Source organism: Chryseobacterium sp. BGA-UO-ETr-SB22 (assembly GCF_059567885.1).
This window is the reverse complement of sequence record NZ_JCAQOV010000005.1, coordinates 576,716-634,254: the sequence shown is the minus strand read 5'-3', so window position 1 is coordinate 634,254 and position 57,539 is coordinate 576,716. Positions and strand designations below refer to the sequence as shown.

Genomic DNA, 57,539 nt, shown 5'->3' with positions numbered 1-57,539 from the left:
CTTGATTAATTAAAATTCATCCTAAATTTTAAACACAAAAAATGACTATACTGGATAAAATTATTGAACGAAAAAAATTGGAGATTGCCGGAGCAAAATCCCGTATATCTCTTGACCAATTAAAAAACACAGCTTTTTTTGGGAGAAAAACCCATTCTCTGAAAGAATCCATCAAAAATAAAAGCGGTATTATCGCTGAGTTTAAAAGACAATCTCCTTCAAAAGGGATCATCAACAATAGCGTAGAACCTTTAGAAGTGGTTTCAGCATACGAAAATTTTGGAGCCAGCGGAATTTCTATCCTGACTGATCATGACTTTTTCGGAGGAAACTTAAATGATATTGTAAGTGTAAGAAATGATATTAACATTCCGATTCTGAGAAAAGATTTCATGATTGATGAATACCAGTTCTATGAAGCTAGAAGTATTGGAGCGGATGTCGTTTTACTGATCGCATCCTGTCTTTCACCCGCTCAGGTAGAAGAATTTACGGATCTGGCTCATGAACTAAACATGGAGGTTTTAATGGAAATTCATACGGAAGATGAACTGAAACATTGTAATTCAAAAATTGATCTTGTGGGGATCAACAACAGAAACCTTAAGGATTTCAATGTGGATCTGCAGCATTCTGTTCAGTTAAAAAACCAGCTTCCAAAAGAAGTTTTATCTGTGGCGGAAAGCGGTATTTACAACCTTGAAGATTTTCAGTTTTTAAAAGAAAAAGGATTTGACGGCTTCCTCATGGGAGAATACTTCATGAAAAATACGAATCCAGCCAAAGCATTTGAAAATTTCTCAGTACAAATTTAATTTATAAATGATACCTGAAATGAACCTGCAACCTTCCAGCACTCCTAAACTCAAAGTATGTGGTTTAACGCAATTACACCAGATTCAAGAGCTGATGGCTATGAACGTAGATTTTCTTGGCTTTATCTTCTATGAAAAATCACCGAGATATGTTTTGAATCATCTGAGCCTGGAAGAGATCTCCACTATTGATCATCAGGGAAAAACTGGTGTTTTTGTGAATGAAGAAGCAGAGGCCATTTTACAGATTGTTCAAAAAGCAGGATTGAATTTTGTTCAGCTTCATGGCAACGAAAGTGATGGTTTCATTACAGAATTAAGACAAAAACTGGATCCGGAAGTCAAGATCATTAAAGTGATAAGAATAGGAAATAATGATTTAGAAACCAAAAATAAAATACTGCAAACTTTCAGTCAGCAATCCGCAACCTGCCACCTGTCACCTATCACTTATTACCTGTTTGATACAGATGGGAAAGCATTCGGTGGAACGGGAAAACAATTTGACTGGACTTTATTGAATGATCTTAAGATTCCACTGCCCTACTTTTTAAGTGGTGGTATTTCAGAAGAAAACATTGGGAATATCGAAGCTTTACAACAGCAGCCTTTTGCTTTAGATATCAATTCAAAATTTGAAATCGAGCCTGGAAATAAAGATATTGACCGCATAAAAAAGTTTAAAAACCTATATCAATAAAAGATATAACCCCTAAAAAAACACAACGATGAACATACATTTGCTAAAAAAGACATTTTATAAAGCCTTATTTCCTCCTAAATTTGGAAATGAAAAAATCCAGTCCCTGTATCATTTTGTTGCTGAGAATGACAGCAATATAGAACATTGGGAAGTTGGTGGATTATTGTCTGAGTTCATTGAAATCATTAAAGATTTTCAGGAAACCGATATCCAGTATTTTTTTGAAAGAATCAGTTTGTGGAATAGCTATTATCTTGTTATTATTTCGGATAAGTTTCTGGAAAACCATGTAAGATCAGTTATAAAATATGACTTAGGATTGATTTATGCTAAAATATTTCTGCTGTATGAAGACTCTGATTCTTATTATCTGATTGACAATCTGGAAATTGCGATTACTATGTATCAATCTAAAATAGATAAAGCCACTTTAATTGATTTAATGCATAAAATTGAATTATTACATTATAAAAAACTGATTACCAAACAACAACACGATTATCATCTTACATTTATTAATAGCTTAAACTCATGAAATATCAAGTAAAAGAAACGAAAGATCTAACGGAAAACGAAATAGAACATATCTTACAGCTTTGGGATATCTCGGCGTGGAACAGCATGAAGTCTGTCTATTTCCGAACTTTTTTCAAAGATTCAGAATTTCATTTTATGCTGGATACCGATGAAAATATACTGGCATTGATACGTGTGAATTTTGATTTTACTTTAAAAATAGCTGGTACAGATTATGCCTTTGCGGAAGCTGTAGGTCTTGTTTCTGCTCATCAAAAGAAGGGTTATGGAGCTGCTTTGATTCGAAATTTCAAAGAAAATGCGATCCTGAGAAACAGGGAAACTATTGGATTTTGCCATTTGGACCTTCGCCCTTTTTACGAAAAGTGCTCAATTGAAATTCTTCATGACAAAGCCAAAATGATCAAAGAAAGTATCGGGTCGGAATGGATTAACTCTGAAGATGATGATATTTTGATTTTTAATGCCTCACAGGAAACAAAAAAGCTGCTCAATCAGCTGAGCGCACAGAATAATGCTTATTTAATTACTAAAGAATAAAAAAATGAATTATAAAAACCCCGATGAAAACGGATATTATGGAGAGTTTGGAGGTGCTTTTATCCCCGAAATGCTTTATCCTAATGTAGAAGAATTACAAAAAAACTATCTTGAAATTATAGAATCTGAAGATTTTCAGGCTGAATATCAGGATTTGCTGAAAAATTATGTAGGCCGTGCCACACCTTTATATTTTGCTAAAAATCTAAGTCAGAAATACCAGACTCAGATTTACTTGAAACGGGAAGACCTCAACCATACCGGAGCTCATAAAATCAATAATGCTTTGGGACAGGTTCTATTGGCAAAACGTCTTGGAAAAACCAGAATTATTGCTGAAACCGGAGCCGGACAGCATGGTGTTGCCACCGCTACAGCCTGTGCTTTGCTTGGTCTGGAGTGCATCGTTTATATGGGAGAAATAGATATCCAGAGACAGGCCCCGAATGTGGCAAGAATGAAAATGCTGGGTGCAGAAGTGATACCAGCTACATCAGGATCAAAAACGCTTAAAGACGCTGTGAACGAAGCATTGAGAGACTGGATCAATAATCCTCAGACCACTCATTATGTGATTGGAAGTGTGGTAGGTCCTCACCCTTTCCCGGATCTTGTGGCGAGATTTCAGAGCATCATTTCAAAAGAGATTAAAGAACAGCTGAAGGAAAAAATCGGAAGAGAAAACCCAGACTATGTGATTGCCTGTGTAGGTGGTGGAAGCAATGCAGCAGGAACTTTTTATCATTTTGTAGAAGAAAAAGAAGTGAAAATTATCGCTGCAGAAGCAGGAGGACTGGGAGTAGATTCAGGGAAATCTGCGGCTACTACATTTTTAGGAACTTTAGGAGTACTTCACGGAAGTAAAAGTCTTGTGATGCAGACGGAAGACGGACAGGTTATAGAGCCCCACTCTATCTCTGCAGGACTGGATTATCCGGGAATCGGGCCTTTTCATGCTCATTTGTTTAAAGAAAAAAGAGCAGAATTCTTTAGTATTAATGATGATGAAGCTTTAAAATGTGCTTTCGAGCTGACCAAACTGGAAGGAATTATTCCGGCATTGGAAAGTTCCCATGCACTGGCTGTTCTGGACAAGAAGAAATTTAATGAAAATGATATTGTTGTCATTTGTCTGAGCGGCCGTGGTGATAAGGATATGGAAACGTATTTGAAAAATCTGTAAAATGTCGGATGTATTTCTCCGCCTAACATTCATTACATTATACTTTCTTTAATACAATAAAAAATGAAAAAACTAAATATATACTTCACAGCAGGAATTCCTCAATTGGAAGATACCGCTGATATTATAAAACTGATTCAGGATTCGGGAGCAGATATGATTGAGATCGGAATGCCCTATTCTGATCCCGTGGCTGACGGTCCGGTGATTCAAAAGGCCCATGAACTGGCTTTGCAAAACGGAATGACGATTGAAATACTGTTATCTCAGTTAAAAGCTATCAAAGACGAAATCAGAATTCCGATTATCCTGATGGGCTATATCAATCCGGTATTGAGTTTTGGGTTTGAGAGATTCTGTGCTGCATGTTCAGAAAGCGGTGTTTCAGGATTGATTCTTCCAGACCTTCCTCCTATTGAGTTTGAGAAAAACTATCAGTCTATCTTAAAGCAGTACAATCTTAATTTTACCTTTCTGGTCACTCCGGAAACGTCTGATGAAAGAATGATGTATCTGGATTCTTTAAGTTCAGGTTTTCTATATGCAGTAAGCTCTTCCTCCACAACCGGAAATGAAAATGCTGTCTTAAAAAATGAGTACTACCTTTCCAGGGTAGCTTCCCTTCCACTCAAAAATCCTGTGATGATTGGATTTGGAATTAAATCGAAAGAGGATTTTGAAAATGTAACAGAAAAAGCGGATGGCGGTATCATAGGAACAGCCTTTGTGAATATTTTGCTTCAGGATAAAGACTGGAAGAAAAGTGCCATAGATTTTATCCATTCCATCAAAGAGTAAAATTCACTAAATTTGTATATCAAAAATTGAAATGAATACAAATCAAAATAAATCAGTAGAATTTGAAGATTTAGGGGTCAAAGAATATCAGCCAGCCTGGGATTATCAGGAGCAGCTGATGAAAAACATCATTGATACCAAGATAAAAAACAGAGATCTTCCTGCAGAACAGCATAGTACTACTCCCAATCATCTTCTTTTTGTAGAGCATCCTCATGTATATACTTTGGGAAAAAGCGGACATGAAGAAAATATGCTTGCCGGCATTGATAAACTGAAAGAGATTGATGCTACTTTCGTAAAGGTAAACCGTGGCGGAGATATTACTTATCATGGTTTCGGACAGGTTGTAGGTTATCCTATTCTGGATCTTGAGAACTTTTTTACAGACATTCATTTGTATATGAGAAATCTGGAAGAAGTGATCATCAGAACCATTGCAGAATATGGCATTAAAGGAGAACGTTCTCCGGGAGAAACAGGAGTATGGCTGGATGTTGGAAAGCCTTATGCCAGAAAAATGTGTGCTATGGGAGTGAAAGCTTCCAGATGGGTTACTCTTCATGGTTTTGCATTGAATGTAAATACGGATATGCGTTATTTTGAATACATCATTCCATGTGGGATCAAAGATAAGCAGGTGACTTCTCTGAAAAGAGAACTTGAAAGAGAGCTGACCCCGGAAGAGGTGGAAGAATTAAAAGCAAAGATCAGAAAACATTTTGCAGACGTTTTCCAGGCAGAACTCATTTACAAATAGTCAATTGACTTAAAATATAATAAACCCAGTTTCAATAGTTGAAACTGGGTTTTTAGTTTAAATACTATCAGAACATTTAAATCCTACGGAATCTAAACCGTTTTATTTATAATTTGGAAATCAGAGGTTTTCAAAAACTTAAGTGTCTTTTTAAACTTGAGCAGTATTTAAAAAACTTATAGATATCGGAAAATAGCGCTGATATGTGAAATTGGCCAGATTCCTACGGAATGACACAATTGGAATCGAAGTTTTACCCACAGTTTGTCCATTCCGTAGGAATCCAATCCATGAAAACCAAAAAATCACAATTTAAAAAAATCTTATTTTCTTTAAATCCACTACTATAATCATTAGTTTTTAATCATTTTCAATATCATAAAATCAATAAAATGAAAGAATAATTTATTTTATTTGAAAAAACTATTGCTCATATTTTAAATTTTATTACTTTTAATATCACAAAATAGTGAACTATTATAATTAAAATGTTCACTAAAATTAACCACCAAAATATAAAAACTATGAAAAAATTTCTGTTATCCATGATGGTATTCGTGACGGTACTGTCATTTAATTCCTGCTCAGATTCAGGTGCCAACCAGGATCCTAATCTTGTTGCTAAAGAGTCAAACGAAATTGCAATGAAAGATTTCGGCAAAACTGTCCCGGTAGGGATTGATAAAGAAGATGGGAAATTTAAAATCTCCTTTATGGTTAGTGCCCAGCCCTACTACATCAAGGACACTAAAGAAAATGCAGGCTATATTTCCATGATCAGACAGGCTGTTGAAAACGAAACTCCTGTTCAGGTTTTCCTTAAAGCCAATACCAGCGAAATCGCAAAAGTAGACAAAGCTACCGCTGAAGATATCCGTTATTTCAAATCAATCCTTACTAAAGAAGTAAAAGAAGAGAGCAGAAAAGCAGTAAGTGTTATTCCTAACCTTGCCACTTTAAACAGTCTGTTTGCCCAGATAAAAAATCAGGCTTGCGGAACTTCTACAGCTTCTTCACCATGCATCACATTCAGATATCCTGTTGACGGATGCTATGCAAGAGCTCATAAAATGAGACAGATACTATTGAATGCAGGATACGACTGTGAAAAACAATTCGTGTATGGTAACCTGAGAGCTTCTACAGGAACGTGCTGCGTATCATGGGTATATCACGTAGCAATATTGGTAAGCTTTAAAAATGCTTCCGGAATTGTTGAAAAAAGAATCATTGATCCATCATTATTCTCCAGCGGACCTGTAACTGATGCGGCATGGAGAGCTGCATGTACCAATACAAGCTGTGGATCTGCTTCTGTATCTTCTTTTGCCAATACAGCAGGAAATGTATACTACAGAAGTCCGGCAGGATCTTTACTGTATGATAACAACTATGTGAATACCAATTGTGTATTGAATATCTTCTCATCCCTTTCAGGATGCTCTCCTTCTCCTGCACCTAGCGTAGGAAGCTGTGGATTTTAACTAATTTATATAGAGCTCCTGCATTTATTTTGATACATTGCAGGAGCTTTTTACTTAATACTTTTTGCTATGAAAGCCTGGTCGTATTTACTATTACTTTTTATTATGATTACATCCTGTTCCGGTAATTCCAGTTCACAGAACTTAACCTGGTATAATAATGCCACTATTTCAAATATCACCGAAGATCCTGATAAACCGAATGAAGTGGTACGTGTTGCCATTGGAATCAGTGCTCAGGTTTTTTATATTTCAAAAAAATCACCGGAGTACAAAACTCTTATAGAAAAGGCAACCCAAAGCTTTAAGAAAAATAAAACGTATAATATTGGTATTGAAAATAGAACCAATATCATTAAGGAAATTAAAGAGGTCAAATAACCTTTAATTGCTGTGAAATAGTCTGCCGTTATCTGATCACAGAAATCCCGGCATCTACTTTTAATTCAGCTCCATGGATGTAAGATGCTTCTTCTGAAGCAAGAAACAGAACTACATTGGCTATTTCTGACGGTTCTCCCTGTCTTTTAAAAGGAATGGTAGGAATAATATCTTCAATGGCACTTTCAATCTGCTCTCCGGTTAAGCCTGTATTATTAAAAATATTAGTCTTTATATGTCCGGGACTCACTCCGTTGACACGGATACCGCGTTCTGTAAGTTCTACCGCAAATGTTTTGATGAAAGACTGTACTGCTGATTTGGCCGCAGAATACACAGAAAAATTATGCATCGCAATATCCGTCGCCACAGAAGTATTAAAAATAACTGAACTTCCGCTATTCATCAATGGTAATATTTGCTGTACTGTAAAAAAAGGACCTTTTACGAGAAGATTAAAAAGTTCGTCAAACTGATTTTCATCCACATATTCTACAGGAGCAAATCTTCCGTATCCTGCATTGGCAAAGACCAGATCTATCTGTTCAGTATATTTTCTGACTTCCTGCTGGAGGTTCATCAGGTCTTTTATATTTCCGGCATTGGATACTATTCCAAAAGCCTTTTCTCCAAGTTTTTCCAAGGCAACATTCACAGTAGCTTCACTTCTTCCTGTGATAATGACTGTTCCTCCTTCTTCAATGAATTTCTGAGCAGTAGCCAGACCCATTCCATTCGTTCCTCCGGTAATTAAAGCCGTTTTGTTTTTAAATCTCTGCATTGTTATTTAATTTAAAATTCTATTACAAAGATTGGAATAGAGAGGGGCTTAAAAAATCCGAATCATGCGGAAATCGATTAAAAGCAAATCACTTATTTTCCTGCTTATTTAAATTCATCAATAATCGTCATCAATAAAATCTTTCAAAATTAAATTGTAAACAATTAAATTGCTTGTATATTTGCAGTGTTGTTTTACTTCAATTCAAAAAACAGAAAGTACAATAACCGCCAAGTAGTTTAATTTAAAAACAATAAAAAATGTCATTAATAGAAAATCTAAACTGGAGACATGCTGTAAAAGCTTATGACCCGAACAAAAAAATTTCACAGGAAGATCTTACTACTATTTTAGAATCAGCAAGACTGGCTCCTACTTCATCCGGATTACAACCATTCCGAATCATTGTGGTAGAAAATCAGGAACTGAAAGAAAAAATGGTAGCAGGCGCTTTAAACCCTGAAGTAATGAGAGATTCTTCTCACGTTTTGGTCTTTGCAGCATGGGACAGCTATTCTAATGAAAAAATTGACAAAGTTTACGATTATCATACGGATGTAAGAGACCTTCCAAGAGGACGTTTCGGAAGTTATACCGATAAAATTAAAGAAATGTATGGAGCACAGACTCCTGAAGAGCATTTTGCACACACGGCCCGTCAAACCTATATTGCCTTAGGAATTGCGCTTGCACAGGCTGCAGAGCTTAAAATCGACAGTACTCCGGCAGAAGGATTCAGCAATGCTGTAGTAGATGAAGTATTGGGATTAAAAGAATTAGGATTAAAAAGTGTAAGCCTTTTATATCTTGGATACCGTGACGAAGGCAATGACTGGCTGTCTTCTATGAAAAAAGTCAGAATTCCAATGGATGAATTTATCATAAAAAAGTAATACCTTCATCGAATCTTTCGTACTCAAACTTATGGAAAATCCGAAAACACCCAAACTAGAAAACCAGATTTGCTTCCCATTGTATGTTATTGCCAAAGAGATCACAGGACTTTACCGTCCTTTCCTCGATGAGCTGGACATGACATATCCGCAGTACCTTGTTATGATGGTATTATGGGAAGGTGACGGACTTACAGTAACCCACATAGGGGAAAAACTGTTTCTCGACAGCGGTACTTTGACACCTCTTCTAAAAAGATTGGAAAGCAAAGGATTTATCATCAGAAAAAGAAAAAAAGAAGACGAAAGAGTAGTTGAAGTATTTTTAGACGAAGCTGGAAAACAGCTTCAGCAAAAAGCATGTGAAATTCCGGGAAAAATTCAGGAAAGACTGGGTATACAGCCGGAAGAACTGCTGCATCTTAAAGACACAGTACTAAAAATATTAAACAAAATAGAAAAATAAATGAAAACATTATATACAACTCAGGTAACTGCTCAAGGAGGCAGAAACGGACATGTGAAAAGTGAAAACGGAGTTTTGGATCTTGAGGTAAGAATGCCTAAAGCATTAGGAGGAGCCAATGAAGATTTTGCCAACCCTGAAATGCTTTTTGCAGCCGGATATTCTGCGTGTTTCGACAGTGCTCTGAACAGAGTAATCAGTCTTTCTAAAGTAAAAACCGGAGAAACAACGGTTACTGCACAGATAAGTATTGGCCAACTTGAGAATGGTGGTTTCGGATTGGCGGCAGAACTTGATGTCAACATCCCCGGAGTTTCTATTGAAGAAGCACAGGAATTGACTGAAAAGGCACACCAAATCTGTCCTTATTCTAATGCAACCAGAAATAATATGGAGGTGAAACTATCAGTAACCAACAACGATTAATCCAATTTTTTTAAGCATAGTTATAACGAAAGGAGCTGTTTCCATGGAAACAGCTCCTTTTTATTTTATCTTTAAGTCAAAGATGATTAAGGATATTTTAAAAGTCCAACTTTACTATTGATTCTCTTAGAAATAAAGTAATTTTGTTTAATGGACATCATTATAGATATTGTTTGTCAGGTGTACGCGGGGCAAAAGTCAAGGAAGACAATCAATTTAGTATTAAATACATTTCTTCCGGGCTACAAAAAATTAAATCTGGATTATACCTATCCAAGACATGACAAAAATTACATTTTCAAAACAGAAGATGAAATGATTGGTTATTTCATTGAAACACCTTCTATCACTCAGACTTTTTATTGGAATAAATATCATGATAATCCCAACAAAATCATGGTAGGTGCAGATATTACTGATGACGACAAACTTATTATGAGCCTGACCTTAAATGGAACCAAGGAAACTGAAAAAATGTATTTCGACCAGCTCAAAAGTATTTTACAATCTGATATTGGAGTGATTTCACACGTTGATCCCGCAGATTATGAAGATGGAGAAGATTTTATTTTGAAATATAGATAGAAAACAGAAGTTTACTTAGCCTTATAACAACTTCTAATCATTAATCATTAATCATTAATAATTAATAATTAATAACTCATCATTATCTCCTATCTTTCATTACATCACTTTTCTGATAAGCATCTACTTTTTTATAAGAATCATTTTTATCGTTTTCTTTTTTATCGGAAATCAGAATTCCGAAAAGATGGTCAATTTCATGCTGGAAAATAACGGCTGTAAATCCTTCTACGAGTTCTGAATATTTCTGCCCTTTCAAATCCACATATTCTAACTGAATGACTTTACTTCTGTAAAACTGATCTCTGAAATCCGGAATAGAAAGATCTCCTTCAGGACCAAGATTCTGCAGATCGGAACGCCATACAATGACCGGATTGATAAAATATTCCAGCGGTGTTCCTTCTTTGTCAAAACGCTGTACCCAGATAATTTTTCTGTTGATTCCCACCTGTGGTGCTGCAATTCCTACTCCACCATCTGTAGAAAGAAGAGATTCTTTCATTCTTTTTACCAAAAGAGCCGTATTGGGATCAAGAGGATCTGCTTCTGAAGAAATACTCAGCAATGTTTTATGCTGGCTGGCATCTGTTGTCTGATAGATCGGTAATGCGGTGTTGATATCTCCCTGATTAATTATTGAAATCTCATTGGAAGTGAGTTTCTGGGCGTTCAACAGTCCTATAAAAAAGATCAGCAGAATGGGTAATTTCTTCATGTTTTTTGAATGTGATACAAAGGTAGATATTGTCTAGTAAAAATTAGGAGATAATTATATTTATGTTTGTGCTAAAGCCAATGGAGAGCTGATATAAAAAATAAAACGGGCTAAAGCCCGTTTCTATTGAAAATCTGAAGTTTAAGTAGTTTTTATTTTTGTCATTCTGAAAGGAATGTAATGTATTAAAGAATCTCGTATGTCTGATTATCAATAAGATTTTTCCTTCGTCAGCATGACACTTTTGTAAGAAATTAAAAAGTCTTGGTCATATCCGCAGGAATAATCAGATTGAAATCTGTTGGGATATAGTCTTTAGCAGGAACTTTCAATTCAGGATCTTCTGATTCAAAAACAGAGATTACCGCCATTTTCAGGTTAGGATTTTTCTGTTTGATATACCAATAGATTCCGCCGAATTCTTTGCTGTGATAGTTTCCGTTATAATGGATAAATGTTTTTCCGGACTGGAAGTTTTTCAGAATAGATTCTGCCATGGTAGCATCTTTCGTTGCCTGGGCTGAAATAAAATTCATCACTTTTGTTCCTTCTGCATGATCGCCCATCATTGCCTTCATTTCCAGATATCCCGGAGTGTCTAAAGTAACTTTTATAGGCAGCTGAGCAATATATGTTTTCTCTTTTTCGCTTAATTTATTCAGGGATTCAAGCCCTTCTTTAGCAGTTTGAGAGGCATATTTCCTTGGAATATTGGTGGCAATAAAATTCAGTTTTTTATTTTTAGCAAAATCTACCAAAGGTTTGTAATCCGTTGCATAGTTGTTCCATAAACGCGCAGAGTCTTTGAATGTTTTAGCATCAAATTTCCCGTTCAGATATTGGTTCAGCTGAGCCTGGTTGTCTCTTTCAAACATTTCAGCACCTAAAATAAGCTGTCCGTTCTTTTTTGCAAACAAAGCTTCCGTAATTTTAAGCTGAAGCCAATGGTTGACAGAACTGTTATGATTTTCACCAAAAAAGACCACATCATAATCTGCCAGTTCTTTCACCAGTTTTTCCGTCTTTACTTCTTTTCCTTTTTTATCATAAAACTGGAAAGCTTTAAATTCCTGCGCCTTCAAAGAACAGAAACCCGCAAGCAGTATTGCTATGAAAATATTTTTCATTTTTTTATATTTAACCACAAATTACACAAATATTTTGGCAGTTATTGCACTATAGGAGCAAATTCACACAACTGCAAATCTGTCTTTTAAGTCCTTTGATTATTCTTTGCCAAAATCTGAAATAAAAAAGACCGCTTTGAATTTTACAAACAAAACGGTCTCATTCAAATCATCTAATTATTACTTTTCTAATGTTGCTACAAGGTCCTTCCACTCCTGAAGTTCAGGAATTCCAGGTTTCCTTTTTCCAAAGAACTGAACGATAAAGTCTCCTTCTTTGTTGAATACTTCGATAGCCGTTACTTCTCCGTCTTCAGTTGGTTTTTTAACGATCCATGCTTCTGCAATTTTCGTTACATCCAAATGTAAGTTGAAGTCCGGGTCCATTACGTTGAACCACTGCTGGTGCCAAAGCGTTTTCTTTACGTTTCCTGTATGGATCTGGATAATTCCTCTGTTTCCAACAAAAACCATGATTGGTGTATTCTTTTCAGAGGCATCTTCAAGGATATTCACCACCTTAGCATTGTCGATTTTCTTAGCAAATCCTTCCGGTGCCAATCTTAATGCCTGCGTTCTGCTTACCCCATATTTTCTTGTCATCATGAAGAAATCATGAGTATCTTTCAATTCTGTCCATGCCTTTTTGAAGCCTTCCACATCAATATCTGAATCAGCTTTCTCAGCCTGTTTTGGAGCTACTGCTTCAAATACAAAAGCCTGATTTTGATCTTCAGCTTTGAATTTTTCAACCAAAGCATCGAAAGCTTCTTCGTTGCTGTTTTTTGTCAGATAGATTTTGTGCAATGCCAGACCATCTTTTCCGAAAAACTGAAGACTCTTCTTATCTCCTTCCACTACTGCAAAAGCAAACTTCCAGTGGTTAAGGAAAATTCTAAGGTCAATATCTTCTCCAACAAAAAGCTGTGCGTGCGGACTGCTGAAATCACTGTTCTGATAGATTCCTTTTCTTTCGTGAACACATTCATCATTACGGGTAAGAGCCATTACTTTCCCCAATTGCTCAGCTTCTGTAAGAATTCCAGGGAAATCTGCGTTTAAAACAGTTACCTCTTCTCCTACACTGGTCAATAATAATTCTGCTTCACTTACACCTAGCTGTGCAGCGGCATTTCTTATTCTTATATGTGGATTTTCTGCCTTCAGAGCTTCCCATTTTTCCTTTAAATCATTAACTAACGTGCTCATTATTTTATTTTTTAATGGTTAAAATTGTATAAATTCTTTGTATTGTTTCTTCTCCTGTTTTGCTTTTTATCTGTTCTTCTTTTTCGGAAGTTTTCATTCTTTTAAAATGACTTTTGGAGATCAGTTCTTCCATTTCATTGTTATTGTAGAGTGTGAAATCATACTCTGTAAACGGTAGTTTCTCCATGAAATCTCTTTGTCCGAATGTAAGAACGAATGTTCCGTCATCTTTTAAAACCCTGTAGATCTCGTTTAAAAATTCTACCGGATTTTCCCAGAAATAGACAGTATTGACTGTAAATATTTTATCGAAACTCCAATCCTGAAAAGGAAGTTTCTTCCCTTCATACAAAACAAATTCTGCCTGGTTTTCAAATTCTTTATTGAGTTTCCGGGCTTCATTGTGCATAGTTTCAGAAATATCAATCCCGGTATATTTGAGATTTTTGGCAAGACTCATTATATTCTTGAGGTGCCCGGCATTACCGTGTCCTATTTCAAGGATCTGCTGATCGTCTTCTATCACAAGTGTTCTGACACTTTCTAACGTCATGCTGATGTTAGTGGCATTCATCATTTCGCCAATCTCGATGCCTTTTTCTCCCTGAGGATTGGCAAGATTTTGTGCAAGGATTTTGAGTTCTTCTTTTTCCATGGTTATCCAAAAATGATCATTGGGTTATTAGTAATAGGGTGTCCGCAGATGGTACAGGGAAAATTATAGGCTGTGCTGATATTTTCTGCTGTAAAAACTTCCTGTGGAGTTCCAAAAGCGGAAACCTTTCCTGATTTCATCAATAAAATCTTGTCTGCAAATTGTGCTGCGAGGTTCAGATCATGTAAAACAACAATGGCACTGTTGGCTTTTTTCGTAAAGTTTTTGATAATTTCCAACGCCTTATACTGATGTTTTATATCCAAATTGTTCAAAGGTTCGTCCAGAAAAACCAACTTATGAGTAATTTCGTTCTGTAATTGAGCCATTACTCTTGACAGATGTACCCGTTGTTTTTCTCCGCCAGACAGGGTATTGTAATCTCTGTCTTTCAGATGAAAAATATCGGTTTCATACATCATATTATTCATGGCTTCCAAATCTTCTTTACCGGGCTGAGCATCAAAATAAGGATATCTACCCATCATGACTACGTCTTTTACCTCAAGCGGGATATCATTACTGTTGTGCTGCGAAAATTTTGCTTTATGTCTGGAAAGCTCTTTCACGTTCCACTCATAAATAAGTTTATCTTTAAATAATACTTTTTGTTTTCCGGATTTCACTTCATCTGCCAAAACACTCAGAAGGCTTGATTTTCCTGCTCCGTTCGGACCTACAATGGCTAAAAATTCACCATATTCCAGAGAGACATCTATTCCATCCAGAATACGGAATTCTTTATGTTTATAATTAATCTGGTGTGCCTTGATCATTACAGTGATTTTTTAAATTTAACCAAAATAGCAATAAAGATAGGTCCTCCCATCAGTGCAGTCAGAATTCCGATCGGAAGTTCAGACGGTGCTACAATACTTCTGCTGAATGTATCTGCCGTCAGCAGCAAAATACTTCCACACATGGCTGATAAAGGCAGAATAAAGGTATTATTGGATTTGAATAAAAGTCTTAAAATATAAGGTACAATAAGACCTACAAAACCAATTGTCCCTGAAAATGCTACACAGGTTCCCACCATTAATGCAACAGTGATGATGATCTGTTTTTTCAGTTTTTCTACATTAATTCCCAGGTGCTGAGCATCTTTTTCTCCCAACATCATGGCATTCAAAGCTTTTCCTTTTGGTAATAAAATCATGTAAGCTATCGTCATTACAATGGCCAGAATAATATTCTTTGTCCATGTAGCGGCTGCCAGACTTCCCAGATTCCAAAAGGTTAGATCTCTAAGCTGTTCATCTTTTGAAATATAGATCAGGAATCCGGTAATTGAAAAGCCTATTGCCGTTATTGCAACTCCGGTAAGCAGCATCATCACTACATTTGTTTTTCCTCCGCTTGTTGAAATCCTGTATACCAGCATCATAGATAAGAATGATCCTACAAAAGCAGCGATTCCTACCAATGAAAATTGTACAACCTCAGGAAGATATTCTTTGAAATGTCCTCCTAAAACAATCGCAATTGCCGCCAACAGGGTTGCTCCGGATGTAAGGCCAATCAAATCACCTGTTGCCAACGGATTTTTAAAAAGTCCCTGAAGGCTTGTTCCTGAGACGGAAAGCATTCCTCCTACTAAAATTGCCATAACAATTCTGGCTGCTCTTACGTCCCAAATCACATATTTATCACTTAAGGACAAAGACGGATCTCCTTTTATAAATTGCCACAGTGCCCTGAACGGAGAATTCTCTCCGAAATCATAAACTCCTGTATTAAGTGACAGTACTGCTATAATGACTAGCAGTACTGTACTTATAATAAGATAAAAGTATAGTTTACTTTGTGTTTTCAATTAAAAGTTTGTTTAATCCTACTGCTGCTTCTCCTACTCTTGGTCCAAAACCTGACACTAAACCTCCGTCCATTGCAATGATCTTCTTATTCTTTCCGGCATTGGTTTGGGAAACTCCCGGCATTTTAAGAGCACCTTCATTTCCTCCTGCTCCCTGTAAACCTGTTTCAAAGAAGAACAGTACATCAGGATTAGCTTTTACAACGGCTTCAGGAGTCAATGGCTTGAAGTCTTCAAAATCAGTTACGGCATTTTCTCCACCTGCAAGAGTGATTAATGCAGCCATTGGTGTATTTTTACCACTCACCATCAGCATATTTCCTCTGGCGTAGATGAACAATACTTTTGGTTTTTTAGCAATGGGCTGTACTTGTTTAAGATCAGCATCAATCTTGTCATTTAATTTCTGGTAATCGGTATTTCCGATAGCTTTTGCTACAGATTCAATTAACTTTTTAGTTCCTTCTACTGTATATTCCTGCTTGAATACTTCCGTTTTAATTCCGGAAGATTTGATTTTCCCCATTAATTCCGGGTTAATATCTTTATCGGAGGCTAAAATTAATGTCGGAGAAACGGCCATAATAGGCTCAATGGTCATTGATCTCATGTGACCTAAATCTTTAGCTGTAGCTTTTAAAGATGCAGGATAAGTACTTGTAACATCTGTTCCTACGATTTCTTTTTCGTGGCCCAGAGCAGCTACAATTTCAGTAATTCCTCCGCTTAATGTTACTATTTTATTGTTGGTTTTCGGTGCTTCAGAAGTAGCTTCAGTTGTATTTTCTTTTGCTGATGCTTCTGCCTTTTTGCAAGAATACACTGCTACAAGTACAGAAGCTGCAAGGATGAATTTTTTCATGATATACTATTATTTGATTATTTTATAAAGGTTCAAATTCAAAATTGGTGTACCCACGGTTTCCGTTTTCGTCTTTCATTTTGTTAAATCTCAGTTTAAAGTAGAAACCTTCAGCATCTTTCAACACAAAGAAACGGTCTGAGTAGACAAAAGGAACAGGATTCGCTGCCGTCCCCGTTGTTGTTCTCCACTTATCACCAATGGCTCTATGATCATTAAAAACAAATTTAGCCGGCTCAACATCTTTCAGTTTGAATGCTGTATAAGCCTGGTCCAAACTTCCTGTAACACTTACCTGATAAGCGCCTACTCCATTCAAGGTATTGGTCGTTACAAAATCTGCATAGAAGTAGCTTCCCGCACTGGTTGTAGGTCCCATGAACACCTCATTGGTAAACGTTGTAAATGCTAAATCCCAGCTTTTTTTCTTAGGCTGAATTTTCACTGGTGTACCTGTTTTCAGGTTAAAGAACGAAAAGTTGTATTCAGTATCTTTTGTAATGATATATTCTTTGATGGCTGTTCCTGTTGCATTTAAATCGGCATAGCGGATCTTGTATCCATTCTGAGCTCTCAGGATCTGAATTTTTTTCCATCCTCTCGGATCACCGGACAATGAAACGGAACCTGCCCCGATATTGGCTGCAGAAGGTATTTCTCTTCCCAGATTGATCAGATAAACAGGATTCTCAACATCATTTTCTTTGATGGCATCAATTCCCGAAGTTTGAGTCAGAAAATTACCATTAGGATTGTCGATATATTTCATATTGGCAGCATCAAATGTTCCCACCTGAGCAATTTCTTTCAAACTTTCAACATCAACATCTTTTACTTTACTGATATCTGTAGCATCAGGGACTTTAATAACCGTCATAGCAAGAGATCCGTTCATAATCACACGATATTCATCTCCTGTATAAAAACCAAGATCCCAATCTGTTCTGCTGTTGACAGCCGGATTGGTGTAATCACTCAGATCAATCCAAACCTGATTAGGTTCTGTAGGACCACCAACTTTAACATTGACTTCTGATCCAGTCATAGGAGGAACCGAAACCGGATCTTCATCTGCAGAGAGGCAAGACTGTGTAGCCACCATGATGGAAAGAATAGAAAATATTTTTAAATATTTCATAACAGTAACTTATTATTTAAAATTGAAACATTAATCTGGCAAAATAGCTTCTGCCATAGTATAAATTAACAGAACCACTCGCTGCTGTGTGGGCAGAACCGGCAACTGCAGTAGAGTTTAATCTCGTCACATCAAATATATTTTTCACTCCCGCAGAAATTTCAAAATGCTTATTCCAGAAAGGCTGGCTTACGATAAAATCCATCGTATGAAAGCTGTCTACTTTTCCAAGACGGAAACCACTTGCTCCATCAGACACATAAATTCTGTCCGGACCTGTAAATTTGTAGTAAAGGGCAAAATTGGTATCGGTATTTTTCAGTTTGTAAGTTGCGGAAGTTCCTGCTTGTACCAAATACTGGAAGTCTGTAGGAGAAGAGGATGTTAAGTCATTCATGGATACGGATGTTCCGTTTACAGATCCTCTTAAAGACAGGGCAAACTGATCTTTTCTAAAATCTACATTGGCTGATAATAATAGATTTCTATAGGTATTAAGGTTCATGTATTTGTAGGTAGAAGGTTGTTTTACGACTACCATTTCAATCCTGTCACGTACATCCAGATATAACGCATCTACTCCGTAAGCGATTTTCCAGCCATTATCCACTGAGAAATTCTGATTCCAGAAAAGTCCTGCAGAGAATCCCTTTTCAGGATTTAAATCAGGATTTCCCTGTACATCATGGTTAAGGTTTACAAAATACGTGTACAGTTCATCATATTTAGGGAAACGGTTTGCAGATCCTACGATCGCTCTAAGGTTTGAATTCTCAGAAGTTTTATATCTTGCTGATAAGGAATAGTTGTATTGATTATTAAAGTTCTCACTAAGGGAAAGTCTTACTCCCGGTCTCAATGAAAATTTGTCTGAAACATTCCATTCTGCAGAAAGGAAATTGGAATAGGTAAATATTTTTCTTTTTACCGCTTCTCCGAAGAAATCTCCGGCAATCAGTGCAGCATATCCATTGGTATAGTCTAATTCATATCCTAACTGGAAATCAAAAACTTTACTGTCCAGGAAATTGCTGAACATCCCTCTTGAGTAGATGACATCGGTCTTATAATAAGATTTTTCATCCTGACGGCTCTTTATCGCTCTGTTTGGAATGTCGTAATTGTAGTCGTAATATTTTCTGTCCTGATTCTGATAGGAGAAATCTCCCATGTATCGGATATGTCCCAGATTGGTTTGAATATTAAACTGGTGCACCCAGCGGTCTGTATTGTACTTTCTGTCTCTACTCTCATAAGAAACTCCACCTACTCCGTCATTAAGCGGATTTCTGCTTACTTCCGGGTTATAAAAGTTAAAATTTTCATTCAGGTAGGACAGTTTGTAGAAGAATGTTGTTTTGTTTTTGGTATATCTTAGCAAAGCAGAGGTATCATACTGATCTTTCGGATTCCATTCATATCCTCTCTGATTGTCCTGTCCGAAATATTTGTAACCTTTGCTATCTCCTTCGTATCCCATAAACTGGTTATGGTTGAAATTGATGCTGGCAAACCATTCATTGTTGATGTTATAATCTATATTCAGGTTCTGAATATGTTTTCCGTTTCCCCTTTTCTTAAGATCGTAATTATCTCTTACCGTTTCTTCCTGTACCGAACCTCTTACGCTTACTTTTTTTGTACTGGTTTTCTTTGTAATAATGTTAATTACCCCGGCAACAGCTCCATTTCCATATTCAACACCCATACTTCCTTTTACAATTTCAATTCTTTCGATATTGCTTAAGGTAATTTTGGTAAGGTCAATATTACTTCCCAATCCTGTATCTCCTACTACCGGAATATTGTCTATAAGGATTTTTACATAATCACCATTAAGTCCCATAATATTGGCAGTGGAATTTCCTGAACGGGTATCCGGAGTGATCTGTATGTTAAGACTTTGATTTAAAACTTCAGCAACATTAGTTGCTGCCATATTTTTAATCTGTTCTGCATCAATAACATCAACCTTATATATCGATTTGTTAATGGACTGCTGCATATACTGTCCTGTAATAACAACTTCTTCAATTTTCTTTTGATTAAGAGAATCCTTTTCTTGTGCATTCATCCATAAGGCTACAGATAATGATAGAACGGAAAGCACTTTCTTCTTCATAAGGGTACAAATTTTCGACAAATATAAAACTTTATTTAGACTCATTAAAAATAAATATATATTTTTGTGGAATAATTCTAAATAAAAATAATCTCATGAAATTAAAATTACTTTTAGGAACTCTGATGTTTACAGCCTTAACAGCAAATGCTCAGGTATCTAACATCAATGAAAATTTCAATAATTTCACTGCCGGGAATACCACCTTCCCTCAGTTTGGATGGTCTGCCATTGTTGCACCAATAACGGGAGAGTTTCCTCCTGTACCTCCGAGAATGATTGTAGCAGGTGATTCTAACAGGTTCGTTCAATCCTATGCAGGAAATAATGCAACAGGCTCTTCATATCTGATTACACCACAAATTGAAGCTCCAACCGGAAATAAGACATTAACTTTTGATACAACTTTAGTATCTCCGTCTCCAGGTCCGGGAAGTATCCAGATTGGGGTAGCATCCAATCCTGCAGATATGTCAACATTTGTTCCTGTCGGAAGCCCTGTCAATGTATCGGTTATTGGTACAGTTCAGAATATCAGTGTAAATATTCCGGCATCTACAGGCTCATATATTGTATTCAAATTCACACCTACAGCCACACACGTTGCAATCCAGGTTGATAATGTAGTGTATAATACGACAGCTTCTTTGGGAGTAAATGACAGCAATAAGGTGACAGAAAATTTAAGATTTGCATTAAACTCCAATCAGACAGCGTTGGAATTCGTGTCCAAAAAAGATCTTAAAAACATCCAGATCTACTCTGCTGCAGGCCAGAAGGTAACAGAAGGAAAACTGAACGGACAAAGATTTGATATCAGCAGCCTTCAGACAGGAGTTTATTATATGAATATTGAAACTTCTGAAGGAAAAATGATCCAGTCAAAGTTTATTAAAAAATAAGGTTTATTAGACTATTATTTACCTTTTAAAGCCGGTGGGATCATTCCTTCCGGCTTTTCTGTGCTCTTATTTTATGTAAACAAAAGTATAATTAATATAAAAACACGACAAAAATCATGTTTTTATTTAGAATCATTAAAAATAATTATATACTTTTGTTGAATCATTCTAAATAAGGATTTAAAAAATAAGTTATGAAAACAAAACTATTATTGGCTTCAGTATTGGCTATGTCTGTTCAGCAGACTGTTTTGGCACAAACTGATGCATTGGGGTACTCACAGGTAAATATGACAATGGGAAGCGGATATCAAAACAGAGTTTTTGTAAATCTTGCTGATGGTAATATGGTTTCTCAGCCTGCCAATACCTGGGATGTTGCTTTTTATAGAAATTCAAACTATGCATTTGGATCAAGAATAAATGATGCGAAGGATATTGAAGTATTCACTGCTTCAACCAATTTAGCAGACTGGGATAATATCAGTATCAGCAATGAAGCGTCATGGGGAGACCCTCTTTATAACCCGGACCAGACCACTGACTGGAGCCAGGGAGCTTTTGAACAGGGACCTGTGACATCTCCAAACCCTAATATTCCATCAACAGGATGGGGAGTTTACAATCCAATGAATCACCATATCCAGGGGAAAGCTATTTTTGTTTTAAAATACCCTTCAGGAACTTACATCAAATTTGCTATTGAAGATGCCTTTGCTGGATATACTTTTAAATATTCAAAATGGAACGGCACTTCATGGGGAGCTACAGAAACAAGAACAGTCGCTAACGGAACAGATGATTCTTATTTCAATTATTTCTCATTTGATACCGGAGCAAAGGTTCCTAGTCTGGAGCCGTCAAGAACTGCATGGGATTTTGTATTTACAAAATATTACACATTCTATATGGGTATGCAGATGTACCCTCTTTCCGGAGCCATCCAAAGTCCTAACGTAAAAGTGGCAATGGTACAGCCGGAAACTCAGGCTACAGCAGCTTATACAATTCCTGCCAATGCGAGCTTATCATCAGCAATCACTACTGTAGGACACTCGTGGAAAGGTATTGGGACAGTAAAAAGTGATGTGGTATACTATGTCAAAAAAGGAAACGATTATTACAGAATGTACTTCACAACTAATGGTGGAGCAACTACAGGAAATATGTATTTCAAATACAAAAAAATTACTGAAACATTAGGTATTACTGAAGTTGGGAAAAAGGCATCTTTGGGTATCTATCCTAACCCAGCAACGGTTGATAAAAAAGTAACGGTTCTTTTTGATGTTAAAGAAAAAGCAAGCAACAAAGGTAATGTAGAAGTTTATGATCTTACCGGTAAAAAGGTATATTCTGCTGAACTTAGCAATCAGGCAGGATTCTACAAGCAGGATCTGAACCTTTCTACACTTACATCAGGAAATTACCTTGTAAAAATTACTTACGGTGGTCATTCGGAGACGAAAAAGCTTATCGTGAAATAAATCTTTTATTTTAATACTTTCTATTTTTTCTAATAAAAAGGCGGTTTCAAACTCTTGAAATCGCCTTTTATTCTTTAAGGAAATCTAAAAATCTTTAAATTCTTAAATCATTAAGTCTTTAAATCTTCAATATTAATATATCTTAAATCCTTTATAAACTTCTGCAGAGCTCTCCATGATTTTGGAAGCATCTTTACGGAAATCCAAAAGGTGGTCCTGACCATTATGTCTGTTGTGATGCTCTACGCTTTCCCAAAGCTCGATCAGGAAGAAAGTTCCTTTATTATCTTTATCTTCAACAAGGTCATACTGCAGACAGCCTTCTTCTTTTCTTGTTTCTTTCACAAGGTTCTGAAACAGCTCTACCGCATCCATCAGATAATTTTCATTAAACTTAAAAAGTGCAATGATATGTAAATTCATGTTCTATTATTTAATGGTGTAAAAATAAAATATTTTCAAAACCGAATATCTTTTTAAGCCCTTTATTTTTCAATATAAAGCATTATTTTTAATTAAAAACTGATTTATAAATAGTTATAGAACTCATTACAATCACCAATGTTCCGATAATCACAAACATTTTCTTCACAGGAAGCTTTGCCGTAAGCATAGCTGAAAAAGGAGCCGTAATAATTCCGCCGATCAAAAGCCCAAGAATAATATTCCAGTGTTGGATTCCTAGGGTAAAGAAAAAGGTAATGGCAGCCGTTAGGGTAAGGATAAATTTGGCTACGGTAGAACTTCCTACCGCAAATCTTGGGGTAAAAGCATTTTTAATCAAAGTTCCGGTTACCAGAGGGCCCCATCCACCTCCGGCAAAAGAGTCTATAAAACCTCCTATCACTCCCAGTCTGGTAAGATTGGTTTTTCTTTTCAATGCCTTACTTTGTTTTTCTTTAAAAGCATTCGATAAAATCTGGATTCCGAGATATAAAGTATAAAAAGCGATCAGTGTTTTGGTGATCTTCGCATAATATTCTCCAAGGTAAGTAAGGCTTACCGCGCCAATAACAGCCCCGATCACTGCTGGTACTGCCAGCTTTTTCACCAAACTCTTACTAACATTTTTCAATCTGATATGGCTGATACTTCCTGCCGCTGTTGTAAAACTTTCTGCTGAATGGATACTTGCACTAACAATATGGGGTGGAATATTCAAAAGCATCAATGTGGTAGTACAGATCACTCCATATCCCATTCCCATTGACCCTGCCACAATTTCTGCAAAAACTCCTACCAGAAGCATCCAGTAAAAAATGTAATTGTCTTTTGCCAGAATGATCTGCAGCTCTTCCAGATATCCCAGTTCATACATTGAAAAAACAGCAATAGATATAATGACAGCCGTCACCAAAAGGACATTAAGCCTTACCTGAATTTTTCTTGAAATCACCATATTAAAAAATCGTTTTAGTCTGTACTTCTTGATTATCTGTCACATCGAAAATAAAGACATTTAACGATCGTATGTTTTCTGTACTTCTGTACAAGGAAATATTTTCAGATATACTATATGCAGCGTCAGAATGCACTGCAGTCATGGAGAGTGTAAGCTTTTGTAATTGGTTTTCCTCTTCTTTTGAAATCATAGTTTATTCATTTGAAGTACTGCAAATATCTGATAAAATATTTATCCTACAAAAAAAGTAGACTATTAATTCAAAAAAAAGGATCAGGTCAGTCGACCAGATCCATTAAAGTTTTTTTCTCAAGAATATTCAGTGAAGCATCCCGCACCTCTATCAGTACATCGTGAAGTCCACAGTGATCTTCATTGCAGTCATCACATTTCTGATAGAAATTCAGACTTACACAAGGAAGCATAGCAATAGGACCGTTTACGAGACGAATGATCTTGGCCAGTTTCACATTTTCTGGTTTTTCCTTCAGAAAATATCCTCCACCCTTTCCTTTTTTACTGTCAAGAATTTCAGCTTTTTTTAGTTCAAGCAGGATATTTTCCAAAAACTTTAAAGGAATCTTTTTGTGTTCCGCAATTTCAGAAATAAGAATCGGACCTTCATTTCTTTTTTCTACAAGATATGAAAGTGCCTTAAACGCATATTGAGATTTTTTTGAAAGCATTACAGCAAAAATAAGAAAATTGTTTAACATTTGAAAAAGAGCAGATGATGAACAGGTAAATCTGCAAATTTGAGTTCTGCATTTACGTATTTTCGCTTATCCGGCTTATCCGTAATTTTACGGTTTCAGTACCACATTTTTGCCTTTCTCCTATTAAATCATTATGTTTGCCGTATGTTCAGTAAACAAGAGGCACAGCAGTTAAAAAAGGAATTTTGGACAGCTTTTGGAAGATCATTTCCCAGAAAATGGATTCTTTATGATACCAAAATCAAGGATATGGCATTTAAATTCTCTGCCGACAACAAAAAAGCAGAAGTTTCTCTGGATATCGAAATGAAAGATGAAATTTTCCGAAATGCCTACTACGAAAAGATCTGGTCATTGGAAGATATTTTAAAAGATTTCACCGGAGATTTTCACAAAGAAGAACATTTCACCCTTGATAACGGAAAGGTTATCAGCAGAATATGGATAGAAAAACATGGTGTTTCCATTTTCAATAAAAATACCTGGCAAGAAATTTTTGAATTTTTTGTGGACAAAATGGACGGTTTCGAAAGGTTTTACTATGAATATGAGGATTTTATAAAGGATATATAAAATACTTACGAAATAAATACTATTTTACACTTCAGGCTCAGATAAAAAAAGAAAACTTATCTTTGCGATACCACTTAAACTAATAGATGAAACTAAATAACGTGATTAAAAATGAGAAAAGTGTACAAAAACATTTTTGGAGAGATCATCTCTAAAAGTAAAGCTGTGAAGCTAAACGAATATCATCTGTATTATTATGAGGAAGGTTCCGATTTCCTGAAAGAAATTGAATTCATCAACGAAGACAGTGTTTACAACATCAATTATTTTCTAAGTGACGAAGAGGACGAGGCGCAGGTAGTAGATTATCTTAAGGAAAAATCTGACTTTTTTGATATTGAGAAAAAAGAAACTGCCGACGGTTTTATTATTTCTACCAATAAATTGTATTCCTTATCCGTAGATGATCTACCCCTAATTTCTAAAACCGTTTTCAAAACGGACGACCCCGAAAACTTTATCTGTTCTCAGGTCATCGATAACGAAACCCATGAACCACAGCTCGAAAGAACCATAAAATGCTGGTACACCCAAGATGAAAGCGGTGAAAAATATGCAGCTATAGAATGCAGCTATCAGGAAGACGGTAAACTTGAACTGGCTGTAGACAAGACTCCTGATCCCGACCATGAAGAGAACTGGGTGCATTATGATTATGATACCTTTCAGGATCTTCAGGCACAAATGTCTACTGATATCAGCTATTACAGAACTGCTGCTTTACTTCCAAAAGAAGCCTATCAGCAATAATTTACACTCTTTTAACACCAATCTCAAATATTATCGAATATAGATGTGAACTCAACTTTTTATAACTGAAACCGGAATTTAGCGATCTTACAAATTATTTTGGAGATTACTAGCTGTATTTTACAAATCGAATCTCAGAGAAATAAAATAAAGACTGTTTCAGAATTGGGCAGTCTTTCTATTTTCAAATCATTCCATTTGTAACAAAACTGCTTTACCAAGTGTCTTATTATTAAAAACATATGGGAAGGATTTTATTATTATCGGTAATTTCATGGATGTTGATATCATGTCATTCAGTGAATGAAGTTCGTCATACTCATCATGATGTCAGAGATTCTTTGGATGCGGATATCAACAAAATATACCAGCAAGGCTTATTCAACGGGTTTGCGGTTTCTATTGTAAATGAAAAGTCCACTTTATACCAAAAAGGATTTGGTTTTTCAGATGTAAAAGAAAAGAAATTGTATACTGAAAATACGATACAGAATATTGCATCCGTTTCCAAAACATTTGTTGGAATTGCTCTTCTTAAAGCTCAGGAACTGGGAAAATTGAATATGGATGATTCTGTTCAAAAATATGTACCTTTTAAAATAGCCAATCCTAATTTTCCTCAAACACCGATTACCATCCGCCAGCTTGCAACTCATACTTCTTCGATTCTGGACAATGATTTTTATTTATCTAAAAATTATTTTCTGAAATCTGATCAGGATCTGAATGGTGTAAAGCTCAATTTTGACGATGAGCAGATATTCAATCCTGCAGATTCAATAATTTCGATGTCTGTATATTTAGAAAATGTGCTGGCAGAAAACGGAAAATGGAATAAAAACAGTTTCTCCACTCATAAACCAGGATCAATCTATGAATATTCAAATGTAGGAACTGCTCTGGCAGCCTTTATTATTGAAAAAGCTACCGGACAAACTTTCAATAGCTTCACAAAAGAATACATCCTGAAACCTTTACAGATGAAAGATTCAGGCTGGTCATTTGAAGAAGTAAAGTTTTCACAATTCTCCAGACTGTATGAAAACCCTGACACTCCTCTTCCCTATTATCAATCTGCAACGTATCCGGATGGTGGATTTATGACGAATATCAACGACCTGAGCAAGTATTTAACCGAACTTATCAAAGGTTATAATGGAAAAGGAACAATTCTGACTCAGAAAAGCTATAAAGAATATTTTACGCCACAGCTTACCGCGTCCAATTTCGCGGAAAGAAATGACAAAAATCCTTACAGTGAATCTTATAACGCAGGCATATTTATGGGTTTTGGTTATACGGGATATATTGGCCATACCGGAGGGGATCCAGGAGTAATGTCTATGCTGTTTTTTGATCCTAAAAATAATCTGGGAAGGATTATGATCTTCAATACCAATTTCTCAGATAAGAAGGGGAATGATGCTTTCTATGGGATATGGAATGTACTGGAGAAGTATCAATTGAAACTGTAAACCAGATATAAAAAGGTCCGGAAGAAAATATCTTCCGGACCTTTTTTATTTTATCCAAATTTCTTTTTCCTCAACCAGAAGAATAATCCTCCGATAAGGCCGATAATCGCCAGTGGAAGCAATAAGTTCAGCCACTGCCATGTGGATTTCTCTTCGGTAATTCTCTGTCTGTCAAGAAGCCTTTCTTCAATATTTCTGTTTCTCAGTTCCATCAGGTTGCTGTCATCCAACAGATAATCCAAGGCATTTCTAAGGAACTGTTCGTTTCCAAATTGCTCGTTCGTCAACAGATCTACGCCTAATGGAAGTGGTTTTCCTTTGATCACTTTATTTCTTCCTACATCTCCGTCTGCAATAACGATCATTTTATTTTCCGGGCTGGATGTTTTGAAACCAGGGTAAGATTTTCTTTCAATTCTGGATGCATAGGCAGAATTAAATTTTCCTTCCAATGCTACAGCGAAGATCTTCGGTGTACTTGGTTTCTCCATTTGTCCAAGACTGTCTACACTTGCAATTTCTTTCAGATCTACATAGTTCGGAACCTGTTTCAGTAATGTTCTTTCACTGGATTCGAAAAGAACTTTTGTTTTGATATTCTTTCTTCCTCCTAAAGTATCAATAGAAGTCGGGAATTCAAATTTTACAGGGTTTATATTCTTTGTGACCGGGTTATTATTTTCAGCAATCCCAAGCGGATAATACGGCCATGGCAGGCTTGTGTATTGTGGATTTCCACTCACTTCTCCTGTAACCAGTCTTAACAGGGCAAACTTTTTAACGTCTTTTACTAAAGCCGGATTAATTCTCAATCCGTAATTGAAAAAGAAGTCTGTCATATTAATATCAACAGGGAAAGGCATTACTTTTTTAGATCTTGTTAAAGTATCCATCTCAGCATTTACCGCATCAATCATCCAAAGTGTTTTCCCTCCGTTCATGATATACTGGTCAAGAATTACCTTTTCATTATCTGTAAAAGCTTTTCTTGGTTTTGCAATCACCAAAGCACTCATTTGCTTCAATAAAGGAATATCTTCCAATGAAAGTTCGGTCTGATTTTTAGGGATAATAGGTCCTGCATCATAATTTTCCATGGCCAGCTGTACAAACCCCTGGAATTCATCCGGATTCAATTCATCATGATTGACCAGAATTCCGATTTTCTTTTTCTTAGCGGCTGCAATGTTCTTGATATTGGAAACAAGGTTGTATTCAAGACCTTCAATAGATCTCGTCAACTGCTGATCGGCATCAATTCCTGCCTGTTGTACCACCAATGGTATGGAAACACCGTCATTTCCATGCTTGATCACAGCGTATGGAAAAAGTGTGATCTGTGAGATCTTTCCATCTTTTACATCCGGAAGAATAGATGGCTGCATGCCCATTGCCATCAGGGTATCCTGAGACATTTTCGTTTTAATAGGATCAATAAATTTAAAATCGATCTTTGGATTTATTTTTCTGAATTCTTCCAGCATAAATTTCGTTTCGCTCTGAAGCTGTTTGAAACTTGCAGGAAAATCACCTTCCAAATATACTTCAACATTCAGAGGCGTTTTAACGGACTCCAATACTTTGATGGTATTATCAGAAAGTGTATATCTTTTTTCTTTTGTTAAGTCTAGTCTGATTCCCGAATACGTCAGGATAATAACCAAAGGAACGATCGCAAATAAGAAGATTCCTAGTGGAGATTTAGCATTGAACTTCTTCATAATTCTACTTCTTTTTGTTTATAAAATGATTAGACAATACTAATGAAGCTCCGATAACAAGAACAAAATAAGCGATATCTTTAAAATCAATAAGCCCTCTTGTAAAGCCTAAGAAATGCTGATAGAAACCTATATTCTGAAGGATAAAATCTGCTCCTCCCAAAAGTTTATAACTTGCCAGCTGTTCGATTCCGAAATACATAATAAAACACATGAAAACGCCCAACAAATAAGCCATAATCTGGTTCTGTGATAATGAAGAAGCCAGAATTCCCACTGCAGCAAATGCCGCAATTAAAATAATCAATCCAAGATAACTCCCGAAGGTCATTCCAAGGTCAATATTTCCTTCAGGAACTCCCAACACATATACTGTATATAGATAAATGAGTGAAGGAATAAGACATAAGATCCCAACAATCCATACGGAAAGGAATTTTCCGGTTACAAGCTCTGAAATTTTTAACGGCTGTGAAAAAAGCCAGTTTAATGTTCCCGTTTGCTGTTCTTCGGCAAAAGTTTTCATAGAAAGGGCCGGAATGATAAACATCAGCAGCCATGGAACCAATACGAAATAACTCTGAAGCGAGGCCATTCCGATCTCAAAAATATTAGAATCGTTGTCGAAAAAGAACAGGAAAAGAGTTGCGATCAAACTGAAAGCAGCAATGATCACCCATGCACTCCAGTTTCCAAAGTAACTCCAAAGTTCTTTCTTTAAAATTGCAATCATAGTTTTTTTGTAAGATGTAAAAAGGATGAATGTTCTCAGACACACACCCTACTCAACAATTATTTGTTTTTTTTATTTTTATTAACCAGTTTCACCGTCATCATAATCAGAAATACAAGAACGAAGAATCCTGCGATTAATTGCCACCAGTATTCAATTGCCATAGATTTTAATATGACGGTAAATACAACCAGAAACAGAATGAATGTAGCAATTTCATTGGCCTGTCTCAGCTTGATATTGGCAGTGGACAGTGTACTTCCATTCAAAGCCTTCAAATGAAGTACTTTTTTCCAGCACCAATAATGGTAAACGGCAAGTCCGATCAGGAAGGTAAGTTTCAAATGAAACCATGGCATTTTCATCAGTCCCAGATTTAAAAAGATCATGACCAATCCGCATACTGCCATGATTACCCCCGCAGGAACGGTGATAATATTCCACAGTCTTCTGGCCATAAATGTGTACTGCTCTCTCAGAATTTTCTTTTTTTCTTCAGGAAATTCGTCGGTATCTTTATAGTAAACGAAAATCCTCACGAGATAAAAAATTCCCGCAAAGTAGCTTACCATAAAAATAATGTGCAGCGCTTTGATTATTGTATAAAGCATTTTTAATAAATAAATTTATTGATAGAAATAATTTTACAGTCCTGGTCGAAATTCTTCAATACGTCGAAAAAAATCTTTTTCATATCCTTTAAATTATTGTAATAAGAATATCCCATAAAAATAGCCAGCCCAAGAGCAATAAATATAATTCCATACGTAGTTTCAGAATTTTCATTTGTATAAAAAGGAACAAAAAGCCCCAAAAGAAGAATAAGAATAAGTATATCAAAATATTTAACTCCAATGGATACTTTAAGAACTTCTTCATTATTATTTACTGAAACAAACGTTCCTATAAAAGACAAGTATTCATTTCCCATCACTTTTACTTCAAATCCATTATCATTCACTTCTCCTTTAAATTTTTTACCATTATAGTCAGGAAAGCCGTGAAATATACTTTCTTCAATTTTATATAGTATCAATTTCTTTGGCTTCGAAAATACAACTTGATATTTGGATTTTAAAAACATATCGATTTTAATCAGGCACAAAGATAAGTTTTTATCTAATTGTTAAAAATAAATTTCTTTTGATCAGGAAAATATAAGTAAAAACAGGTTTCTATAAAAAATAGTTCGGCTCGGGGCAGCAAAGCTGCCCGAGCCGAACATTATATTTCTATTGTGTAATCAACGCAATGATTAAGAAATCACTCCTAATTCTTTTCCAACTTTTTCAAAAGCAGCAATCGCCTTATCCAAATGTTCTCTGGTATGAGCAGCAGATAGCTGTACTCTGATTCTCGCTTTTCCTTTCGGTACTACAGGATAGAAGAATCCGATAACGTAAATTCCTTCATCCATAAGCTTTTCAGCCATTTTCTGAGAAAGAGGTGCATCGTAAAGCATTACCGGAACAATGGCAGCATCTCCGTCCGGAATATCAAAACCTTTCGCTTTCATTTCCGTTCTGAAATATTCTGCATTTTCCATTACCTGATCACGAAGAGAAGTGTTATCAGAAATCATATCCAATACTTTCAAAGCAGCTCCTACAATTCCAGGCGCTAAAGAGTTAGAGAATAAATAGGGTCTTGAACGCTGTCTCAGCATATCAATGATCTCTTTTTTACCGGAAGTAAAACCTCCTAAAGCACCCCCTAAAGCTTTTCCTAATGTAGAAGTGATGATATCTACTCTCCCCATTACTTCATTAGCTTCGTGAGTTCCACGGCCTGTTTTCCCGATGAAACCTGTTGCGTGAGAATCATCTACCATTACCAAAGCATCATATTTATCAGCAAGGTCACACACTCCTTTCAGATCTGCAACAATACCGTCCATTGAGAATACTCCGTCTGTTACGATAATTTTGAAACGGTGGTTCTTTTCAGAAGCAGCAATCAATTGAGCTTCCAGATCCGCCATATTATTATTTTTATATCTGTATCTCGCTGCCTTACAAAGACGAACACCGTCAATGATAGAAGCGTGGTTCAGTTCATCTGAAATAATAGCATCTTCTTCTGTAAACAATGGTTCAAAAACACCACCGTTGGCATCAAATGCTGCTGCATAAAGAATGGTATCTTCAAGACCTAAAAAGTCAGCGATTTTTTTCTCCAAATCCTTGTGAATATCCTGTGTTCCACAGATGAAACGTACCGATGACATCCCATATCCATGAGATTGAATCATTTCCTGAGATGCTTTCATTACTTCCGGATGATTGGATAATCCCAGATAATTATTCGCACAGAAGTTCAAAAGCTTTTTTCCGTTAGCTTCTATTTCTGCACTTTGCTGAGAAGTGATGATTCTTTCTCTTTTGTAAAGTCCGTCATTCTCAATATTCTGAAGTTCGTTCTGTAAATGTTGAAGGTATTTTTCAGAGATCATTTTTAGTAATTTTTTAGATGTGCTAATTTACTAAAAAGGCAGTAAAATAAAACCTTTTATACGTTTAATTCTAAAAAATCAATTCTATTTTCAGTTTTAACATTATTAGTCTATAAATTTAGTAGGATAATATTATATTTGTTTAAAATTTGAAAGAATGAGATTAAAGCCGGTACAAAAAATAAAGAAAATCAATTCAGAAACCTTTATTAAAGACCATATGAAGCCGAGAATTCCAATTATTATTGAAGATTTTATACATCCGGAAAGTCCTGCCTTCAAAAAATGGAATTATGAATATTTCAAAGAAATTGCAGGAAACCATAAGGTGAATATTTATGGCAGTGAACTTGATTCTCTTGATAGGGTCGCAAGTGATCCTATAGCACAAAGCACATTTTCAGAATATCTCGATCTTATACAGTCTGCTCCTACTGAACACCGCTTATTCTTATTCAATTTGCTAAAAATAAAACCCGAACTTAAGAATGATCTTACCTACAATGATGTTACCAATGGGAAAATATTAAAATGGCTTCCTTTTATGTTTTTTGGAGGTGAAGGTTCTGTAACCAGAAATCATATTGACATTGATATGTCACATGTTTTCATTACTCAGTTTCAGGGAATCAAAAGAATCTGGCTATTTCCCTGGGAACAGTCTGATTTTATGTATAAGCTGCCCTATAACTTTCACAGTCTTGCCCAAATAAAAAACCCAGACTACAGAAAATATCCTGCACTACTCTATTTAAACGGCTATGAAGCAGTCATTCACCCTGGTGAAACACTCTATATTCCTTCCGGATGGTGGCATTATATCCAGTATGACACGGAAGGATATTCTATATCAGTGAGAGCGCTTCCATCAAGCCCTCTCGAAAAATGGAGAGGTTTTAAAAACCTGATCATCACAAGACATTTTGATAATATTATGCGCAAACTATTCAAAGAAAAGTGGTTTGAATACAAAGTAAAAATAGCCAGAAAAAGAGGAACTCAAGCTGCCAGAAAACAAAGAAGCTTTCAGATCTGAAAGCTTCCTGTTATTTTATCGTCAATAGTAAGTAAAATACGTATTGATATTTTACAGTCTTACATTTTAATGTTTAATGAATTTGATACTTTTTTCATCAATGGTAATAAAATAAGTTCCCGGAACCAATTCTGAAATCCCAATCGCTTTACCTGGCTGATACGTTCCTTTTCCTACCAGTTTTCCATCTACAGCATGAATCGTAAAATCTGCAGCTCTGTTGATACCTTTCAGATTAATTTCATTTTTTGCTGGATTTGGATAGAGTCCAAAGTTTTCCTTCTCAACAGAAGAAACACTTAAAGTATTATCCTGGGTAACAGTAGAGTTCTTCTCCAGAATCTGATATTCATAATTGAACTGAACACTTGCGATAGGAAATGTTACAGATTCTAAAAAGCTTTGGTTATTTGAAGTATTGGTAAGAACCAAATATGCAATTTGTCCTGAAGTTCCGGTTACTTTTATAGGTAAAGGCATTTCGAAAAAGCTTACTGCAGCACTGCTTTGTGTCTGAGAAACTTTAAATAAAGCCTGATTACCGCCTTGCATCCATTTTATAGTATATGTAGGATAACCTTCCCCATACACCCAGTCATTAAAAAACTCTGTAAAATCTTTTCCGGTAGATTGAAGCAGGGAAGCATTTAAATCAGCAGTACGCGCATAGCTGTAGGCTAAATTCGGTCTTGCATGATAGTCTTTGAGTGCCTGATAAAAAGCGGCATCACCTAAGGCCCACTTCAACATTCTCAGAACATAACCTCCTTTAGCATAGGTCAATCTGCTGTCAAATATCCTGTTAATACTGGAAAGTCCGGTATCTGGTACATACACCGTTCCTGTTGTACTTGCGGTAATATAATTGGATTGACCTTGCAGGTAATTCAGGAATTCAGCATTGGTCATCAGTAATTTTTCATTGGCAACATGCTCCCCGAAAGTGGCAAAACCTTCATTCAGCCAGATGTCGTTCCACGCACCGCAGGTTACCTTATCACCAAACCATTGGTGGGCAAGTTCATGAGCGATAAGCTGTTTATTCCAGCCTCCCATGGAAGACATTGTCTGGTGTTCCATACCTCCTCCGTACATGAATTCCATGTGCCCGTATTTTTCATTACGGAAAGGATAAGCCCCAAAATACGTTTCAAAAGTATCCATAGCCAGTTTCGTCCATTGAATATTATTCAGACTGGTCTGATTTGAATTGGTGGATGGATAAATATAATTGACAAAAGGAAACGGAGGATTTCCAATGGTATCCGTAAGCTTTACAAAATTGGTAATCGACAGTGCGATCAGATAAGCCGGTGTAGGATACATCGTTCTCCAGAAAGTAAGTTTCGTAGATCCTGTAGGAAAAGTTTCTGACATTAATTTTCCATTAGCAGCAACGCTATAATTGGATGGCGTTGTAATTTTGAAATCAAATCTATCAATTTTATCATTCAAACTCTGTTTTGTTGGGAACCAATCCTGTGCACCATAAGGTTCATTCAAAGTAGAAAGTACTGGAACTCCACTCTGAGTGGCAGCTGTAAAGGCCCCATTAGCACTGGGTGGCGTTCCTGAATAATGAATAGTCAGAGAATCCAGCGTATTGGCAGCTATAGGAGTCTGAAAATCAATTTTCACTTCATTGGAAGGAAGCTGTTGGAAAACAAGGTTGTTACCATGATATTTAATCTGGGAAACTGTTAAAGAGGTTGTCAGATCAAAATAAATGCTTCCCATATTCTGAGTAGGTTTAAAATGAGAAGTTACCGATCCTGAAATGGTATTGGAAGCCGGATTGAGCGTAACATCCATTCTTTGATACTGTAAATCGTAATTCAGCGTATTGGGATTGGTATTTCCGATGTTCATTTTTTGTGTAAAGGATTTTTTCTCTTTTTCGATCAATCCTTTCATATCGGTGTTTTGCTCATGCTTCTGGCTATAAAACTGCTGAGATAATAAAAATCCCAACACCAAAAGGTACAATTTTGTCATGCTTAGAAATATTTAACCAAATATAAAAAAAACCTTTTAATCAATGATTAAAAGGCTGTTATAATATATAAAATAAAAAATTTTTAAAGATCCAGTGCAGGTTCAAGAATTTTTTCCATTCTCTTTTTCACCATATCTACCGACCCGGAATAGTTATTCACCATTAAAGAGAACACCAATGTTTTCCCGGAATTCGTCTTCAGATAGCCTGCTAATGTTTTTACTTTATTCAGTGTTCCTGTTTTTGCAAAAACCTGTCCGTTACCTCCACCAATGAACATTCTCTTTAAAGTTCCGGATTGTCCTCCGATTGGTAAAGAAGTCAGGTAAGATCTATAGTATTTTTGATCCATCAAAGAAGTAAGAAACTTCACCTGCGAAATTGGCGTCACATTGTTACTTCTTGAAAGTCCGCTTCCATCCATATAATTAAGACCAATCATATCAAAACCGGCATCTTTCAGGTGGCCTGTTACCACAATTCTTCCTGATTCTGATGTCTGGTCACCCATTTTCTGATAACCAACTGTTCTTAACAGGGCTTCTGCCAATGAATTATCACTATGCTGATTGGTATAATAAATAATATCACCTAAAGTTGGGGATTTATAAGCTGAAAGCATTTTTCTTCCTTCCGGCGATGCATCTGTCATTTTCGGGTTTACTTTTCCGGTAACAGGAATTCCGCTTTTTACCAATGTAGTTCTGAAAGAGTTGGCAAGGTATGCCGGAGCATCAGGAAGTTTGGTTGTTAAAGTCCCGTTTCCTTCATATTTATCAGCATATACCATCTGATGATTGTAAGGAGAAACGTAGAAAAATTTCTTATCTGTAGAGAAACTTCCTTTTTTAACAATCAGTTTTTCGTTAGCTGGGTTGATGTCCCGGGTACTTCCTGCAGGCAGATAATAATTATTATTTTCCAACCATACAACATTTTCCGGAAGCACTGAAATATTGCCTTTGAAAAGCGCTGTCTGAATGATAATATCACCATTTACCTTTTTGATTCCCTCTCTTGAAACTCCGCCTACGAAATCTGAAACAATATCTCTATAAGATGATGCACCTGCTTTGTTTGTTCCCAAAGAAGGGTCACCGCTTCCTATAACATAAAGATTTCCATTTAAAACTCCATTTTCATCTATGGTTCCTGAATACTCAAGCTGAGTCATCCAACGGTAGTTTTCACCCAGCAGGTTTAATGCTGTTTCCGTTGTAAGCAGCTTTGTAGTAGAAGCAGGTACCAAAGGAGTATTTTCATTGTACGAAGAAATTACTTTCTTCGTTTTCGGATCGTACACTACGAATCCCCAGCTTGCATTTTTCAGCACAGGATCCGCCATCATTGTGTTCACATTAATATCTACAAGTTCTTTTGCTGACAAAACAGTTTTCTCCACCATCGTGCTAACGGGTGAAGGCAGGTTTAAGCTGCTTTTCTGACTGTCATAATTCTGAGAATAAAGAACGGTAGAAACGGTAGATTGAGCCAGGAAAAGACCAGAAGCCAACACCGCCGCACTTGAAATATATTTTCTGAAATTTACCATCTATCTTCTTTTTGTTCTATAGCTTTGACTCTATAAAAAATGACAGGTTAAATCATTCAATAAAAGAGCCAAACACTTAATCAACGTCCAAAAGTAGAAATTATTGTCATATAACAAGCCACTGACCCGTTATAAAAGAGTGTAAAGTTTGTTAAAAATTGTTAAAAATCCACAAAAACATCTTTTTTAATGCTTTGATATGCAGTGATTTCATCAAATTCTTTTAAACTTATCAAAACCAGACTTTTGAATTTCTCATAGTTTTTCCCACGGGGAAGCTTAAGCATAATCTGGAATTGGTATAGATTATTCAGCCTTGCAATCTGAGCTCTTTCGGGACCTAAAACACAATCTTCCGGAAGGTATTTTCTAAGGATAGAACCCAGAAACTGAGAGGCCCGGTCTACTTTATCTTCCTTTCTGTGTTTCATTTCAATCATAATCAGCTTCGTAAAAGGCGGATAATGGAATTTCTGGCGCTCAGTAAGGATGTATTTATAGATCTTCGCAGGGTTATTCATCTTGATCAGCTGGAATACAGAATGATCAGGATTAAAGGTCTGAATCAGGATTTTCCCTTTTCCGGAAACCCTTCCAGCTCTTCCTGAAACTTGTGTAATCAACTGATAAGCCCTTTCTTCTGCTCTGAAATCCTGTACATATAATAAGGAATCCGCTTTGGGAATTGTAACCAGTTCAATATGATCAAAATCCAGTCCTTTGGAAATCATTTGAGTTCCTACGATGATGTCTGTTTCTCCGTCTTCAATCTTTTCATACAATTTTTCGTAGGCGAATTTCTTACGCATAGAATCCACATCCATTCTGTCTACCTCATTTTCAGGAAACAGTTTGGAAACTTCTTCATGAATCTGCTCTACACCTACTCCTCTTTCGTTCAGCTTTTCGGAATTGCATTTCGGGCAGGTTTTCGGCTTTGAAGCTCTTTGGCCACAGTAATGACATTTCATTTCGTTAGCTGCTTTATGATAGGTCATTACCACATCACAATTGGAGCAGTAATTGACATAGCCACAGCTCTCACATTCTATGACATTGGAATAGCCACGACGGTTGTGAAGGACAATCGCCTGTTTTTTTTCATCTACTGTTTTCTTAATCTCCTCAAGAAGTTTCAGAGAGAAATTTCCGGAGACTTTTTTAGAGTCCTGCGCTTCTTTGAAGTTGATCAGTTCATATTCCGGCAGATTCACATTCCCGAATCTTTCATTCAGGAAAATATATTTCATTTTATCTTTTCTGGCCCTGTAGTAACTTTCAACAGAAGGTGTTGCAGATCCCAGGATCACTCCCGCATTGTAAAAGCCACCCAAAACTAATGAAGCATCTTTAGCATTGAAATAAGGGGTCACTTCTCTTGGTCTGTAGGCAGAATCATGCTCTTCATCCACTACAATAAGTCCCAGGTTCTGATAAGGTAAAAACAAAGCATTACGGGTTCCGATGAGAATACGAATATCATTCTGTTTGATTCTTCTCCAGACTTCCACCCTTTCAAAGTCAGTCAGTTTCTGGTGGTAAAAACCTAGCTGGCGTCCGTATTTTTTTTCTAATCTCTGTGTAATTTGTTTGGTCAGGGAAATCTCAGGAAGTAAAAACAGAACATTTTTTCCTTCTTTGATACATTCTTCAATTTTTTCTAAATAAATATGCGTTTTCCCTGATGAAGTTACCCCATGCAGCAGGACATTTTTTCCTTCTTCAAAAGCTTCATCAATCTCAGATTTAGCAATTTTCTGCTGTTCAGAAAGTTCTTCCAGGTCTTCAATTTCTCCTTCATAGCTTTCAATTCTGTCTTTCTGCATGTAATATTCCTCCACAAGCCCTTTATCTGCTAAAGGCTTGAAGTGTGAACTTCCGAAATAACCGTCCTCAAACAGCTCAGATTTTTTAATATGAGCATCAGGATTTTCCGTTTGTTTTTCTAAAATAAGAAGGAACAGGTCTTTCTGCTTTTGGGCTCTGTTTAGTTTTAAAAGAATGTCCGTAAGGTTCTGATTGGCTAAAACCTCATCCTTAATTCTTACATACGCTACTTCTTTAGCTTTATATTTCTCAGCAATTTTCTCATCAATTTCAATATACTGAAGATCAATCAATGAATTGATAGTCTTGATAATATCCTTTTTAGGGATAAAAGCTTCAATATCTGTCAGGTTGATCAGCTGTCGTACTTCAAGTGCCTGAATCAGGTACATTTCATTGACATCCAGATTTTCAAAATCAATTGCTATTCCTGGTTTTAATTTTAAATAGGTCTCACTTTCCAGTTTCAAGGAAGAAGGGAATGAAAACCTATATATTTCACCAAGGCTGCACAGATAATAATCCGAAAGCCAGTTCCAGAAACGGATTTGTTCTTCAGGAACAATCGGTTTATCATCCAGCATGCTGATGACTTCTTTAGCTGTAAAATTTTCAGGTGCATTGTCGTGAAGCTCAAATACGATTCCCGTATAGATTTTCTTTCCGCCAAACGGTACCAGAACACGCATTCCGGGTTGAATTTCGGACATCATTTCTTCGGGAACTTTATAGGTGAAAGATCCTTTGAGGTTCAGTGGTAAAACAATTTGAGCGTATTGCAAGGGAAATATTTAAAGTGTAAAATTAGATTTTTCTTTAGAGAACTGCAACTTTGCAGGGATTCTTTCGCGTTCCTTTAGCAGAACTGGAAACTAAAGCTGTTGTATGTTTTTACTTCCTCTTATGTCCATTCCGTAGGAATCTAAACAATCAGATATTATAAAATCTAAAACTGTATTAATTTATTGATCAAAACAATGATATGACAGGCTGGATTCCTACGGAATGACAAAGTTTACGGATAAAAGAACAGCACAAATTCAGAAAATCTCTAAGAAAGAATCCATAAATGGTTAAAACAGTAATTGGGTCATCTCATACCAAAATGCGGAAGTAAAGAATCCTAAAATGATACTGACGCCGATGATCAGGTTGGTCAGTTTTGTATTGAGCCTGAACTGTTCTGCAATAATGCTTGAGGTAACCAGTGTAGGCATTGCCGCTTCAAATACCGTAATTTTAGCCACATCTCCTTTTATTCCCAACAATAAAGCCAATCCAAGTACAATTGCCGGTGCCAGTATAAGCTTGTAGAGCATTGACATCGACATCTGCGGAATCAGTTTTTGCCATCCGTTAAACTTCAGCTGCAGTCCAACTGAAAACAGGGCTAGTGGACTTACCGTAGCCGCAAGCTTATCAAAAAACGGTTCTGCAACGGTAAAATCAATAAACCTAGACAATATCAGAGCGGAAATACACCCTATTAATGGAGGAAACGTAATGAGTCTTTTTAAAATAAATACTGCGCTTACTTTTCCTGATCTACTTCCTCCTTTCACGGCGGCAATAATTCCGAGGGTAGAAAGAGCAAAGAACATGGTCTGATCGCAAATAATGGCAATACTCAGAAGCCCTTCACCATAAAAAGCACTGATTAAGGGAAATCCGATGAATGATGTATTGCTATAACCGCTTGCCAGTTCTAAAGTACTTCTGGAACGCCTTGAATATCCCCTGCTCTTGCTATAAAACATCATAAAGAAGAAGCAGAACACAGAAATTAAAAATGTGGCTGCTATCGGAAACAACATTTCTGTTGTCCATTTTACTTTAGGCAGATATTTAAACGAAACTGCCGGAAGAGCAAGATAAAGAATCCAGGTATTGATACCCTTATGAGCATCGGGGTGGATAGATTTTGTTGCTTTGAATATCATTCCTGCAATAATGCACACTGCAATCAGAACAAAATTTACCATAACTGTAAAGAAATATGAGGCAAATTTACGGCTGATTTTTGAGTTGGAAGGGTAAAATTTATATTTTTTTGAGTACAAATCCGGTACGGTGGAATATCAAATCCGATACATACAAGGCTCTTTTTCATTTATTACAAAGCCTTAATGGATTTATTTTTCACCCATTCAATAAACAAATCTGTTCTTCTTATCAACCACAGTTTAAATTCTAACTATTATTTTTATAATAAATAACTATATTTTAAATAATTTTTATAATAATAAATTCTGACGGAAATTTGTACTGTTGATAAGAGATAAAATATTAACTGAAAATACATCAATGAAAAATATCTTTTAAAACACATTTGTAAAATAATAAAATAAGACCAATCATCTCATTTTTTTAATACTTAAAATTTTAAACAATGAATATTAATATTTTTAAAGAAGCAAGTATAGGTTCGTTGGACCTTAAAAACAGAATTGCCATGGCTCCAATGACCAGAGCCAGAAATGAAGACGGAATTCCAAAAGATTTCAATGCTGAATATTATGCACAGCGTACCGGTACAGGACTGATCATTACGGAAGGTACTGCGATCTCTCCAACGTCAAAAGGAGTACTTCATATTCCGGGATTATATACTGATGAGCAGGTAGAAGGCTGGAAACTCGTGACTGATGCTGTACATCAGAAAGGAAGCAAAATTTTCACTCAATTATGGCATGTGGGGCGTGTTTCTCATGTAACCATCCAACCCGACGGACAAGCTCCTGTTTCTTCTTCTGATATTCAGGCAGGTGAAACGCATGCATGGGGATATGATGAAAACGGAAAAGAAGGTTTTGTCATTAATTCCAAACCACGGGCATTGGCTACTGGTGAAGTAAAACAAATTGTTAAGGATTTTACTTTAGCAGCGGTAAATGCTGTAAGAGCTGGTTTTGACGGAATAGAACTTCATGGAGCCAACGGATATCTTATTGAACAGTTCCTGAACCCGTTTGTGAATATCCGTAATGATGAATATGGCGGAAGTATAGAAAATCGCTCTCGTTTTTTACTGGAGATCGTGGATTCTGCGATTGCAGCGATTGGCGCTGATAAGGTAGCCATCCGTTTAACTCCTTATGGTGGATTATACGAAATGCCTTATTACGATGAGATAGAAGCTACTTATGAGTATCTGGCGAAAGAACTTTCCAAGAGAAATATTGTTTACGTTCATATTATGGATCAGAAATCGAGAGGAAGTTTTGCTTTACCGGAAGATTTTATGAAGCGTTTCAGAAACTGGTATGATGGAGTGATTATTCTTGCAGGAGGTATGGACAGAGAGAAATCTGAAAAACTGATCAATGAAGGGTTAATTGATATTGCAGCATTCGGGGAAGCTTTTATTTCCAATCCTGATCTTGTGGAAAGACTTGAAAACAACTGGGAACTTACTCCTCCAAAAAGAGAACTTCACTATGGACTTACTATGGAAGGGTATCTGGACTGGGAAGTACACCATAAACAACAATTAAACTAAAATAATTACTGTTTAAATTTCACTATACTATCAAAAAGAGCTACCGTAATGGATAGCTCTTTTTATTTTATAATTTTTTATACTTATCAATAGATTAATCTTTCATCCTGTTTTTCAAATCTACTTCAGCACCAAGAATTCTAACAATCTCTATTTCTTTTATTCCAATAATTCTGTAAAATATAATATGCTTATTTGATAAAAAGCCAAAAATATCATATTCAAGCTCAGGATAGGATTTTCCAATCTTAGGATTTTCCGCAAGCATCTGACAAAAATAAATGAGCTCCTCATAATATTTATCTGCCTGAAATTCTGACCAAAATTCTAAAGTATATTCATAAATTTTAGTAATATCTTCAACAGCTTTATTGGTAAAAGTATATTGAGCCATTACCTTTTTATTTTAGCTTTTAATGCTGCCAAATGTTTTTCCGGATTAAAATCAGCAGCTACTCCACTTTCAACACCTTCCCGGATAGCATTTCTAAGAATTTGAATTTTATTTTCTTCTTCTTCAAGTAATCTTAAACCAGCTCTGATTATTTCACTTGCATTTTTATACCGTCCTTCGGCAATCTTATGATCTACAAAATCTTCAAAATAATCACCTAAAGAAACTGATGTATTACGTCCCATATGATTTTGATTTTAAACTTAATACATCAAAGTTACCATTTTTTGGTAATTCAATCAAATTTTATCAGAATAAAAGGTTGGCTATATCATCATTTATAAATTTTCATTACTCTTTCATCACATCCCAAAGGCTCATCAATTCTACATTTCCCAAAGGTTTTGAAAGGACAATTCTTTTTGAAGTTCCTGGTAACAAATCAAAGAAGTTATCGCTGAAATGAGTATCTCCAATCAGATAAATATCTTTTGTAAGGACATCTGTTGAGATTTCAATTTCAGTGGGTGATATTTTTTTGATTTTGATATTTGGTTTTGAAAGTTTCAGGTCTTTCGGTTTATTAAAAAAGAACAATTTTTGAAATGTTGCATCCTTTTCGGAGCTGATCTTTAAAACGGCTTCAGACAGATTAAACTGAGCCAGTTCTGTTTTACTGATGCTTCTAATTTTCTTGCTTACATCGGCATTTACAACGTCTGGCTGATTGGCTTTCCAAAGTGTTTTTCCTTTAAAATCAATGAGTTCAAATTTAATATCAGCTTTCAGTTCTTTCATAAGATCACTTATCAGATAAACATCATAGCTTTTATCGGTTTCCGCTATTGATACCAAGACAGGTTCAAAGCTTCTTTTTGCCTGATAATGGAAACCTTTCCAGTTTCCGAGATAATCAATGGAAGACCATGAAACTACAGGCCAGCAGTCGTTGAGCTGCCAATACAGCGTTCCCATATTGTAAGGTTTTGCACGGCGATGGGCTTCGATGGCTATCTGCATTCCTCTTGCCTGCAATAGCTGTGAAACGTAATTGTATTGTACAAAATCTGTAGGGATTTTATAATCACGTTTCAGATATTCATTAATAATATCCCAACCTCGGGCATGTTTTTCATGTGCTTTGATAGTTGAGTTTTGCAGATTTAAATCAGGAGTTCTTGAAAACATGGATTTTGTAGTTTCAAGACTGGGAGTCCCTTGAAAACCGTATTCAGACATGAAACGTCCTACTTTTTCATTGTAAATTTCAAATGGCTGCTCACCCCACCAAACGCCCCAATAGTGGGAATCTCCTTCTGTAAGGCTTTCTTTATGTCCCCAGCCGATGGACGGCGAACTTGGCCAATATATATTTTTATTTGACTTCAGGTTTTCTGCCAATGCATTGGGAATCACATCATGGAAAAGCTTTTTATAGTCTTTCCAAACCTGCAGCGAATCATTTTTTGAATACTTGAATTGTTTCTGATATCCCCAATTGACAATGGCTTCATCAATTTCATTATTCCCGCACCACAAAGCAATGGACGGATGATTCTGAAGTCTATTGACCTGATCTTTTACTTCTTCTTTTACATTGTTTAAAAATGTTTCGTCAGCGGGGTAAAAACTTCCTGCAAACATAAAATCCTGCCAGACTAAGATTCCGTTTTCATCGCAGGCTTTGTAAAATTCGTCATCTTCATAAATGCCTCCACCCCAGATACGGATCATATTCATATTCGCATCTTTGGTATCTTTGATCAGTTTTTGATATTTTTCTTTGGTCATTCTGGGTGAAAAACTATCTCCCGGAATCCAGTTGGTTCCTTTGATATACAAAGGATTTCCATTGACTTTAAAATAGAATGACTTACCTTTTTCGTCTTTTTCCTGAACCAACTCTACGGTTCTTAATCCTATCCTGATGTCTTTAACATCAATATTGTTAAGGTCTTTTGAAAGTTTTATTTTAAAATTATAAAGATTAACTTCGCCACGCCCGTTAGGCTGCCAAAGTTTCATTCCCTTTGTCTCATAAGGAACCGAAATTACATTAGTCCCTTTTTTTAAAGATATCTTTTTATGAATGGAATTCAGATCCAATGTGTAATCTCCAGCATTTTGAGCATAAATTTCCACTTCAAAATGTAAGTTGGAAGATTTCTCGGAATTATTCTGAATATCTTTAACGGTAATAATTTTGGCATTATTCCAGAATTCTAATGCAACATCTTTCCAGATTCCTGCAGTAACCAGCCTTGGTCCCCAATCCCATCCAAACTGGTATTGTGCTTTTCTCACAAAACTTCTTGGTGATTCCGGCATAGTAAACGGAACTTTTTTAGCCAGTTCTTTTCCGGTATTGACAGCAGATTGAAACTTAATCTGCAATGCATTATTACCCGGTTTCAGATATTGTTTCACAGGAATATTCCATTTCCTGAACATATTATCCGTTTTCTTTAAAAGTTTACCATTAAGATAAATTTCTGAAAATGTATCCAGTCCATTAAAGACCAAATCAATATTATCATTTTTCAATTCCTGAGACGAAACCGTAAATTGAGTCTGATAGTCCCAATCTTCATTTTCTATCCACTGTACTTTTTTTTCATTTTCATCTTTAAAAGGATCAGGAATGATCTTGTTATCCATTAAATCCAAATGAACGGTTCCCGGTACTTTCGCAGGAAGCCATTTTTGATCTTTTGAATTTTTGAACTGCCAGTTTTCGGAAGACAAACTTCTTTGTGAAAACTGTGCAAAAAGGATATTCTGCATAAAAAGAAAAGCAAAAAGGATAGTTCTATTCATCAATAAATTTGTTTTGTATTGTTACAATACCCATGATTTTGTCATTCCGAGGTACGAAGGAATCTCTACTATAAGAATTTAGATTCCCGCTGCGCTTGGAATGACAAACTGAGTGCATATCATTATTACTTACTCTTCAATGCAGCCACTTCAGCCGGGTTCGCAAAAGCACCACCATCTGTAATGGCTGAAGAATGGAAGTAGCCTGCGTTTGTAAGGACTCTTATTCCTTCAATATTGGATGAACGAAGTCCGCCTCCAACAAGGATTTCTATTCTTCCATCGGAAAGTTCAACCAGTTTTTTCAGATTTTCTTTTCCTTCTGATACATTGGGTTTCTGGCCGGAAGTAAGAATGGTAGTAAAGCCACATTCAATTACTTTTTCTAACGATTCTTCCAAGCTTGCAGCACGATCAAAAGCACGGTGGAAAGTACATGGAAGCGGTGCTGCCAGTTCAACTAAAGTTTTATTCTGTTCAACATTAACCTCATCGTTTTCGTTGAGAATACCAAATACAAAACCGTCTGCCTGTAATGATTTCAAATGAACTAGATCATTTTTCATCTGTTCAAATTCTGAATCCGAATAGGTAAAATCACCTCCTCTGGGGCGGATCATTACAAAAATCGGGATATTAATTTTTTCCCGAAGCTTTTTCATCGTTTCAAAGTCCGGAGTAGTTCCTCCTTCACTGAGACCGTCACATAATTCTATTCTGTCAGCTCTATTTTCAAAAGCAATCATTGCTGATTCAGGATTAAAACACGCTATTTCTATTTTTGACATTGTATATATCTGTTTAATTCTACTTTGGTTCGTCCTGCAATACATCTGCAATCAGAAAGGAACCGTTTTGTTTTACTACTTTTATTACTGACGGATATTTAGCTTTAAAACTATTATCAGTCAACACTACATTAAAGATATATTCATCTTTTGAGGAAGATTTTAAATCACAGCTCCCGACTTCAATTTTATCCCAGTCCTGTGCTGTAATCAGGAAACCCACTCCAACACCTGCTTTATTGGTATCAAATTTTGATTTCCATTTATCCTGAAATTCTTTTTCAGTCAGACTTCCATCTACGTCCATATCTACATTCGTTGCATCTGTTTTATAATCGAAATAATCTTTGGTGGTGATCTTCTCCCTATTCTTTTCTTCACTTCCGATATCAGCTTTAAAATAATCTACAATACTCTTCTCCAACCATTTTTTAGCATCTTCCGCTGCATTGGATTCATTATTTAAAACTACTTTCTCTTCTGTCTGCTGTGGTCTGACATCTGTTTTAATCTCCTTCTTTTCTTCCTTGCATGCAATAACGAGAAATAAGGAAGCGATAATCGTTCTTTTCATATTTTGTTTTAAGTTTTGGCTAAAGCCATTGGATGGCTATATTTTAGCAAGAACAAGTTAAAGCTCATTCTTTTTTAATTTGGATTATTTCAAAGCAAATTCAGGAGTTTCAAGGCGGTTACCTTTTTGATCATACACGGCAAAGTTGAATCCGTCCTGAATACAGTAAGAACCATATTCTCCTTTTTTATTGATGGCGATAAAACCTACCTGAATATCTTTAAGGTTCTTGTTTCTTCTTTGAGCAATTTTTACAATTCTGTCTACTGCTTCTTTGCAAGCTTCCTGTGGATTTCTGCCCTGCCTCATCAGTTCCACCACAAGATGGGTTCCAACAGTTCTTATGACTTCTTCACCATGACCTGTTGCTGTAGCGGCTCCTATTTCATTATCAACAAACAAACCAGCTCCAATAATCGGGGAATCTCCTACTCTGCCATGCATTTTAAAGGCCATTCCGCTGGTTGTACAGGCTCCGGAAAGATTTCCCTGAGCATCCAACGCAATCATTCCAATGGTATCGTGGTTTTCAATATTAGCAATGGGTTTATACTGACTGGTTTTTAACCATTCTTTCCATTCTTTTTCGGATTCCGGAGTAAGAAGATTTTCTTTTTTAAATCCCTGTGAAAGGGCAAACTGTAATGCTCCATCACCTACCAGCATTACGTGAGGTGTTTTTTCCATTACCGCTCTGGCAACAGAAATCGGGTTTTTCACATGCTCCAGACATGCTACTGAACCAATATTATAATTTTCATCCATGATACAGGCGTCCAGCGTCACTCTTCCGTCTCTGTCCGGACGGCCTCCGTACCCAACACTTCTTTCTTTGGGATCTAATTCTACGAGACGCACTCCTTTTTCTACTGCATCCAGAGCCTTTCCTCCTTTTCCAAGGATTGTCCATGCTTCTTCGTTGGCTTTTAAACCAAAATTCCAGGTTGAAAGGACAATTGGTTTGTTGACAGCTTTTACAGTAGGTTCAGGTAATTCGGCAGCCATTAAATCCAACGGGTTTACGGCAAGTGCTGCTGTTGCAATTCCCAGTTTTTTTATGAAACTTCTTCGGTTATTGTTCATGGTATCTCAAATTGTATAATACCCACAAATCTAAAAAAAACTTCTATGAAATCCTCATGGCGGCTCAACGAATATCCGTGTATTATTTTTATTTATCTTTACTGCTGTAATGGACTCATTTAAAACTTTCAGAAATATTTCTTTCTTTCAGGAACTCTCTGATGAGGAAATTACTATTTTGGTCAATATCAGTACCCCAAAACTACTTCGAAGAAAAGAAAAGCTGGCAGAGCCTGGTAAACCTTTCAATCAATTATTCATTCTTTCTCATGGATTATTGAGATTTTTTTTCGATGACGAAAACGGGGTGGAAAGCAATCTTTTTTTACCCTCTGAAAAAGAATCGGCCATTATGGAAAGTCCGGAATCCTATTCCAGTGACAACGAAAGAAAATATACCATAGAAGCGGTATTAGAAAGCCAGATCTTTTTGTTTAATAAAAGTGAATTTGAGGAAATTGCATTTCAGCACAGGGGTATTTATAATGTATACCTCAAATCTTTAAAGCTTATCATCAACATAGCCAAAACACGTATAGAACAGTTTTGTTCTACTTCTCCACACTCACGGTATGAAGAGTTTCTGGAGACAAGACCTTTCACTTCTCAGAATGCCAACAGAAAGTATATTGCTAATTTTCTGGGCATTACTCCCAATTCTCTTTCGAGAATGACTGCACGTATTCATAAAAAAAGGAACGAAAGAAAAAAATAACTTAGGAATACTTTTTCTCACTTTATTCATTCTATTTTTGCTTACTCAAAACACGAGTATATCAAAATTTAAAAGCAAAATGAGAAAAATATCACCTAAAAAACAATTTATTATTGAATGATTTTTAATCTTTCTTAAGATTCAGAGTAACCGGACGTAAAGTACCAGCGGCCAGGTTGCCCCCTTGTTTACACTTCATTATTACCTTATACAATTATTTTATGCAAAGAATATCATTACTTCTTTGCCTGTTATTATCATGCAATTTTGTTCAGGCATCAACAGGCAGCTTAGAAGATACTATAGCAAATTCTGCTTCTTGGTTCATTTTACTTGTTTTACCTATAGCAGGAATTTACCTTTTCTGGAAAGTTCACATTTATCCGGAAAAGGTAGCTGAGAAAAAGAACCATCCTCAGCTGAAAGCCATAAAAAGTATGTGCCTCCTTTCCCTTGTTTTTGGAGGCCTTTTATGGCCGATTGCCCTGATCTGGGCCAACTATGATTACGGGAATCAAAATTCTCCCGAAAAAGAAACAGAGAACACAGATTTTACTGAAGAAGAATTTAAAACAATTGAAAATTAAAAAAACATGCTGGAATTACTAGTCGCAATATATGCCGGAATATGCTGGCTTCTTATTAAAAAATTTAAACTGATCCCCTGGACTTTTACCACACAGATAGTGGTATATTCATTGCCTATCTTTGGATCTATTGCTTTGATATTAAGCTTAAATTACTACTGCCCTATTACTTCTGATGTAAAAGTAGGAAACAGAAGTGTGGATATTACCACTCAGGTTTTAGGAAAAGTAAAAAAGGTATATGTAACTACCAATCAGGAAGTAAAAAAAGGAGATACCCTATTTGTACTTGATAGAGAGCCATATGTACAGGAAATCAAGTCTCTGGAGGCAAAACTAAGCAGTATGAAAGCTACTGTAAGTTCTTATAATACAGACATCTCAGCTTCCAGAAAAAATATTGCAGGGTTGCAGTCACAGCTGGATCTGGCTGATAAAAGAGCGGCTCAGTACAAGGAATTGGTGGAAGCAGGAGCTGCTAATAAATTTGATCTTGAGCAGGCAATCACCAATGTACAGGATTTGCAGTCAAGAATCAGTGCTGCGCAGTCACAGCAACAGTCTTTAGAAACCAAATCCAATGCTTCTTATGGTGGAGAAAATTCATCCGTTTCTGAAATTCAGGCAAAACTGGACCAGGCAAAATGGAACCTTTCCCAAACAGTTGTTCTTGCTCCTACAGATGGAGTGATCCCCAATGTTCAGCTGAATGAAGGGGCAATTATGGCGCCTTTTAAATCTGCATTTGTGCTGATTCAGAAACAGCAGTCAGTGATCGGTTTTTTTGCTCAGAACGAGCTGGAGACGGTGAAAAATGGTGATGAAGTAGAGCTGGCTCTTAAAACAGAACCGGGAAAAGTAGTGAAAGCCAGACTTGAATATGTAATTGATGCTACCAGCCAGGGAATTATGAATAATGCTGGAGGAATGCTTGGAGGAAACGGTTCTACAGCAGGACTTCCTGACACCGCCAGACAATTACCGGAAACGGACGGAAAACTTATTGCCAAGTTTGTATTGGAAGACAGCCAGAAACAGCTTACAGTAGGGGCAAGAGGAACGGCTGTTATCTATTCTGATCATATTAAACCGCTTCATCTTATCCGAAAAGTAATGGTACGTGTAAGCAGTAAAGTCAACTATCTGATTCCTAAACTTCATTAATATGTTCAAGAAATTAATTTTATTGGGTATGCTTTCCGTAAGTTTAAGTTCATGCATCGGTTATAAAGAGCCCACTAAGGAAAATATAAACGAGCTTAAAGAAAAGAGTGAAATTGCTTCTCATATAGAAATCCAGGATGAATGGATCTTCGACAGAAAAGCAAATTCAAGATCAATTTCCTATGACTGGATCAATGATCTTAAAACACCTCAGCTGGAAACCCTGATTAATGAAGGAATGCTATATAATGCTGATCTTATTATTGCAAAGGAAAAGCTGAATCAGGTTGAACTGGCCATGGAAATTGCTGGAAGTGATCTTTATCCTAGTGTAAGCGCAGTAGCCAATACTTCCAATAATCTGGTAAGTGATACCCAGATCCGACGTCTGGCATTAAAAGCCAATTGGGAGATTGACCTTTGGGGTAAAAATAAATCTTCACAGATGGCAAGCACCAGCAATTATTTTTCTGCAAAACATCAGAATGCTTTGCTGCATCAATCTATTGCAGGGATGATTGCTAAAGCTTATTTTCTGAATATTGCGGGAAATATTCAGGAAGATAAGATTGAAAGTTATATTCAGAAGTCTAAAGATCTGGAAAAGCTGTACGTCATTCAAAAGAAAGTGGGAACGGCAAATGCTTTGGATATCTCCAATATAACAGCAGAGATTATTTCCCTGCAAGGCTATCTGGAAAAGGTAAAAAACGCGAATTCACAATCCAGAAGATCATTGGAACTGCTCACCGGAAAGTATCCGGAAGGAAAACTGGCCACTCAGAATTTTTTTAATGCTCTACCTAACATTATTCCTGAATCTTTTCCGCTTGAGCTTTTAGAGAACAGATCAGACATCCAGGCAAATCATTTTCAGATTGAAAGGGCTTTTTATGAAGTACAGCAGGCAAAAGCAGCAAGACTTCCTTCATTGAGTATAAGCACTTCTATTGGCTCTGCCGGAAGTAATGTGGAATCTATCAATTCATTATTTTCCAATCCGTTATTAAAAATGGGTGGTGGATTAGTTTCTCCTTTATTCAACAGTGGAAAGCTAAAAAAGAATGTGGAAATAAAAACCTCCCAGCAAAAACAGATCGTTGAAGAATATTCAAAAGCTGTTCTGAATGCTTTGAACGAAGTGGAATCTTCTTTAGCCAATCTCCGTTCTATTGAAAAGCAGATCACTTTCACGACTAAGGCTGTCAATGAACTGAAAAATAATATTACCCTCACCGAGAAACAAATAAAGGTAGGCACCAACAACAGTTTTGTATTGATCCGTAAACAAAGGGATCTCCTGAAAAATGAAATGAACCTCATCAGTCTGGAACTTCAGTACAGAATAGAGCGCATTAATCTTTATATGGCTTTAGGCGTAGAGAACTTCATTTATTCTTAATTTTATACTTGAAAAGACTGTAGAAAATAATCTGCAGTCTTTTTTTAATATTAATGCGGTAATTGATCTCTGAAATATCCATATACCCACGTTCCTGCAATAGCACTCAACAGGGTAACAGATACGGCCAAAGCTCCTGTTCCGATCTGACCAAAGAGAGGTCCGGGACACGCTCCGGTAATGGCCCAGCCAAAACCAAATATCAATCCTCCGTAAATCTGGCCTTTGTTGAACTTTTTAGGTGTCAGGGTAATGGGTTCGCCGTAGATTGTTTTTATCTTAAACTTTTTGATCACCCATACTGAAATCATTCCCACCAATACGGCACTCCCAATGATTCCGTACATATGGAAAGACTGCAGACGGAACATTTCCTGTATTCTAAACCAGCTGATCACTTCTGCTTTCACAAATATAATCCCGAATATAATCCCTGCTACAATATATTTCAGGTTATGATACCATCGGTGAGTAAGCATACTTTCGCTTACACAAACAGCATCCTGACGGCGTATATCTTTTTCTTTTATCATTATTTCAAAATTCTCTTTAAAATTAAACTTACAGGGAAAGGATGACAGGCAGAATAAGGTTGGCCATTACAAAACCTCCGATCATAAAACAGATGGTTGCCACTAAAGAAGGCCACTGCAAATTGGAAAGTCCCATGATCGCATGCCCGCTGGTACATCCTCCCGCGTATCTTGTTCCGAAACCTACTAAAAATCCACCAACGACCATGATGATAAATCCTCTCCAGGTCAACAGACTTTCAAAGTTCATCAGCTGTACAGGGACCAGATTACTGTAATCTGTGATTCCGTAGCCTGCCAGTTCGGTTTTCAGATTGGGTTTGACTGTTATTTCTGCTGGATTAAGCAAAAAATTAGCAGCAATCATTCCTCCGAAGAAAATTCCAGCTACAAAAAATAAATTCCAGGCTTCTTTTTTCCAGTCGTATTTGAAAAAGTTCACATTGGCTGGTATACAGGCAGCACAGACATGCCTCAGCGAAGAACTTATTCCAAAGGATTTATTTCCCATTATCAATAAGGCAGGTACGGTAAGACCAATCAGTGGACCGGCAATATACCATGGCCAAGGTTCTTTTATAATCTCCAACATTTCTTCTTTTTTAATCTAATTTATTTAAAATTTTAGTCTGACACACAAAATCACTTTTAGGAACATCTGTCAATGAAATAGCTTTAAAACCTCCTTCAATTTCTGTAAAATTCCTATATCCTCTTGCCTGAAGGATACTTGCAGCCATTGTACTTCTGTATCCGCTTCCGCAATGCATATAAAAGTGTTCTTCCGGGTGTAGGCGATTAATCCATTCGTTAATATACGCTAAAGGCATACTGTAAGCTTCATGAATGTGTTCTGCATTATATTCATTTTCTCTTCTTATATCAATGATTTTTACTTCTTTTTCTTTTATTTCGCTTTCAAACTGTTCTGCAGAGATACGGTTGACAAAATCAATTTCCTTTCCGCTCTTTTTCCAGGCATCAAAACCACCTTCCAAAAATCCTAAAATATGATCGAATCCTACTCTGCTTAATCTTGTTACAGCTTCTTCTTCAGTTCCTTTTTCCGTTACCAGAAGAATAGGTTGGTTTACATCAGCAATTAAAGCGCCTACCCAAGGGGCAAAATCACCATCCAGTCCTATATTTACCGACTGTGGGATAAAATCTTTTGCAAATTCACGGTTGTTTCTTACATCTAAAATCAAAGCTCCTGAAGCTTCTGCAATATGCTCAAACTGTTCCGGAGCCAGTGCACGCAATCCCTGTGAAAGAATTTCATCAAAACTGCTGTACCCTTTTTTATTCATCATGACATTCATTCCAAAATAAGCAGGAGGAGGTAAAAGTCCATCTGTTACTTCTTTTATAAAACTCTGTCTGTCCTTTTGATTCAAAGCATAATTGGTTCTTTTCTGATTTCCCAACGTATCTACCGTTTCTTTCTGCATATTTTTACCACAGGCAGAACCTGCTCCATGAGCCGGATATACAATGATATCATCGTTTAAAGGCAAAATTTTATGGTACAAACTATCGTATAAAAGCCCTGCCAGCTCTTCCTGAGTCATATTCGCTCCTTTCTGTGCCAGATCCGGACGGCCTACATCTCCCAGAAATAAAGTATCTCCGCTGAAAAGGACTTTCTCATCTCCATTTTCATCCATCAACAGATAGCATGAGCTTTCAAGCGTGTGTCCCGGTGTGTGAAGAACTTTGATTGTAATATTTCCTATTTCAAATATTTGATGATCTTCTGCAACGATGGCCTTAAACTCAGGTTTTGCGGTCGGGCCATACACAATCGGAGCTCCGGTCTTATTGCTTAAATCAAGATGTCCACTGACAAAATCAGCATGAAAGTGGGTTTCAAAAATATATTTCAATTGTACTCCATCTTCCTTCAATCTGTTGATATAAGGTTGTGTTTCTCTTAAAGGATCAATAATTGCCGCCTCTCCAGCTGAGGTAATATAATAAGCTCCCTGTGCCAGACATCCTGTATAAATCTGTTCTATTTTCATTGTATCTATTTTTTGATTTTGTTATCTGATACAAATCTCCCATTTTCTTTTTTTCTCTACAGCTACTTTTGTTACATAAGAGATTTAAAGGAATATTTCTTTGGCAATAATGTAAATACCCATGATCAGGATAAACCATCCGAATGCCGGTTTCAGTTTTTTCCCGTCTATCTTTTTTGATAACTGTGTACCTATTATAATTCCTGCTACAGCAATAGCTGTAATGAAAATCAACAGTTTCCATTCTATTTTTATGTGGTTTACAGAAGACACGAAACCGATCAAAGAATTGAAAGAAATAATGACTAAAGAAGTTCCTATCGCAATCTTCATTGGAATCTTCAAAAGGTTGACTAACGCCGGAATGATCATAAACCCTCCTCCTGCTCCCACCAATCCGGTTAGAACACCAACAACAGAACCCTGCACTCCTGCAAATAAAGTATTATTTTTATCTGTATCTATTTCTAAAAGTTTTTCTGAAGCATTGCTTTTTATCATTTTATAAGAAGCCAGAATCATCAGGCCTGCAAAAATCAATAATAAAAAAATGTCTCTGGTAATGGTAAAATTTTGTATTCTGAATACTTCCTCCGGAATTAAAGGGAGAAGATATATTCTGGTCAGAAAAATGGCGAGCACAGAAGGAATTCCGAATATCATTGCCATCTTAAAATTGACCAACCCTTTTTTTAAATACGAAACCGACCCAACAAGACTGCTTATTCCTACTATAAAAAGGGAATATTCCGTTGCCAGAAAAGCATCGAGACCAAAAAGATAAACAAGTACCGGAACGGTGAGAATACTTCCCCCACCTCCGATCAGACCGAGAGAGATCCCGATTAAAATTGCTGCTGCATATCCTATAATTTCCATTTTACTATTCAAATATTCTGATGCAAAAATGGGAAAGTGAAAAGAGGTGTACAGCTACTTTTGTTACATAAGGAGAATTTAACACGAATGAACACTAATATGTTCACAAAGGACACAGAGAAGTTATTATGAAGAGTGTTAGGATTGCTTCCCCTAGGTTCGCAATGATGGTTTGACCACCCCGTCAAAAATTCTTTGAATTTTTGCCACCCCTCCAAAAGAGGGGAATATGAATGGCCTTCATTAAAATGAGGTATAGTTTATGAATTGAGGGTTTTCAGGAGGGTAATTTTGTTTCTGCCCAGCTTTAGTCTTCCTTCTTCTTCAAGTTGCTTTAGGAGTCTTGAGACGACTACTCTTGCAGTTCCCAGCTCATTCGCCAGCTGTTCATGAGTGGTGTTGATGGTTTCAGAATGGGTAAGTTCTGATTTTTTCTGCAGTAGGTTCAGCAATCTTTCATCTACTTTTTTGAAAGCAATCGCATTGATGATATCCAACAGTTCTTCAAATCTTTTATGATACAGTCTGAAGATATAATCCAGCCATTCAGGATGTTCTTTGATAAATAAAGATACTTTGTCTACCGGTAAAAAAAGGATTTCAGCATCTTCTTCAATCTCGGCTTTTACAATGCTTTTTTCATTGTGCATCCCACCTAGAAAAGACATGATACAGCTTTCTCCCGCTTTGATGTAGTACAGTAAAATTTCACGTCCGTCTTCTTCAGTCCTGATGACCTTCAGCATTCCTTTCATCACAATAGGAATGGAACGGATAGAAGCATTTTCATCTAATATGATATCACCTTCATGGTAGTTTTTGGTGATTCCATATTGATACAGCTTTTGTACCAAGTCAGGTGATGATGAAAATTCTGAAGAAAGTATGGTATTGTCCTGCATAATTTTAATTCTAATGGAAAAAGTATTGACGAAGTACGGGAGAAAAATGAGCTTCAGTTCAATTTTACATCAACTATAACTGATATTTATTAACTAAATTACAAAAATATATGGAATGAAAAAATAGCGACGGCTGGAAAGGTGTGGATTTCAATTCCGTTGTAAACTCCGCATTTTACCAATGCAATGTTAACTGCAGTATTAATTATTTTTTAGGTAATTTACCATTTGATTTACTACTATCGAATCTTTTTTATCAAATTGAAAGCATTTAATATCAGTATAATAATTCTTTTTATCTGAGTATAGATAGTTTGTCAACCATTCACTGCTTTTGGAATTTATAAAAGCTTTATCTAATGATCTACCAATAACTTGTTTATTTTCAGAGTGACAGCTTAGGCAATTGTATTCATAATTAGTTAATCCAGTTTCTTTGTTTTTGTTTGAGAAATTCTTATTATCTAAAATATTAGAATTGCCCATATTGTCTATTTTAAAACTAGATAATATTGCAGCAACTTTTCCCCTATCTTTTAATGGAGATGAGAATATAATAACTCCATCCAATGAATCTAATTTTGGAACATAAATATTATAAAATCCTTGTTTAGAATTTGGAATTTCAATCACTGCTTCTCTCCCATTTATTTCAATTTGTTCCCTTAAATTTTCACTTAATTTATTTTTGTAAATTTTATGATTATATCTTCCATAATTTATAAATATAGTATCTTCATTATTAGTTAAATATGCACTATAAGAATCAATCATCTTTGGTTCTATTAATTTCCAATCAGAAGGATAATTAAAACTCACTTTTCCTACTTTAAATTCTTTTGCTTTTACATTCTCAGGCTTACATGAGAACATAAAGAAAAACGATAAAATGAAGGAAATTGATTTGTACATGAGTTTGATAATATTGCGACTAATAAGGCTAATTCACTCCAATTTCATCTACAAACAGCCATGCTTTTGAGTCTGCTCCAGGATTTCCTGCAGGAATAATGCCTGCATTTTCAATACTCACTTTCAGATATTTTGCATTTTGTGATCCTACATTCAATTTGATTTTTCCTTTGGCATTTTGAATTTCTCCAGCTGCAATTTCCTTGATCATTTTAAAATTCTTGTTATCATCAGAAATGAAAATTTTTGCAGATTTCGCAAGATGAATCCAGCTTCCTTTATTTTCAAGGGTATTGAAATAAACTTCTGAAAAGGCTGTTTTCTGACCAAAATCTATCGTTGCCACTACATCTTTCCCCTGGAAACCAAGCCATGTTTTACCAAGTTGTTTTACGTTTCCGATAATACCATCTACTAAGGTAAAAGCCCCTCCAAAAGAATAATTTTCACTTGGCTGCTGTTCAAGGCTTATGTTTTTCCCGGTAGTCTTTGAAATGGTAAACTGCTGGGTAGAAACAGCGCTTTTCAACTGACCGTCTTCAAAATAAGCAGATTTTACTGTTAAAGAATTAGGTATCTGAACTGCTTTCTCATAGGTTTTAGAATTGATGGAAGGATCTGTTCCGTCCAAAGTATATCTGATTC

61 protein-coding genes (2 of these 61 running past the window's edge) are annotated in these 57,539 nt (G+C 36.2%); 25 read left to right on the top strand and 36 right to left on the bottom strand.

The genetic code is table 11. The features are described from left to right. The 10 genes from trpD to AC57AW_RS10080 all read left to right on the top strand — a co-directional run. Window positions 1-13 carry the 3' end of an anthranilate phosphoribosyltransferase gene (gene trpD / locus AC57AW_RS10125; RefSeq protein WP_496353879.1) on the top strand. Its footprint begins 974 nt before the window's first position, so only the last 13 of its 987 coding nucleotides appear in the window; its start codon lies off the left edge, out of view; it ends in the stop codon at window positions 11-13. A 28-nt stretch (window positions 14-41) separates the two neighbouring features. After that, on the top strand, window positions 42-815 hold the full coding sequence (trpC, locus tag AC57AW_RS10120) for an indole-3-glycerol phosphate synthase TrpC (RefSeq protein ID WP_496351762.1): 774 nt from the start codon (window positions 42-44) through the stop codon (window positions 813-815). A gap of 19 nt (window positions 816-834) precedes the next feature. Further along, on the top strand, window positions 835-1,515 hold the full coding sequence (locus AC57AW_RS10115) for a phosphoribosylanthranilate isomerase (RefSeq protein WP_496351761.1): 681 nt from the start codon (window positions 835-837) through the stop codon (window positions 1,513-1,515). 28 nt (window positions 1,516-1,543) lie between these two features. Then, entirely contained in the window at window positions 1,544-2,053 is a 510-nt protein-coding gene (locus AC57AW_RS10110) for a hypothetical protein (RefSeq protein WP_496351760.1), read from the top strand. Further along, the gene (locus AC57AW_RS10105) at window positions 2,050-2,595 is read left to right on the top strand and encodes a GNAT family N-acetyltransferase (RefSeq protein WP_496351759.1); all 546 of its coding nucleotides are present in this window, start codon (window positions 2,050-2,052) and stop codon (window positions 2,593-2,595) included. Before AC57AW_RS10110 ends, AC57AW_RS10105 begins: the two co-directional genes overlap by 4 nt. 4 nt (window positions 2,596-2,599) lie before the next feature. Further along, complete coding sequence (gene trpB / locus AC57AW_RS10100; protein WP_496351758.1) at window positions 2,600-3,778, top strand: tryptophan synthase subunit beta; 1,179 nt, start codon at window positions 2,600-2,602, stop codon at window positions 3,776-3,778. 63 nt (window positions 3,779-3,841) lie between these two features. Further along, on the top strand, window positions 3,842-4,576 hold the full coding sequence (gene trpA / locus AC57AW_RS10095; protein ID WP_496351757.1) for a tryptophan synthase subunit alpha: 735 nt from the start codon (window positions 3,842-3,844) through the stop codon (window positions 4,574-4,576). Between the two features lie 31 nt (window positions 4,577-4,607). Continuing rightward, window positions 4,608-5,336, top strand: a complete 729-nt coding sequence (gene lipB, locus AC57AW_RS10090; RefSeq protein WP_496351756.1) for a lipoyl(octanoyl) transferase LipB — start codon at window positions 4,608-4,610, stop codon at window positions 5,334-5,336. 524 nt (window positions 5,337-5,860) lie between these two features. Continuing rightward, window positions 5,861-6,820, top strand: a complete 960-nt coding sequence (locus AC57AW_RS10085) for a protein-glutamine glutaminase (protein WP_318848096.1) — start codon at window positions 5,861-5,863, stop codon at window positions 6,818-6,820. Window positions 6,821-6,889: 69 nt separating this feature from the next. Beyond that, window positions 6,890-7,201, top strand: a complete 312-nt coding sequence (locus AC57AW_RS10080) for a hypothetical protein (RefSeq protein WP_496351755.1) — start codon at window positions 6,890-6,892, stop codon at window positions 7,199-7,201. Between the two features lie 28 nt (window positions 7,202-7,229). Here the strand turns inward: AC57AW_RS10080 and AC57AW_RS10075 are convergent, their stop codons facing one another. Then, entirely contained in the window at window positions 7,230-7,982 is a 753-nt protein-coding gene (locus AC57AW_RS10075; protein ID WP_496351754.1) for an SDR family oxidoreductase, read from the bottom strand. Window positions 7,983-8,242: 260 nt separating this feature from the next. On the opposite strand from AC57AW_RS10075, the gene AC57AW_RS10070 reads away from it, so the two are divergent. The 4 genes from AC57AW_RS10070 (at window position 8,243) to AC57AW_RS10055 (ending at window position 10,352) form a co-directional block, all read left to right on the top strand. Beyond that, window positions 8,243-8,875 carry an NAD(P)H-dependent oxidoreductase gene (locus AC57AW_RS10070; protein WP_318848099.1) on the top strand — a complete coding sequence of 211 codons (633 nt, stop codon included), beginning with the start codon at window positions 8,243-8,245 and terminating at the stop codon, window positions 8,873-8,875. 31 nt (window positions 8,876-8,906) lie between these two features. Continuing rightward, a complete protein-coding gene (locus AC57AW_RS10065; protein ID WP_318848100.1) occupies window positions 8,907-9,341 on the top strand; it encodes a MarR family winged helix-turn-helix transcriptional regulator in 435 nt (144 codons plus the stop codon). Continuing rightward, window positions 9,342-9,767, top strand: coding sequence for an organic hydroperoxide resistance protein (locus AC57AW_RS10060; RefSeq protein ID WP_318848101.1), 426 nt, complete (start codon window positions 9,342-9,344; stop codon window positions 9,765-9,767). Between the two features lie 150 nt (window positions 9,768-9,917). Then, on the top strand, window positions 9,918-10,352 hold the full coding sequence (locus AC57AW_RS10055) for a hypothetical protein (RefSeq protein ID WP_318848102.1): 435 nt from the start codon (window positions 9,918-9,920) through the stop codon (window positions 10,350-10,352). An 82-nt stretch (window positions 10,353-10,434) separates the two neighbouring features. On the opposite strand, the gene AC57AW_RS10050 is transcribed toward AC57AW_RS10055, so the two are convergent. From AC57AW_RS10050 to AC57AW_RS10010, 9 genes are all read right to left on the bottom strand, one after another. Further along, complete coding sequence (locus AC57AW_RS10050; protein ID WP_318848103.1) at window positions 10,435-11,070, bottom strand: peptide deformylase; 636 nt, start codon at window positions 11,068-11,070, stop codon at window positions 10,435-10,437. A gap of 254 nt (window positions 11,071-11,324) precedes the next feature. Continuing rightward, window positions 11,325-12,197, bottom strand: a complete 873-nt coding sequence (locus AC57AW_RS10045) for a ChaN family lipoprotein (RefSeq protein WP_496351752.1) — start codon at window positions 12,195-12,197, stop codon at window positions 11,325-11,327. A 180-nt stretch (window positions 12,198-12,377) separates the two neighbouring features. Continuing rightward, window positions 12,378-13,406: a hemin-degrading factor gene (locus tag AC57AW_RS10040; protein WP_496351751.1), complete on the bottom strand. Its 1,029-nt coding sequence runs from the start codon at window positions 13,404-13,406 to the stop codon at window positions 12,378-12,380. Between the two features lie 4 nt (window positions 13,407-13,410). Next, window positions 13,411-14,061 carry a class I SAM-dependent methyltransferase gene (locus AC57AW_RS10035; protein ID WP_496351750.1) on the bottom strand — a complete coding sequence of 217 codons (651 nt, stop codon included), beginning with the start codon at window positions 14,059-14,061 and terminating at the stop codon, window positions 13,411-13,413. A gap of 2 nt (window positions 14,062-14,063) precedes the next feature. Next, window positions 14,064-14,837 carry a heme ABC transporter ATP-binding protein gene (locus tag AC57AW_RS10030; RefSeq protein WP_496351749.1) on the bottom strand — a complete coding sequence of 258 codons (774 nt, stop codon included), beginning with the start codon at window positions 14,835-14,837 and terminating at the stop codon, window positions 14,064-14,066. Next, entirely contained in the window at window positions 14,837-15,877 is a 1,041-nt protein-coding gene (locus AC57AW_RS10025) for a FecCD family ABC transporter permease (protein WP_318848108.1), read from the bottom strand. The genes AC57AW_RS10030 and AC57AW_RS10025 overlap by 1 nt, the downstream gene beginning before the upstream one ends. After that, complete coding sequence (locus tag AC57AW_RS10020) at window positions 15,861-16,739, bottom strand: heme/hemin ABC transporter substrate-binding protein (protein ID WP_496351748.1); 879 nt, start codon at window positions 16,737-16,739, stop codon at window positions 15,861-15,863. The genes AC57AW_RS10025 and AC57AW_RS10020 overlap by 17 nt, the downstream gene beginning before the upstream one ends. Window positions 16,740-16,761: 22 nt before the next feature. Beyond that, window positions 16,762-17,877, bottom strand: coding sequence for an HmuY family protein (locus AC57AW_RS10015; RefSeq protein WP_496351747.1), 1,116 nt, complete (start codon window positions 17,875-17,877; stop codon window positions 16,762-16,764). Window positions 17,878-17,893: 16 nt separating this feature from the next. Further along, a complete protein-coding gene (locus AC57AW_RS10010) occupies window positions 17,894-19,999 on the bottom strand; it encodes a TonB-dependent receptor plug domain-containing protein (RefSeq protein WP_496351746.1) in 2,106 nt (701 codons plus the stop codon). 95 nt (window positions 20,000-20,094) lie between these two features. Between AC57AW_RS10010 and AC57AW_RS10005 the strand changes: the two genes are divergently transcribed. Together AC57AW_RS10005 and AC57AW_RS10000 are read left to right on the top strand one after the other, a co-directional pair. Beyond that, window positions 20,095-20,901: a choice-of-anchor J domain-containing protein gene (locus tag AC57AW_RS10005; RefSeq protein ID WP_496351745.1), complete on the top strand. Its 807-nt coding sequence runs from the start codon at window positions 20,095-20,097 to the stop codon at window positions 20,899-20,901. 194 nt (window positions 20,902-21,095) lie between these two features. Beyond that, on the top strand, window positions 21,096-22,388 hold the full coding sequence (locus tag AC57AW_RS10000; RefSeq protein WP_496351744.1) for a T9SS type A sorting domain-containing protein: 1,293 nt from the start codon (window positions 21,096-21,098) through the stop codon (window positions 22,386-22,388). A gap of 132 nt (window positions 22,389-22,520) precedes the next feature. Here AC57AW_RS10000 and AC57AW_RS09995 read toward each other — a convergent pair whose 3' ends face one another. The 4 genes from AC57AW_RS09995 to AC57AW_RS09980 all read right to left on the bottom strand — a co-directional run bounded on the left by AC57AW_RS09995 (window position 22,521) and on the right by AC57AW_RS09980 (window position 24,476). Next, window positions 22,521-22,811, bottom strand: a complete 291-nt coding sequence (locus AC57AW_RS09995; RefSeq protein WP_184552443.1) for a putative quinol monooxygenase — start codon at window positions 22,809-22,811, stop codon at window positions 22,521-22,523. Between the two features lie 88 nt (window positions 22,812-22,899). Next, complete coding sequence (locus tag AC57AW_RS09990) at window positions 22,900-23,787, bottom strand: sulfite exporter TauE/SafE family protein (RefSeq protein WP_496351743.1); 888 nt, start codon at window positions 23,785-23,787, stop codon at window positions 22,900-22,902. A gap of 1 nt (window position 23,788) precedes the next feature. Beyond that, a complete protein-coding gene (locus AC57AW_RS09985) occupies window positions 23,789-23,980 on the bottom strand; it encodes a hypothetical protein (protein WP_496351742.1) in 192 nt (63 codons plus the stop codon). Window positions 23,981-24,068: 88 nt separating this feature from the next. Next, the gene (locus AC57AW_RS09980) at window positions 24,069-24,476 is read right to left on the bottom strand and encodes an RrF2 family transcriptional regulator (RefSeq protein ID WP_077415878.1); all 408 of its coding nucleotides are present in this window, start codon (window positions 24,474-24,476) and stop codon (window positions 24,069-24,071) included. Window positions 24,477-24,650: 174 nt separating this feature from the next. Between AC57AW_RS09980 and AC57AW_RS09975 the strand changes: the two genes are divergently transcribed. From AC57AW_RS09975 to AC57AW_RS09965, 3 genes are all read left to right on the top strand, one after another. Then, window positions 24,651-25,079, top strand: coding sequence for a DUF4268 domain-containing protein (locus AC57AW_RS09975; RefSeq protein WP_318848116.1), 429 nt, complete (start codon window positions 24,651-24,653; stop codon window positions 25,077-25,079). Window positions 25,080-25,199: 120 nt separating this feature from the next. Further along, window positions 25,200-25,829 carry a hypothetical protein gene (locus AC57AW_RS09970; protein WP_496351741.1) on the top strand — a complete coding sequence of 210 codons (630 nt, stop codon included), beginning with the start codon at window positions 25,200-25,202 and terminating at the stop codon, window positions 25,827-25,829. 242 nt (window positions 25,830-26,071) lie between these two features. Then, the gene (locus AC57AW_RS09965; protein WP_496351740.1) at window positions 26,072-27,304 is read left to right on the top strand and encodes a serine hydrolase domain-containing protein; all 1,233 of its coding nucleotides are present in this window, start codon (window positions 26,072-26,074) and stop codon (window positions 27,302-27,304) included. 50 nt (window positions 27,305-27,354) lie between these two features. Here AC57AW_RS09965 and gldG read toward each other — a convergent pair whose 3' ends face one another. The 5 genes from gldG to kbl all read right to left on the bottom strand — a co-directional run bounded on the left by gldG (window position 27,355) and on the right by kbl (window position 32,210). Beyond that, a complete protein-coding gene (gldG, locus tag AC57AW_RS09960) occupies window positions 27,355-29,025 on the bottom strand; it encodes a gliding motility-associated ABC transporter substrate-binding protein GldG (RefSeq protein ID WP_318848119.1) in 1,671 nt (556 codons plus the stop codon). Window positions 29,026-29,029: 4 nt separating this feature from the next. Next, entirely contained in the window at window positions 29,030-29,758 is a 729-nt protein-coding gene (locus AC57AW_RS09955; protein WP_496351739.1) for an ABC transporter permease, read from the bottom strand. Window positions 29,759-29,817: 59 nt separating this feature from the next. After that, complete coding sequence (locus AC57AW_RS09950; RefSeq protein WP_496351738.1) at window positions 29,818-30,369, bottom strand: CopD family protein; 552 nt, start codon at window positions 30,367-30,369, stop codon at window positions 29,818-29,820. A gap of 2 nt (window positions 30,370-30,371) precedes the next feature. Beyond that, window positions 30,372-30,794: a hypothetical protein gene (locus AC57AW_RS09945; protein ID WP_496351737.1), complete on the bottom strand. Its 423-nt coding sequence runs from the start codon at window positions 30,792-30,794 to the stop codon at window positions 30,372-30,374. A gap of 219 nt (window positions 30,795-31,013) precedes the next feature. Then, window positions 31,014-32,210, bottom strand: coding sequence for a glycine C-acetyltransferase (gene kbl / locus AC57AW_RS09940; RefSeq protein WP_496351736.1), 1,197 nt, complete (start codon window positions 32,208-32,210; stop codon window positions 31,014-31,016). A 157-nt stretch (window positions 32,211-32,367) separates the two neighbouring features. On the opposite strand from kbl, the gene AC57AW_RS09935 reads away from it, so the two are divergent. Then, complete coding sequence (locus tag AC57AW_RS09935; RefSeq protein ID WP_496351735.1) at window positions 32,368-33,246, top strand: cupin-like domain-containing protein; 879 nt, start codon at window positions 32,368-32,370, stop codon at window positions 33,244-33,246. 66 nt (window positions 33,247-33,312) lie between these two features. Here AC57AW_RS09935 and AC57AW_RS09930 read toward each other — a convergent pair whose 3' ends face one another. The 4 genes from AC57AW_RS09930 to AC57AW_RS09915 form a co-directional block, all read right to left on the bottom strand. After that, window positions 33,313-35,241: a M1 family metallopeptidase gene (locus tag AC57AW_RS09930; protein WP_496351734.1), complete on the bottom strand. Its 1,929-nt coding sequence runs from the start codon at window positions 35,239-35,241 to the stop codon at window positions 33,313-33,315. 83 nt (window positions 35,242-35,324) lie between these two features. Beyond that, window positions 35,325-36,794, bottom strand: coding sequence for a D-alanyl-D-alanine carboxypeptidase/D-alanyl-D-alanine endopeptidase (dacB, locus tag AC57AW_RS09925; protein WP_496351733.1), 1,470 nt, complete (start codon window positions 36,792-36,794; stop codon window positions 35,325-35,327). A 161-nt stretch (window positions 36,795-36,955) separates the two neighbouring features. After that, entirely contained in the window at window positions 36,956-39,403 is a 2,448-nt protein-coding gene (gene priA, locus AC57AW_RS09920; RefSeq protein ID WP_496351732.1) for a replication restart helicase PriA, read from the bottom strand. A 291-nt stretch (window positions 39,404-39,694) separates the two neighbouring features. Beyond that, window positions 39,695-40,603, bottom strand: coding sequence for an AEC family transporter (locus AC57AW_RS09915; RefSeq protein WP_496351731.1), 909 nt, complete (start codon window positions 40,601-40,603; stop codon window positions 39,695-39,697). 407 nt (window positions 40,604-41,010) lie between these two features. Here AC57AW_RS09915 and AC57AW_RS09910 point away from each other — a divergent pair, with 407 nt between their 5' ends. Then, window positions 41,011-42,120: an alkene reductase gene (locus AC57AW_RS09910; RefSeq protein WP_496351730.1), complete on the top strand. Its 1,110-nt coding sequence runs from the start codon at window positions 41,011-41,013 to the stop codon at window positions 42,118-42,120. A 94-nt stretch (window positions 42,121-42,214) separates the two neighbouring features. Here the strand turns inward: AC57AW_RS09910 and AC57AW_RS09905 are convergent, their stop codons facing one another. The 6 genes from AC57AW_RS09905 to AC57AW_RS09880 form a co-directional block, all read right to left on the bottom strand. Continuing rightward, on the bottom strand, window positions 42,215-42,514 hold the full coding sequence (locus tag AC57AW_RS09905; RefSeq protein WP_496351729.1) for a type II toxin-antitoxin system RelE/ParE family toxin: 300 nt from the start codon (window positions 42,512-42,514) through the stop codon (window positions 42,215-42,217). Then, window positions 42,514-42,759 carry a type II toxin-antitoxin system ParD family antitoxin gene (locus AC57AW_RS09900; protein WP_496351728.1) on the bottom strand — a complete coding sequence of 82 codons (246 nt, stop codon included), beginning with the start codon at window positions 42,757-42,759 and terminating at the stop codon, window positions 42,514-42,516. The genes AC57AW_RS09905 and AC57AW_RS09900 overlap by 1 nt, the downstream gene beginning before the upstream one ends. Before the next feature lie 106 nt (window positions 42,760-42,865). Continuing rightward, window positions 42,866-45,331, bottom strand: a complete 2,466-nt coding sequence (locus AC57AW_RS09895; RefSeq protein ID WP_496351727.1) for a beta-mannosidase — start codon at window positions 45,329-45,331, stop codon at window positions 42,866-42,868. 125 nt (window positions 45,332-45,456) lie between these two features. Further along, a complete protein-coding gene (locus tag AC57AW_RS09890; RefSeq protein WP_496351726.1) occupies window positions 45,457-46,119 on the bottom strand; it encodes a copper homeostasis protein CutC in 663 nt (220 codons plus the stop codon). A 19-nt stretch (window positions 46,120-46,138) separates the two neighbouring features. Next, window positions 46,139-46,693 carry a hypothetical protein gene (locus AC57AW_RS09885; RefSeq protein WP_496351725.1) on the bottom strand — a complete coding sequence of 185 codons (555 nt, stop codon included), beginning with the start codon at window positions 46,691-46,693 and terminating at the stop codon, window positions 46,139-46,141. Window positions 46,694-46,777: 84 nt separating this feature from the next. Next, window positions 46,778-47,776, bottom strand: coding sequence for an isoaspartyl peptidase/L-asparaginase family protein (locus AC57AW_RS09880; RefSeq protein WP_496351724.1), 999 nt, complete (start codon window positions 47,774-47,776; stop codon window positions 46,778-46,780). A 109-nt stretch (window positions 47,777-47,885) separates the two neighbouring features. Between AC57AW_RS09880 and AC57AW_RS09875 the strand changes: the two genes are divergently transcribed. The 4 genes from AC57AW_RS09875 to AC57AW_RS09860 all read left to right on the top strand — a co-directional run bounded on the left by AC57AW_RS09875 (window position 47,886) and on the right by AC57AW_RS09860 (window position 51,644). Next, window positions 47,886-48,491: a Crp/Fnr family transcriptional regulator gene (locus tag AC57AW_RS09875; protein ID WP_496351723.1), complete on the top strand. Its 606-nt coding sequence runs from the start codon at window positions 47,886-47,888 to the stop codon at window positions 48,489-48,491. 221 nt (window positions 48,492-48,712) lie between these two features. Beyond that, window positions 48,713-49,078 (top strand): DUF3302 domain-containing protein, encoded by a 366-nt coding sequence (locus tag AC57AW_RS09870; RefSeq protein WP_496351722.1) that lies wholly within the window; start codon window positions 48,713-48,715, stop codon window positions 49,076-49,078. Window positions 49,079-49,084: 6 nt separating this feature from the next. Continuing rightward, on the top strand, window positions 49,085-50,242 hold the full coding sequence (locus AC57AW_RS09865) for an HlyD family secretion protein (protein ID WP_496351721.1): 1,158 nt from the start codon (window positions 49,085-49,087) through the stop codon (window positions 50,240-50,242). Between the two features lies 1 nt (window position 50,243). Next, window positions 50,244-51,644, top strand: coding sequence for a TolC family protein (locus AC57AW_RS09860; RefSeq protein WP_496351720.1), 1,401 nt, complete (start codon window positions 50,244-50,246; stop codon window positions 51,642-51,644). 50 nt (window positions 51,645-51,694) lie between these two features. Here AC57AW_RS09860 and AC57AW_RS09855 read toward each other — a convergent pair whose 3' ends face one another. From AC57AW_RS09855 to AC57AW_RS09825, 7 genes are all read right to left on the bottom strand, one after another. Then, the gene (locus AC57AW_RS09855) at window positions 51,695-52,177 is read right to left on the bottom strand and encodes a DUF6691 family protein (RefSeq protein ID WP_496351719.1); all 483 of its coding nucleotides are present in this window, start codon (window positions 52,175-52,177) and stop codon (window positions 51,695-51,697) included. 28 nt (window positions 52,178-52,205) lie between these two features. Continuing rightward, window positions 52,206-52,769: a YeeE/YedE family protein gene (locus AC57AW_RS09850; RefSeq protein WP_496351718.1), complete on the bottom strand. Its 564-nt coding sequence runs from the start codon at window positions 52,767-52,769 to the stop codon at window positions 52,206-52,208. A 10-nt stretch (window positions 52,770-52,779) separates the two neighbouring features. Next, the gene (locus AC57AW_RS09845) at window positions 52,780-54,201 is read right to left on the bottom strand and encodes an MBL fold metallo-hydrolase (protein ID WP_496351717.1); all 1,422 of its coding nucleotides are present in this window, start codon (window positions 54,199-54,201) and stop codon (window positions 52,780-52,782) included. A gap of 84 nt (window positions 54,202-54,285) precedes the next feature. Then, on the bottom strand, window positions 54,286-55,080 hold the full coding sequence (locus AC57AW_RS09840; protein WP_496351716.1) for a sulfite exporter TauE/SafE family protein: 795 nt from the start codon (window positions 55,078-55,080) through the stop codon (window positions 54,286-54,288). 260 nt (window positions 55,081-55,340) lie between these two features. Continuing rightward, a complete protein-coding gene (locus AC57AW_RS09835) occupies window positions 55,341-55,982 on the bottom strand; it encodes a Crp/Fnr family transcriptional regulator (protein ID WP_496351715.1) in 642 nt (213 codons plus the stop codon). A 201-nt stretch (window positions 55,983-56,183) separates the two neighbouring features. Beyond that, window positions 56,184-56,894 carry a hypothetical protein gene (locus AC57AW_RS09830; protein ID WP_496351714.1) on the bottom strand — a complete coding sequence of 237 codons (711 nt, stop codon included), beginning with the start codon at window positions 56,892-56,894 and terminating at the stop codon, window positions 56,184-56,186. A gap of 28 nt (window positions 56,895-56,922) precedes the next feature. Beyond that, window positions 56,923-57,539 carry the end of a glycoside hydrolase family 20 protein gene (locus tag AC57AW_RS09825; RefSeq protein ID WP_496351713.1) on the bottom strand. Its footprint extends 1,645 nt past the window's final position, so 617 of the gene's 2,262 nt are visible here — the last part of the coding sequence; its start codon lies off the right edge, out of view; the stop codon is at window positions 56,923-56,925.

Excerpts from the sequence above, each read along its gene's own strand:
- AC57AW_RS10040 (WP_496351751.1), bottom strand. The coding sequence starts at position 13,406 with ATGAGCACGTTAGTTAATGATTTAAAGGAAAAATGGGAAGCTCTGAAG.
- AC57AW_RS10110 (WP_496351760.1), top strand. The coding sequence starts at position 1,544 with ATGAACATACATTTGCTAAAAAAGACATTTTATAAAGCCTTATTTCCT.
- AC57AW_RS10015 (WP_496351747.1), bottom strand. The coding sequence starts at position 17,877 with ATGAAATATTTAAAAATATTTTCTATTCTTTCCATCATGGTGGCTACA.
- AC57AW_RS10080 (WP_496351755.1), top strand. The coding sequence starts at position 6,890 with ATGAAAGCCTGGTCGTATTTACTATTACTTTTTATTATGATTACATCC.
- AC57AW_RS10065 (WP_318848100.1), top strand. The coding sequence starts at position 8,907 with ATGGAAAATCCGAAAACACCCAAACTAGAAAACCAGATTTGCTTCCCA.
- AC57AW_RS10070 (WP_318848099.1), top strand. The coding sequence starts at position 8,243 with ATGTCATTAATAGAAAATCTAAACTGGAGACATGCTGTAAAAGCTTAT.
- AC57AW_RS09895 (WP_496351727.1), bottom strand. The coding sequence starts at position 45,331 with ATGAATAGAACTATCCTTTTTGCTTTTCTTTTTATGCAGAATATCCTT.
- AC57AW_RS09985 (WP_496351742.1), bottom strand. The coding sequence starts at position 23,980 with ATGATTTCAAAAGAAGAGGAAAACCAATTACAAAAGCTTACACTCTCC.
- AC57AW_RS10060 (WP_318848101.1), top strand. The coding sequence starts at position 9,342 with ATGAAAACATTATATACAACTCAGGTAACTGCTCAAGGAGGCAGAAAC.
- AC57AW_RS09890 (WP_496351726.1), bottom strand. The coding sequence starts at position 46,119 with ATGTCAAAAATAGAAATAGCGTGTTTTAATCCTGAATCAGCAATGATT.
- AC57AW_RS10010 (WP_496351746.1), bottom strand. The coding sequence starts at position 19,999 with ATGAAGAAGAAAGTGCTTTCCGTTCTATCATTATCTGTAGCCTTATGG.
- AC57AW_RS09935 (WP_496351735.1), top strand. The coding sequence starts at position 32,368 with ATGAGATTAAAGCCGGTACAAAAAATAAAGAAAATCAATTCAGAAACC.
- AC57AW_RS10045 (WP_496351752.1), bottom strand. The coding sequence starts at position 12,197 with ATGAAAAATATTTTCATAGCAATACTGCTTGCGGGTTTCTGTTCTTTG.
- lipB (WP_496351756.1), top strand. The coding sequence starts at position 4,608 with ATGAATACAAATCAAAATAAATCAGTAGAATTTGAAGATTTAGGGGTC.
- AC57AW_RS09965 (WP_496351740.1), top strand. The coding sequence starts at position 26,072 with ATGGGAAGGATTTTATTATTATCGGTAATTTCATGGATGTTGATATCA.
- trpA (WP_496351757.1), top strand. The coding sequence starts at position 3,842 with ATGAAAAAACTAAATATATACTTCACAGCAGGAATTCCTCAATTGGAA.
- trpB (WP_496351758.1), top strand. The coding sequence starts at position 2,600 with ATGAATTATAAAAACCCCGATGAAAACGGATATTATGGAGAGTTTGGA.
- AC57AW_RS09930 (WP_496351734.1), bottom strand. The coding sequence starts at position 35,241 with ATGACAAAATTGTACCTTTTGGTGTTGGGATTTTTATTATCTCAGCAG.
- AC57AW_RS10050 (WP_318848103.1), bottom strand. The coding sequence starts at position 11,070 with ATGAAGAAATTACCCATTCTGCTGATCTTTTTTATAGGACTGTTGAAC.
- AC57AW_RS09910 (WP_496351730.1), top strand. The coding sequence starts at position 41,011 with ATGAATATTAATATTTTTAAAGAAGCAAGTATAGGTTCGTTGGACCTT.
- AC57AW_RS10085 (WP_318848096.1), top strand. The coding sequence starts at position 5,861 with ATGAAAAAATTTCTGTTATCCATGATGGTATTCGTGACGGTACTGTCA.
- dacB (WP_496351733.1), bottom strand. The coding sequence starts at position 36,794 with ATGGTAAATTTCAGAAAATATATTTCAAGTGCGGCGGTGTTGGCTTCT.
- AC57AW_RS10000 (WP_496351744.1), top strand. The coding sequence starts at position 21,096 with ATGAAAACAAAACTATTATTGGCTTCAGTATTGGCTATGTCTGTTCAG.
- AC57AW_RS10055 (WP_318848102.1), top strand. The coding sequence starts at position 9,918 with ATGGACATCATTATAGATATTGTTTGTCAGGTGTACGCGGGGCAAAAG.
- AC57AW_RS09915 (WP_496351731.1), bottom strand. The coding sequence starts at position 40,603 with ATGGTAAATTTTGTTCTGATTGCAGTGTGCATTATTGCAGGAATGATA.
- AC57AW_RS09880 (WP_496351724.1), bottom strand. The coding sequence starts at position 47,776 with ATGAACAATAACCGAAGAAGTTTCATAAAAAAACTGGGAATTGCAACA.
- kbl (WP_496351736.1), bottom strand. The coding sequence starts at position 32,210 with ATGATCTCTGAAAAATACCTTCAACATTTACAGAACGAACTTCAGAAT.
- AC57AW_RS09840 (WP_496351716.1), bottom strand. The coding sequence starts at position 55,080 with ATGGAAATTATAGGATATGCAGCAGCAATTTTAATCGGGATCTCTCTC.
- AC57AW_RS10115 (WP_496351761.1), top strand. The coding sequence starts at position 835 with ATGAACCTGCAACCTTCCAGCACTCCTAAACTCAAAGTATGTGGTTTA.
- AC57AW_RS09900 (WP_496351728.1), bottom strand. The coding sequence starts at position 42,759 with ATGGGACGTAATACATCAGTTTCTTTAGGTGATTATTTTGAAGATTTT.
- AC57AW_RS09850 (WP_496351718.1), bottom strand. The coding sequence starts at position 52,769 with ATGTTGGAGATTATAAAAGAACCTTGGCCATGGTATATTGCCGGTCCA.
- AC57AW_RS09830 (WP_496351714.1), bottom strand. The coding sequence starts at position 56,894 with ATGTACAAATCAATTTCCTTCATTTTATCGTTTTTCTTTATGTTCTCA.
- AC57AW_RS09955 (WP_496351739.1), bottom strand. The coding sequence starts at position 29,758 with ATGATTGCAATTTTAAAGAAAGAACTTTGGAGTTACTTTGGAAACTGG.
- AC57AW_RS10005 (WP_496351745.1), top strand. The coding sequence starts at position 20,095 with ATGAAATTAAAATTACTTTTAGGAACTCTGATGTTTACAGCCTTAACA.
- AC57AW_RS09865 (WP_496351721.1), top strand. The coding sequence starts at position 49,085 with ATGCTGGAATTACTAGTCGCAATATATGCCGGAATATGCTGGCTTCTT.
- AC57AW_RS09975 (WP_318848116.1), top strand. The coding sequence starts at position 24,651 with ATGTTCAGTAAACAAGAGGCACAGCAGTTAAAAAAGGAATTTTGGACA.
- AC57AW_RS09835 (WP_496351715.1), bottom strand. The coding sequence starts at position 55,982 with ATGCAGGACAATACCATACTTTCTTCAGAATTTTCATCATCACCTGAC.
- AC57AW_RS09990 (WP_496351743.1), bottom strand. The coding sequence starts at position 23,787 with ATGGTGATTTCAAGAAAAATTCAGGTAAGGCTTAATGTCCTTTTGGTG.
- AC57AW_RS09885 (WP_496351725.1), bottom strand. The coding sequence starts at position 46,693 with ATGAAAAGAACGATTATCGCTTCCTTATTTCTCGTTATTGCATGCAAG.
- AC57AW_RS09845 (WP_496351717.1), bottom strand. The coding sequence starts at position 54,201 with ATGAAAATAGAACAGATTTATACAGGATGTCTGGCACAGGGAGCTTAT.
- AC57AW_RS09870 (WP_496351722.1), top strand. The coding sequence starts at position 48,713 with ATGCAAAGAATATCATTACTTCTTTGCCTGTTATTATCATGCAATTTT.
- AC57AW_RS09855 (WP_496351719.1), bottom strand. The coding sequence starts at position 52,177 with ATGATAAAAGAAAAAGATATACGCCGTCAGGATGCTGTTTGTGTAAGC.
- AC57AW_RS09905 (WP_496351729.1), bottom strand. The coding sequence starts at position 42,514 with ATGGCTCAATATACTTTTACCAATAAAGCTGTTGAAGATATTACTAAA.
- AC57AW_RS09995 (WP_184552443.1), bottom strand. The coding sequence starts at position 22,811 with ATGAATTTACATATCATTGCACTTTTTAAGTTTAATGAAAATTATCTG.
- AC57AW_RS09860 (WP_496351720.1), top strand. The coding sequence starts at position 50,244 with ATGTTCAAGAAATTAATTTTATTGGGTATGCTTTCCGTAAGTTTAAGT.
- AC57AW_RS10035 (WP_496351750.1), bottom strand. The coding sequence starts at position 14,061 with ATGGAAAAAGAAGAACTCAAAATCCTTGCACAAAATCTTGCCAATCCT.
- AC57AW_RS10105 (WP_496351759.1), top strand. The coding sequence starts at position 2,050 with ATGAAATATCAAGTAAAAGAAACGAAAGATCTAACGGAAAACGAAATA.
- AC57AW_RS09950 (WP_496351738.1), bottom strand. The coding sequence starts at position 30,369 with ATGCTTTATACAATAATCAAAGCGCTGCACATTATTTTTATGGTAAGC.
- AC57AW_RS10075 (WP_496351754.1), bottom strand. The coding sequence starts at position 7,982 with ATGCAGAGATTTAAAAACAAAACGGCTTTAATTACCGGAGGAACGAAT.
- AC57AW_RS10020 (WP_496351748.1), bottom strand. The coding sequence starts at position 16,739 with ATGAAAAAATTCATCCTTGCAGCTTCTGTACTTGTAGCAGTGTATTCT.
- AC57AW_RS09980 (WP_077415878.1), bottom strand. The coding sequence starts at position 24,476 with ATGCTTTCAAAAAAATCTCAATATGCGTTTAAGGCACTTTCATATCTT.
- gldG (WP_318848119.1), bottom strand. The coding sequence starts at position 29,025 with ATGAAGAAGTTCAATGCTAAATCTCCACTAGGAATCTTCTTATTTGCG.
- trpC (WP_496351762.1), top strand. The coding sequence starts at position 42 with ATGACTATACTGGATAAAATTATTGAACGAAAAAAATTGGAGATTGCC.
- AC57AW_RS09875 (WP_496351723.1), top strand. The coding sequence starts at position 47,886 with ATGGACTCATTTAAAACTTTCAGAAATATTTCTTTCTTTCAGGAACTC.
- AC57AW_RS10030 (WP_496351749.1), bottom strand. The coding sequence starts at position 14,837 with ATGATCAAGGCACACCAGATTAATTATAAACATAAAGAATTCCGTATT.